The following is a 57671-nucleotide window of genomic DNA, read 5'->3' on the forward strand; positions in this document are numbered from 1 at the left end:
AATAGTGTCAGATTGCCACCTGTCAGAATTCCTTCGCCAATTCCTTCTTTATATATACGAAAAGGTTCTCCGTTAAAATTAGAAAACGCTTTTCCTCTGACCGGTGTCGTCACACTCTGATATACCGCTTCTTTGGCATCTTCTGTTATCGTCCTCGTCCTTCCATAAACTGCACCTCCGTGAAATGTTACCAGCCCGGTCTTCTGCCCGATTGCAAGATGCAGCGCTGTAATATCACTGAATCCGGTAAATACAGGCTTTCTCTCCCGGATCATTTCATAATCCAGATAATCAAGAAGTGTCATGGTGCCATAACCGCCCCAGATGCACATAACTGCTTTATTTTCTTCATCAGCAAATACTTTATTTAATTTTGCCGCGCGCTCTTTCGGTGTTCCCCTTTTAAATGCCATCTCCGGTGCACAGATCACTTGAAAACCTCTCCCTTTCCAATAACTGCTGACCGCTTCGATGGCTTCCTCTGTGTATGCATTTGCCGGATCGATCAGACAGATCTGATTACCCGCCTTCAACGGCTTTGGATAAAGGATTCTTTTTTTTATTTCTTCCATATTTATACCTCTTTTTCTGTCACTAATGATCGCCTTCATATTCATTATATCGGCTAATTTTTCATTTGACAATTCAGTTCACTGATACCTTGCTCCATAATATTCGTAACTCTTGTTTAACGTTTTGTTACTCCCCCTAAAAACAGAGGTGTTTATACTTAAAATACACATTTTTATACGGTAAATCTACAAATATTTCAGCACCTGCTAAGCACTAACAGAGAAAAATCCCCGCTTTCTGCGAAAATGGGCTAAAAAGGTTGACAAACATAGGCTTCCGCGTTAAGATAAGTATAGTTTCGCACTTTAAACAGCTAAAATTTTACAGTGCGAATATGGAGGAGAACACTTATGATTATTGTATTAAAACAACACTCCGGTCAGAAAGAAATTGACCGCGTAGAGAATCTGATCAAAACAAAAGGTCTGGACACCCATATTGTAAAAGGTGCAGGTCAGACAATCATCGGCTGTATCGGTGATACAAGCCGTATCGATGCAAAGCTTTTCGAAGTAAACCCATACGTTGACAAAGTTATCCATGTACAGGAGCCTTACAAACTGGCAAACCGTGCTTTCCACCCGGAAGACACTGTTGTAGATGTATCTGGTGTGAAGGTTGGAAGCGGCAACATGGCTTACATCGCAGGGCCTTGCTCCGTTGAGACTTACGAGCAGGTATTATCCATTGCAAAGGATATCAAAGCTGCCGGAGCGAATATGTTACGAGGCGGTGCATTCAAGCCTAGAACAAGCCCGTATTCTTTCCAGGGACTTGGACCGGAAGGTCTTGACATCTTATGCGCAGTAAAAGAAGAAGTCGGACTTCCGATCGTTACAGAACTGATGTCTCCGGAATATCTGGATGTCTTCAACGAGAAAATAGATCTGATCCAGATCGGCGCAAGAAATATGCAGAACTTTGATCTGTTAAAACAGCTCGGTCAGGTTGACCGCCCGATCCTCTTAAAGAGAGGTCTGAATGCGACATATGAAGAATGGATAATGTCCGCAGAGTATATTATGGCTTCCGGTAATGAGAATGTCATTCTGTGCGAACGTGGTATCCGTACTTTTGAAACATATACAAGAAATACACTGGATCTGCAGAGCGTTCCTGTACTGCGGAAGCTGACACACCTCCCGGTTATCATCGATCCAAGCCACGCCGGTGGAAAATGGTGGCTCGTAGATTCTATGGCAAAAGCATCTGTTGCAGCCGGTGCTGACGGACTGATGATTGAAGTACATAATAATCCGGAAGCTGCTCTCTGCGATGGAGCACAGTCCTTAAAACCAGAAAAATACAGTGAACTGCTGAAAGATGTAAAACAGATTGCTGACATCATTCACAGACAATAGAACAGGAGTAAAGCTACAATGAAACTAACCGTTAATCTTGAAAAAAACAGTTATCCAATCTATATCGAGAATCACATTCTTGCAGATGCCGGAACTTATATTAAGGAAGTCTTTCATGGCAGAAAGATCATGATCGTCTCTGACGATAACGTCTATCCGATCTACGGAGATGCATTATCAGAAGTACTGGAAGCTGACTTTGAAGTCTTTCATCTTGTGCTTCCGCATGGAGAGGCCACGAAGAAATTTGAGTCTCTTCCTCTGATCTATGACGCATTGCTTCAGGCACGATTTTCCCGCAGCGATCTTCTGATCGCTCTGGGCGGCGGCGTGATTGGTGATCTGGCAGGATTTGCAGCGGCAAGTTTCTTACGTGGAATCAAACTGGTCCAGATTCCGACTTCCCTGCTCGCGCAGGTTGACTCTTCCGTTGGCGGAAAAGTTGCTGTTGATCTGCCGCAGGGCAAGAATCTGGTTGGTGCATTTTATCAGCCTTCCCTCGTCCTGATAGATCCGGAAGTATTACAGACACTGCCTGACCATTTCATTCACGATGGCATGGGCGAAGTGATCAAGTATGGATGCATCCAGGATCCGGAATTATTTTCCCTTCTGGAAACACATACTTCCTTTGCCGACTTAAAGGACGAACTTGGCAATATCATTTACCGTTGTGTAGACTGCAAACGTGTTGTAGTCGAAGAAGATCAGTTTGACACAGGAAGCCGTATGCTCCTGAATTTCGGGCATACGCTGGCACATACGATCGAACAGTATTATCATTATGAGCGTGAGAGCCATGGTGAAGCGGTTGCGATCGGTATGTATCAACTGACGAAACTCGCAGAAGAGAAAGGTCTTACACCGGGCGGAACCTCTATACGAATCCAGGATCTGCTTACAATCTACGGACTTCCTTCTTCCTGCGGTGTTGCTCTTGGCGCTTTGACAGAAGCCATTGCACTGGATAAGAAGAATCTGAACAATCACTTGAATCTGATTCTCCTCCATGGGATCGGCGACAGTTATATCTATCCGGCTGCTTTGGATTTCTTTGACGATACTGAACGAATTGTTTAGGTAAATGATTGATTATATATTGATAACTACTTATTTTTGGAGGCTGAATAAATGAAATTAGAAGGTAAAATTGCAATTGTAACAGGTGCCGGCAAGGGCATCGGAAGAGAAGCGGCTCTCGCGATTGCCGCAGAAGGCGCAACTGTTGTCTGTGTTGCAAGAACGCAGGCAAACCTGGACGAGACGGTACAGATGATCGAAGAAAAAGGAGGAAAAGCTACTTCCCTTTCCCGTGATCTGACAGATGCCGCACAGGTACAGTCCATGGTTGATGCTATTGTAGAACAATTTGGACGCATTGACATCCTGATCAATAATGCCGGTGGATACCCATCTGAGATTTATAAAAAAGTCGGACATCAGGCAATCAAGATCTGGGAGTGGAGCGAAGAGCAGTGGGATCAGATCATCAAGTCAAATCTGAAGATTCCGTTCCTCTGCATCAACAAAGTTGTGCCGGTTATGATCAAACAGCATAGTGGTGACATCGTAAGTGTTTCTTCCCGCATGGGACGTATCGCTTCCCAGATGGGTGGCTACGCAGTAGCAAAAGGCGGTATCGTGACACTGACAAAGACAACCGCAATCCAGACAAAAGAATATGGCATTAAAGTCAATGCTGTTGCCCCTGGTATGGTAGATACACCGGGACAGCGGGTATACAACCACAATGTCGGTCAGGACAATGCTGTTATGGGCAGTGCTGCAGATGTAGCAAAAGGTATTATCTACCTTTTATGCGACTCACCGAAAGTCATGACCGGACAGGTGATTGATATGTTTACCACACTTTAATTTAAGGCAAATCTTCATTATATGAATTTTCCTCAAAAGAATAGGAACGGCAATTACTTTGCCGTTCCTATTCTTTCGCCCATCTTTACGATAGTTTCATATCCTTCTTCTGTATTGCGGATGAGATCGCTATCCAGCACTGCTGCATCCTTTTGCAATAACAGGATAATCGTCGATCCTCCAAACTCAAACTTTCCTTTTTCCTGCCCCTTACGGACTGTTCCTGCTTCTTCATAGTTTGTGATCCGTCCAACCATAAGAGCGCCGACTTCCATCATTAAAATCGTCTTAAACCGCTTTGTCTTAAGCAGGCTGTACTCTCTTGTATTCTCTTTGTAAATCGGATACACATCATTGGCTACCGGATTCACCGTATGGAATACTCCCTGAATATGATAATTCTGGGATTTCTCTCCGTCTGCCACGTAACAATATCTGTGATAATCATCCACTGTCAGACGGAACACAAGCGCCATGCCGCCCTCATACTGCTTTGCCAGTTTGCCGGATCTCAGAAGTGATGAGGTTGTATAAAGTGTATCCTTGATCCGGAATGTATTCTCTCTACCTGCTATATCACTGATCGGATATACGCTTAATTTCCCATCGCAAGGACTGATCAACGTCTTTTCATCTCCCTGTGGTATGCGTGCTTCTTCTCTTAATTTTCTTGTAAAGAAATCATTATATGAACGAAACTTTGTCTTCTCACACATAGACAAGTCAATATTGTTCTTTTTTACAAACGGACGGATGCCTATCTTGGATATGAAACTGTCCAGAACATATCCGCCAAGCCTGCTCACCCACGGACGGATCATGATCCGGATAACAGCTCTTCCAAATGCATTTCCATATAAATGTTTTAAAAACTGATCCTGTCCGGTCTCAACACCGACATCTCTGCCTTCCCGGTCTCTGTATTTCATCTGTGTTCTCCTCATATCCTGCCGTCTTCTAATCTCTTATGTAACCTTTTATCTTCTGCAAAGCCATGGCCAGTTCATCTGCATATTTACTTTGTACTTTGTAAATATCATCATAATGATCACTGCCGCGCCAACGACCAGCACAAGAAGTGCAAGTGTTTTATTGCCTGGTTTTTTTAATTTAAAGTCTACAACAAATAACAGTCCGACAATAAACAGTGCCAGATGCAGGCAGATACGGAAAACAAAATCCGGTACAAAAAACTGGATCATGAATACCAATGGCAATACAATTGCCATGGATGTGATCGGCAATCCCTTATAGAACTTCTCTCCGCTCTCTGTTACCAGTGCCTGTTTTGCTTCCATTACATTAAAATAAGCAAGCCGGATCACCGAATTGATACAATAAAATGCAATTAAAAGCAGACCAATTGGTCCACGTACTCCCAGCAGATAACAAATCATTGCCGGAAAGATTCCGAAACAGACTACATCACACAGTGAATCAATCTGGATACCAAAAGCTTTCTCATCATCTGTACGGTCTTTCTTAGAACGCGCAACTTTGCCGTCAAACATATCGCAAAGCCCGGATAATGCAAGACAGAAAATCGCAATCTTAAAATGTCCGTGTATTGCCTGTGTCATTCCAAAAACGGAAGAGCAGAGACTCATATAAGTCAGCACAACCGTATAATTATAAATTCCTATCATTTTTTCCCTCTTTTCTTTCCGCTGAATTAGCCAGCCTGTTGTTCACAAGTTTCTGTTGTCTCTTCCCGCCCTCGTCCTATCCGAACATGCGCAACCAATGTCAGTGTTGCGCTGAAGAGAAGTTGTACATAAAACGCAATTCCTCTGCTCAGTACCATTCCCGGTAACAGAAGTCCTGCTGTAAATACTGTTTTAAAAATAATCAGGAACAGATTCTCACTAATTCCCATTCCTCCCGGAAGTGGGAGCATATCCACTGATACAGATACGACTGCCTGCAGCATCACTACATCATATATGCTCGTTCCGTGCAGTCCGAAAGCTTTGTATACAAACCATGTTACAAAAAATAATGAAAATCTCTGAAAAAATGTAATCAGTATAACATTAAAGATCACTTTCTTATGCGTTCCGAAATAAGCCGCCGTAGCCTTATACTGTTCCATAGAATCTGCAAGCTTTTTCGTTCTCTTTTCCTTATGTTTCATAAGCCGGCTCTTTTCCAGAAGCCTGAGACCTTTCATCATGATCCATTTGGCAAGCTCCGGATGAAATGCCAGAATCGACATTGCAACACAACAGCCTACATTTAATGCAACTCCCAGATAAAAAATCGGCAGTATTCCTTCCAGATATTTATGAACAAATCCTCTCTGGAAAAATGCAACGAACAGACCAACAAATACCAGTACAGATTTGTATGTAATCGTAACGATCATCAGTACAAGCGTTGCTACCGGAATCGGTATTTTATTCTTTCTCATATAATAGATCTGCATCGGCTGTCCGCCGCTTGCAGACGGTGTCACCGCACTAAAGAAGAAACCTACACAGGAATATAAAAAACACGTCCGTTTCTTTTCATGAATATCCAGTGTACCGAACATATACCAGATAATGATCGATTCCCCCCAGATAAACAGGATTACACCTGCTGTTCCCGGTATCAGATACCACGGATTCACTTCACCGATCGTCCTGAGCACCGCCGGAAGATCTTCACCATGGAATACACTGTAAAGTGTTAATGCGAAAATCAAAACCAGAAAAATGGTATTCGCAATACTTTTCTTCTTATTTAACAATCTTTTTCCCCTTTTCCCGGCTTCGCCGCTCCATAATCTTACCGGAAATCCGGTAACAAATCTCTGCCACAGCAATGCCTCCAAAAACATCCACAATATAATGCTGCTTTGTTACCTGCGTTGATACACAGACTAAAATTGCAAATACAAAACTGAACCTCTGATACCACTTCGGTATCTGCCTCTGTCCACGGATTCCGATATAACAGAACCAGCTTACCAGACAATGAATTGACGGAAACAATCTGGTCGGATCATCTATCTGATACACCCATCTTAACATCTGGCTGAAAATATCTGTTCCATTCACTACCGGACGCACATTCGTTGTCGGCATTACAATATAAAAGAAACCACATACAAGTCTTGACATAACATCCGCCAGAATAAAACGATAACAGTGGCTTCTGTTCATTCTGGTGATCATAATATAATTTACGATCCAGAATAAATAACATCCGATATAAATGACTGAAAATGCTGGAATCACCGGAACCATTCTGTCAATCGGTAAGGTCAGATCATAAAAATTGCGGTGCTCCATCAGCTTATCTGTTCCTATATAAACTGTGAAATTCACGGCTACACAGATCAGCAGCGGAAGTATTGCATAAGAAGGTATCATTTTTTTCTTCTGTGTCGTGTCTTTCTTCATAATGCACCTCTTTTCACCGTATGTTGTTCATTATAGCAGACTTTTTCCTGCTTGTGCACATTCTTCTTATTTCTTTAAAATATCTTTAAAGTTTCTTCAGAATTTAAGATGCCAGGGTCATAAGCCTGCAACCACGATGGGCTTGCTCAGGAGTGGATGCATGGCTTAATGACCCGCCCCGATATGAGCATAAAAGGGAAGCGCAAGCTTCGCGATATGCGAATATTGGGCAGAATTGCGAGAGTACGCTGTACGGAGCAATTCGTCTGGCATTTTTTAATTTTAATATTCTTATGCCAGGGTCATAAGCCTGCAACCACGATGGGCTTGCACAGGAATGGGTTTGTGGCTTAATGACTTTTTATAAGAAAATGTATTTGTTAACATTTTTTTCTTAATCTCATCACACTTTCATCACAATTTCTGCCTATACTATAATTGTTCGAAGAAAACGAACACTTATAATTCTTTTTCATAACTTTTTCCTCAGGACTGCAAACCTCCCAATCTGCAGTCCTATTTTAATATGCCAGACTGTTCCAGAGATCTCTCAAATCCAATTTCAATTCCCGCCTGCACCGCAACATGCTCGCGGAATTCTTTCTCATCTCTTCCTTCCAGAAGGATCTCATATTTGTCATAATATTCTTCACCCAGTGTATCGATATCTGCCTGTGATACTACATTCTATGTGCAGAAGATCCGTCTGGAACATGCGGAATCCATGCCGGAACACACGGATAAAACCGTAGACGAGATTATGCACACCGTCGGTTATAACAACAAAGGCTATTTTTATAAAATATTCCAGCAAAAATATGACACAACCCCTGCGAAATACCGCCATAGCCATTGATTTCCTAATATGTGACCGGCAGACACTATGATTTTTGTCCCCTTTTCATATGATAAAGATAGAGAAGTGAACGTTAAAATCTATACTTATCAAAATCATGAAAAGGAGGCGCACTATGAACAGACTACATCTTAAGAAAATATTCTCCGGCATCTTTCTTGTCTCGATTCTTACCGTGACAGGAACGTTGTCCTCACTTATCTGTCCGGCGGAGACCGTCCGGGCATCCGACACTTTATCCAATCCGAAAATCACCGATGATTCTTCTCTCTATGCCGGGAAGAAAGTCACCTGGGACTGCGTCTGGCTCGGAAGCTATCCGCAGTCTGAAGTCACAGCAGAAAATGGACAAATTTACGAAAAATTAAAAGCTGCCGACGACTCCCAGTGGGATGAAAACGGAGATATTACCATTGGAAACTACAAATATCGGAGGCTTTGCCGCAGCCAGACGGATGTTTCTTCTCTCCTGGATCCGGACTACTGGCCAACCACTAAATATTCCCAGACTTATAATATTTTCCCTTGGGAAGATGACAGCACCTGGCACTATTTTCGATACGAGCCATTGAAATGGCGTGTGTTAAAGATGAATAAATCCACCGCTTTTCTTCTTGCTGACAAGATTTTCTACCGGGGAAGTCTGACAGATATTCCTGACTTCTTTAATAACAAACTATTTTTCCAGATATTTTCTTCCGAAGAACAGGCTGCTGTCGTTGATACAACCCGCAATAATTATAAGCCTTCTGTAAATAAACTTTTTCTGTTAAGCAACTCGGAAGCCTACGGTTCGGAAGCTCTGGCATATGGATTCACAGATGTCACCCTGCTGGAAGATAATGCAAGACGCGCGAAGTGTACAGACTTTGCATTTGCACAGAATGTCTGGCGTGACAAACGTCCACAATATGCCGGAAACTGCAACTGGAGATTAGAAACTTATGGTACAACGAGAGCATTGTATGACAGTGTCCAAACGACAGGTGAAATCATGAAAACCAGCATGGCATCCCAGGATTACTATCCTTTACGTCCTGCAATGTATGTTGATCTTTCAAAAGTAAATTATTTATCAGCTGGTACGGTTTCTTCCAATAATACCATGTTCGAAAAGAATGCAATGGTAATCAATGAAAATGAAACGCCAAAGCCTGACAAACCAGAAAATCCGGTTTATAAAGTAAAGAAAATCCGGTTATCCGGTCTTTCCCACAAGATTGCTGCCGGGAAAAAGCTCACTTTAAAAGCCACGATTTCTCCTTCCAACGCAACCAATAAAGCTCTGCAATGGAAATCAAGTAACACTAAAGTTGCTACTATTTCTTCCAAAGGTGTTGTCACTTTAAAGAAAAACAGCGGTGGAAAATCCGTTACCATCACTGCCTTATCCAAAGATGGCAGTAAAGTACAAGGCTCTTTTAAGATTACTTCCATGAAAGGGATTGTAAAGAAGCTGAAAGTCACTGCACCGTCAAAAATAAAAGCCGGAAAAAGTACGAAATTAAAGGCAGTTGTCACTGCATCCGCAGGTGCAAATAAAGCTTTAACCTTCACTTCTTCAAACACGAAATATATGACTGTTTCCTCCAAAGGTGTCGCAAAGGCTTTAAAAGCCGGAAAAGGAAAAACTGTAAAGATTACAGCCGCCGCAACCGATGGCAGTGGCAGAAAAGCAACAGTTTCCGTCAAGGTATATTAGAAAGGATGGTGCATTATGAAAAAGAATGATAAACGAAAAATAAGAATCTGGAAGAAAACATTTGCCCTGGCACTTTCCTCTGTCATGATTTTTTCCTGTATTCCAATGACTCAGGTAAAGGCCGGAAATGAATCGCCGGAAGCGATTATAAATGGGCTTGTGGATCTTCCGAAAACTTTCATCGATAAAGACTCACAGGATCTCGGCAGTGACCGCGTTTTTTACCGTAATACTAATACAGATCTCTCCATGCTTCCGGCGGAATGTTATAAAAAAGCACTACAATCTTACATTATAGATGATGACGTTCCTATGGGCACACGCAAGGGCGACTATCTGCTGTCCGACTGGGATTATCTTGGATGGATCTTATCTGTCGAAAAAGGGCAGGGAAATTATGGTTATCTGAATGATACACTTTGTAATATGACCATTTATGGAAATCGGCGGAAATCTGAGCTGAAACTGGACGATGCCTGGTATAACTGGGGCGGGTATTTCAGTGAAAGCAGTCTTGCGAATGCACAGCAGCATATCGCAAATGATCTTACGCGTACACCGCTTGGATCGCTTCCATTAAAAAAACTCGATTCCATTTCCAATGATACCGAAGAATCTCCGGTTGTTGTCCGCTGGCATGGTGCACTCCGTGCAAAAGACAGTGATATCGCCGGACGCTACAAAGCTTACGCTGTGTATTTTCATAATTTCCGTGTGTCACCGATTTTCCCAATGTACGATAACTCCTACAAGCGGGTGATTAGTGACGAGAAAAAGACCAGTAATATTTACAGCTCCGATATCCGCAACAACAGTGGCGTGGAAGTGTCCGGCACGCAGTCGCTGACAAATTCAACTACTTACGGTGCTTTGAGCAGCATCAGTGGCTCCAAATCTTATACTTATGAAGAATCCGTTACAGTTACACATTCCAAGAGTCTTCCATTCTTCGGAGATTTGGAAACTTCCATCGGATTTTCTGCCAGCCAGTCCATTGAGAAAGGCTGGTCAAAAGAGGAGAGCGAAGAGCGTTCAACGGAAAATACTTCCGAAGTATCTCTTTCACTCCTGCCTTATACTGCAGCTCTTATCCAGCAGCAGACAAAAACACAGACTGCAACGACTTATTATAAATGTCCGGTCTATATCAATTACGATGTTACAATCGTTGAATATGACCGCAACTTAAGAGGCGGTAAATTAAATTCTTACGTTCTCGCCAGCTTCACCGGCGCAGGTTCTAAGAATGCCCGCACGAATCTTAAGAAACGAAGCTACATCCAGGCGAGCATGACGGATCCGGATGGCATCAACTGGGGAACTGTAAAAAAATATAAATATGGAGATGAATTATTGAAACGCATCCGCAGAAACGGACTGATGAGCGCAGCAGGCGGCTCTTACACAGAAACATTATCTTCCGTTTCCAGCAAAGTAGATGATCTTATCCCGACACTTCCGCTTAGTGATATCAGTGTGAAAAGCGGTGCGCCAAAATCAGTCAATATAAAGCAGCACTATTCTTTATCAAAGATTAAACTGGTAGCAACCAACACAAAAGGTGCTGACTATTACGGTTTTAACGCCAAAAAAGGAATCTGGAAGATTACAAATGCCAAAGGAACTCCGGTAAAGAGCAGCACTGCCACACTTTCCGGAAATGCCGGAAAGCAAGTGCTGACCGGTAAGAAAAAAGGGACGCTGTATCTGACATATTTTATCAATGATAACACTTACAGCACTGCAGATTATATAGAGAAATATTCTACAAATAACTCCGTGGACCGCCCGACACTCCGCATCAGCATTACCGGCAATACCGCTCCGAAGATCAGTGGTAACACAACATACAAACCTTCAAAGAAAGCATCCGGCACGGTTACAATACCGACGTATGTCAAGCGTGACGGCAAAACTTACCGTGTAACTAAGATTGCGAGCAATGCTTTTAAAGGTAACACGAAAGTTAAGAAAATCGTTATCCCGTCAACCGTAACAAACATCGGCAAGAAAGCATTCTATGGCTGCAAGAATTTAAAGGCTGTCACCATCAAAACCTCGCAGCTTACAACTGCCCGCGTCGGTAGCCAGGCATTTACGAAAACACATGCAAAAGCGATCATCACTGTGCCGAAAGGGAAAGTAAAATCTTATAAGAAAATCTTCCTGAAAAAGGGGCTTTCGAAAAATGCGACGGTGAAATAACTGGCTTGCTCTCTGTAATCTCATAACGACTTAAAAGGGGACGGGGCTTTTCCAGAAAAGCCCCGTCCCCTTTTATTAAATCCGCCAGTCTTTTTCCTTCGATGCACGAAGTCTTGCCATCGCTCTTGCAAGCGATGCCTGCGACAGCTGGTATTCCTGAATACTCTGCTTCTGCCGGAGCTGCTCCTGAGCACGCTCTTTGGCTTCTGTCGCACGTCTGACATCAATCTCTTCCGGGCTCTCCGCTGTATTTACCAGTACGGAGACACGGTTGTTCATAATCTCTGCAAAACCTTTAGAAACCGAAGCGGTAATCCAGTTTCCTTCTTCATCCTGCAGATGCAGTTCACCGATTTCCACTGCAATGATCATATTTTCATGATGCGGCAGGATGCCTTTCTGTCCGTCCGGTGCCGGAATGATAAGCTGTTTACAGCGTCCTTCGTAGAACACTCTGTCGCTGGATATGACTTTCAACTGAAATGTATCCATAATTTCACTCCTTCACTGGTACTAAGCTTCCATTGCAGCTTCTTCTGCTTTGGCTTTCTCGATGACTTCATCGATTGTTCCGACATTAAAGAATGCATTTTCCGGATACTCATCCATCTCACCGTCAATGATTGCTTTAAATCCACGGATCGTCTCTTTTAACGGTACATATTTTCCAGGGATTCCGGTAAATGTTTCTGCTACTGAGAATGGCTGTGACAGGAATTTCTGCACTTTACGCGCACGGTTTACTGTCATCTTGTCTTCCTCGGAAAGTTCTTCCATACCAAGGATTGCGATGATATCCTGCAATTCTTTATATTTCTGCAGGATTTCCTGTACTTTACGTGCAACCTGATAATGTTCTTCTCCAACTACGTCCGGCTCCAGGATTCTGGATGTAGAATCCAGCGGATCTACCGCCGGATAAATACCCTGCTCCACGATCTTTCTGGATAATACGGTTGTCGCATCCAGATGGGAGAATGTTGTTGCCGGTGCCGGGTCTGTCAGGTCATCGGCCGGCACATAAACTGCCTGTACAGATGTGACAGATCCGTTCTTCGTAGAAGCGATACGCTCCTGCAGTGCTCCCATTTCATTTGCCAGCGTCGGCTGATAACCTACGGCTGACGGCATACGTCCGAGAAGTGCGGACACCTCGGAACCTGCCTGTACGAAACGGAAAATATTATCAATGAATAACAATACGTTCTGATGTTCCTGGTCACGGAAATATTCTGCCATCGTAAGTCCCGTCTCAGCAACACGCATACGTGCTCCAGGTGGCTCGTTCATCTGACCGAATACCAAAGCGGTTTTGTCCAGAACTCCCGATGCACTCATCTCTGTCCAGAGGTCATTACCTTCACGTGAACGCTCTCCGACTCCTGTGAAAATAGAATATCCACCATGTTCGGTTGCGATATTGTGGATCAACTCCTGGATCAACACGGTTTTACCAACTCCGGCACCACCGAACAGACCGATCTTACCACCTTTGGCATATGGCGTCAGAAGGTCGATGACTTTGATTCCTGTCTCCAATACTTCTACTGCCGGACTCTGCTCCTCGAAAGAAGGAGCTTTTCTGTGGATTACCCAATGCTCTTTATCTTTGGCGATCGGTTCTCCATTATCAATTGTCTCACCTAATACATTAAACAGACGTCCCAGAGTCTGTTCTCCTACCGGCACTTTAATACCTGCTCCGGTAGCGGTTACTTCCATATCTTTGCACAGTCCGTCACTGGAAGCCAGCATGATACAACGTGCAATATTATTTCCGATGTGCTGCGCTACTTCCATGACACAGCGTTTTCCGCCATTGTCAACCTCCAGCGCATCTTTGATATATGGAAGTTCTTCTTTGCTTTTAAATTCTACGTCTACGACAGGTCCCATAACCTGTACGATTTTTCCTTTTGTCATAGCGCTTATCACTTCCTTTTCTGTGCATTCGCTCCGCCGATAACCTCAGTCAGTTCCTGTGTGATATCGGCCTGGCGCACACGGTTATAAGTTATATTTAACTCATCCAGCATCTTTGTGGCACTGTCTGTCGCATTCTGCATCGCCTGCATTCTGGAATTCTGCTCACTGCAGTAAGATTCAACCAGACAGCCATAGATCATACCATTAATATAATTCGGCACAATATTTGCCATCACACTGTGTGTGGATGGATAGAACACCATACCTTCCTGATAGACATCTGCAAGTGCGTTCAATGTTTCCTTCGGAAGGAAATCTGCCTTGTGAAGCGGCAGAAGTTTTACTGTATCTGTCTCTACCTGCATTGCATTTACCATGCGGGTATAAATCACATAAACTTCGTCCAGCTCTCCGCTCCGGAACTGTTCGATCATCTCACCGGTGATCGTTCTGGAACGGTACAACGTCGGATTCTGTACGGTATACCGGAAACTCATATCCAGCTCCACATCTGTACGCTTTACAAAATACTGCCGTCCCAGTTCACCTAATACAAATAACTTATGCTGTCCCGGTCCTTTTATTTTCTCTTCCACCATGCGAAGTACATTATGGTTATAAGCTCCGGCAAGCCCTTTATCTGCGGTGACTACAATGTAGCCGATTTTCCTGTCTTCCGGTTTCTTCTCTTCTCTCTGATCAAAAAACTGGCTGTGCATATCCGGAACGTGTCTTAAGATTCGGGCAATCTCTGCCTGCATCCTATAGAAAAATGGTTCCGTATCTGACAGTTTTTTCTTTGCCTGTTTCATCTTGGAAGAAGAGATCAGATACATGGCATTGGTGATCTTTTTTGTCTCCTGAATGCTGCCCATTCGTTCTTTGATTTCTTTTGCATTCGACATATTTTCACCTGCTTATCTATTTTCTTTGAACTTTTTAGCTACCTCAATAATCTGTTCTGTCAGTTCGTCATCCAGTACTTTCTTCTCTTCGATTGCCTGTCCGATCTCCGGATGTTCTTGGTCAAAATATGCCAGCATATCCATCTGGAACTCTTTGACTTTCGCATCTTCCACATCCATCATCAGATGGTGCGTTGCCACACATAACGTAATTACCTGTTCATGCAGTTTTAACGGACGTCCCAGTGGCTGTTTCAGAAGCTCTGTCAGTGTACTTCCGTATTTCAGCTGTGCTTTTGTCGCATCATCCAGATCTGAACTGAACTGTGTAAAGGACTCCATTTCTCTTGCCTGCGCAAGATCGATACGGATACTTCCACTTGCCTTCTTCATCGCTTTTGTCTGCGCCGCACCACCTACACGGGATACGGAAAGTCCAACATTAACCGCCGGACGCATACCTGCATTAAAGAGCGCACTCTCCAGGAAAATCTGTCCGTCTGTAATAGAAATAACGTTGGTCGGAATATATGCAGATACATCTCCTGCCTGCGTCTCGATGATCGGCAGTGCCGTGATCGAGCCGCCACCGGCTTCCTCACTCAGTCTGCTGCTTCGCTCCAGAAGTCTGGAATGTAGATAGAAGACATCTCCCGGATAAGCCTCACGTCCCGGAGATCTTCCAAGAAGCAGTGAAATCGCACGGTACGCTACTGCATGTTTGGACAGATCATCATAAACGATCAATACGTCTTTTCCTTTATACATGAAATACTCTGCAAGTGCGGTTGCGGAATATGGAACGATATACTGCATCGGTGCACACTCACTTGCTGTCGAACAAAATACGGTCGTGTAATCCAGTGCATCGTGTTTCTTTAATGTATTTACAAGCTGTGCTACCGTTGATGCTTTCTGACCAATCGCTACGTAAATACAGATACAGTCTTTTCCTTTCTGGTTCAGGATCGCATCCATTGCAATCGAAGTCTTACCGGTCTGTCTGTCACCGATGATAAGTTCACGCTGTCCACGTCCGATTGGGAACATGGAGTCAATCGATAAGATTCCTGTTTCCAGCGGTACGCTTACCGATTTACGGTCTACGATTCCCGGCGCTTCCTGCTCAATCGGGCGGTACTCGGTTGCCTCGATCTCACCTTTTCCATCTATCGGCGCTCCCAGCGGATCTACAATACGTCCAATGTATGCTTCTCCTACCGGAATACCTGCCTTTTTACCGGTACGGACAACTTTTGTTCCCTGTTTTACTTCAGCATCATCACCGAACAGGATACAGCTGATTTCATTCTGTTTGATGTCCTGCACCATTCCTTTTAATCCATTTTCCAGAGTTACGATCTCGCCATACATTGCATGGTCAATTCCATAAATGGAGGCGATACCGTCGCCGACAGAGATGACTGTGCCGACTTCCTGGTCTTTGCATATTTCATCATAATTCTCAATCTCTTCTTTCAGGATCGAGATAATCTCATCTGAGCTTATTGTACTCACTATTTTCACCTCCGCATTAATGTCTGCTCTAAGCGGTTCAGACGTCCTGCCATGCTGTAATCATATTCCTTTCCATCAACAAGGAGTATGAAGCCACCAAGCAGTTCCGGATCTTCTTTCATTTCCCAGCTCACGCCATCTGCCGCAAATGTTTTACATATAAATGTTTCCATCTTTTTCTTCTGTTCTTCGGACGGAAGCGTTACATATCGTAATTTTGCTGTCGCGATCTTTGCTCTTTTTTTCTCCAGCTCTTCGTATGCGCCGAAGATCTCCATGACGATATCTACTTTTCCGTTATCTACGACAACCTTCAGAAAATTCTTCATTTCTTCCGGAAATATCCGGTCGATGATATCATGTTTATTTTCTTTAGTAATAACCGGATGTTCCAGGATTTCCTTTAACTCTTTTGTCTGCTCCAGAATTTCTTCTGTCTCTTCAACTGCTGCCCCGGAAATTCCAAGTTCTGAAAGTACATGTGCATAACGGATTGCCGGCATGGAGTAGAATCCGGCATTTTCTTTTTTATTTGTCGTCATGGGCGTCACCTGCTTCTTTCAGAAATTGGTCATATGCCGCCTGATCTGCATCCGCCCCATATTGCTGTTTTACCATTTTTTTTGCAGCACTTACTGCAAGAGCGGCAACTTCTGACTGCATGTCTCTCAGTGTCTTTTCTTTCTCCAGATCAATCGTCTCTCTGGCATCCTTCATGAGTTTGCCTGCTGCCTGATCTGCCTCATCCAGAATACGGTCGTATTCTGCTTTTGCATCTTTCTTTGCCTGACCGATGATCCGGGTTGATTCTTCTTTTGCCCCGCCAAGAGCTGACTCATACTGACTTTTCAATGCGTAAGCTTCTTTCTTTGTATCTTCTGCATGCTGAAGTCCGTCTGCGATCATCGTTCTTCTCTGTTCCATAATGTTCATCAGTGGGCGAAATAAAAACTTACGCAGGATGAGGTAGAGAACCACGAGGTTGATCATGGTAAGAACCAGATTAAAATCTAATCTCAGCACTTCTTATTACCTGCCTTTCTTTCGTTCTTTTACACGCCTTATTTCAAGAAGAAGATAATCAGAAGTCCAATGATAAAACCATAAATAGCGGTTGCCTCTGCAAGTGCACAACCAAGAATCAGGTTCTTACTGATCTTGCCCTCTGCTTCCGGCTGTCTTGCTACTGCATCTACTGCTTTACCTGTTGCAATACCGATACCTACACCGGCTCCAACACCTGTTAATACTGCTACTGCTGCTCCAATTGCAATAATTGTTCCTGTCATAATCTTAAATCTCCTTTTCTTTATTCCATTTCTTCATTCATAAATAATCCTGTTAAAAATACAAACACATATGCCTGTAATAATCCGTCAAAGATATCAAAGTAAAAACTAAGCGGTATCGGAACAAAAAGTGGTACTACCTGTTCAACTAATTCCATAACTACAAATCCGCCAAGCATATTACCAAACAGTCGCATACATAATGACAGTGGACGGATAAATATTTCCAATATCATGATCGGTGCTACAAGCGGTACCGGTTTGGCGAAATGTCCACACCAGTGCTTTACACCGTTTTTATGGATTCCACTGTATTCAATCAGCAGCATACTCATAATTGCAAGTCCCGCTGTGATGTTCAAATCTTTTGTCGGTGGTTTAAATCCAAAAAGTCCGATCAGATTCGCACATGCAAGATACAGTGCAACTGTCATTAACCAGGGTATGTAACGTTTGTTTTCTTCCCCTATGATGTCTTTGAAAAAGTTCTCGCCCCACTCGATCACAGATTCTAAAGCAAGCTGAACTTTTCCCGGATTCTCCACTTTGAGGTTTCGCACAAAAAGAATCGAAAGTAATGCCAGTACCATCATGATGATCCATGTTACGACAACGCCTTCGTCTACTGCGATCCCACCAAAGACCGGAATTGTAAATACTGTTTTGCAGTTCAATTCCTCTATGAGAGCCTTTGTTAAATCTTCCGTATGATCCCCTTCCTTCCTGAATTTTTTGATTATATTAGTTCTATTTTTCCCATTTGTCAATAAAAGCAGCCTCAATAAGAGACTGCTTTTAAATTCGATTTTTTTATTTATTTTTTTAGTGAACATTCGTCATTTTTCATGGTTTTTTTATGATTCTGACAGAAAAATGTTAAGATTTTATTACAATTTAATTTTTGATAGGAATATCGTACAACTTTTTATCATTTATTCCATTTATTTTCGTTAATATGTCTATAAACTTTCCGTTTTGCAGATTTTGAAACTGAAAAGGGAAATCATCTGGAGGGATCATGGCATTGGAAAAAAAACCAGCCCTTTTCAGTTTCTCTGCTATCCAAAACAACGAAGAATACCTCTTAAATACATCCTTATCTCATATCTTTTAAGAATGCTCTATAAGCCTTGTAAGACTCATAAATATCAGCTTTGCTTGTCAGTTCCCAAGGTGCATGCATAGACATTACTGCCACACCGCTGTCAAGCACACGCATACCATAGTTTGCCATAATATATGCGATGGTTCCACCGCCGCCAAGATCGATACGTCCCATCTCTGCAGTCTGGAATCCGACTCCGTTTTCATCAAACACATGACGAACCTGTGCCAGATATTCTGCACCTGCGTCACTGGCATTGTTCTTTCCGCGGCTTCCGGTATACTTGTTCAATACAATTCCCTTTCCGAAATAAGCAGAATTTTTCTTTTCAAATGCATCTGCATACAATGGATCAAATGCTGCACTTACGTCAGATGACAGCATTGCAGAGTTACCAAGTGCACGTCTTACATGAAGTGCATTTCCTCCTGTCAGGGCAACCACCTCGGCAACTGTATCTTCAAAGAATCTGGAATGCATACCGGTAGCCCCCACACTTCCGATTTCTTCCTTATCTACTAAAATACAGCAGGTTGTCTTCTCCGGATCCTCCGTCTCAAACATTGCAAAAAGAGACGGGAATGCGCAGACTCTGTCGTCCTGTCCGTATCCTAAGATCATGCTACGGTCCAGACCGCACTCTCTGGATTCTCCTGCCGGTACGACTTCCAGTTCGGCAGAAAGGAAATCCTCTTCATCCACACCGTATTCTTTTTTCAGATAATCAAGCACCATATTCTTAACGGACGCTTTGGCTTCTTTCTCTTCCCTGCTGTCCCCAAGTACCGGTTTAGAACCGATCAGCAGATCAAGACCTTCGCCTTCGATCACAACAGATGCTTTTTTCTCTAACTGTTCCTGTGAAATATGAATCAACAGATCAGAAATAACGAATACAGGATCTTCTTTCTTTTCCCCAATTGAAACTTCCTGTACTGTTCCGTCTTTCTTTGCAAATACACCATGCAGAGCCAGCGGAATTGTTACCCACTGGTATTTTTTGATACCGCCATAATAATGCGTATCCAGATATGCTAACTGAGAATCCTCATATAATGGATTCTGTTTTACATCCAGACGCGGAGAATCCACATGTGCACCCAGAATGTTCATTCCCTTTTCCATCGGTTCTTTACCGATCTGGAATAAGACAATTGTTTTCCCCATACATTCTGCATACACTTTGTCTCCGGCTTTTAAAGATGTGCCATTTTCGATAAATGTTTTCAGGTTCTGATAGCCCTGTTCTTCTGCCAGTCTGCGAGTAAGTTTTACACATTCTCTCTCTGTCTTGGCAACGTCCAGACATTCTCTGTAACGGGCATTCACCGCTTCTAATTCTTTCAGTTCTGCCTCCGAATATCCTTCCCACATGTTTTTACGCTCCATGTTCGTTTGTCCTCCTTGAAGTATCAATCTTATAAGACTATTCTACTGTTTCGGGAGGATAAATACCAACGTCAAAAACTTATCTCATAATAAGGTAAGGTTATTTTAATTCTTCTCTCAATTTTTTCATAAATTCAAATGCTGTCTTTTTATTACAGTCCGCTTTATAATACATCTTTAACACACATTCTTTTTCATAATCTTTTAAATCCCTGATCTCACCGTCATTCCGATAAAAATAATCTCTGTCTACAAAAGCAAAGCCATCATTAAATTCGACTTTCAGTTTCATCGTCTCCACATTACCAGTCTCTATGATCGGACAGGATCCCTTCAGATATTCTTCTGCTTCTTCCTGTAAGCTGACGCCGTACTGGTTTGCGCAATAGCAAAGATGATTTTTTAATTCATTCAGAGAAATCTCGCCATAAGGAATGGTCGTCTGCTTCCCAACGTATATACCTACCGACTGACGGCACAATTCTTTTTTCTCGATTGCCGGAATCCGCCTGAGCACTTCTGTCGGATATCCAACAAAGACATCCAGATCCCTGCTCTCCAGCATCAAGGCTCCCATCGCGCAATCTACTTTCGTAAAAACAATCGGAAGATTTGGAAAATAAGTCTCATAGACATTCTCTACCATCATCCACATACGCTTATTGATTGCACTGTCCATTCCAACCAGAAGCATTCCTTTATTTTTAATATGCTCCACTTCCCGGAGCATCTGCTGTTCCAGAGACAGAATCTCTTTTGCGCGCTTGTACACAACTTCCCCAATCTCGGTCAGTATGATTTCTCCGTTTCCACGGTTTAAAAGCTTTCCCCCGATGCTCTTCTCCAGTGATGAAATATTCTGACTAATCGCAGTCTGCGATACATAATTAATCGTTCCCGCTTTTGTAAAGCTTTTATTTTCTACTACATCTATGAAATATTTATATTTCCATATACTGCTCATTTTTTATCCCTCTCTTATATTAAATTTCAGATTATTATAATATTTATTCTTTAACCAGACCGGACAGCCGTTTGTCCAACATAAAAAGTATTACCCCCGCTGCCACTGCCGTCACGGTAATCCCCACACAGACCTTTGTGAAAGGCAGTCCGCTTTCAAACAAACGTCCGTAAACTTTTCCATAGCATAATGATGCAAGGAAAATTGCCAGTCCCCACACCGCCATCATTGTTGACAGATACCTGCTCGGTGCATATTTGCTGATAAATGCATGTCCGAGCGGCGCAAAAAACATTTCCCCCAGTGTCAGCGTAAATGTGAAAAATATCAGCCATACAGCAGATGGTTTTCCATTTCCCCGGACAATATCGAGAACTGCATAATACAGATATGCCAGTCCAAGAAGGAACAATGCGATCCCTGTCTTCCTGAACAGGCTCATATCCCCTTCCGGCCTTCTGGAAAGCCTGAGCCATACTCCTGCCATTACAGGTCCTAATATGACACAGAACAGCGAATTACTGGAATCAAACCAGCTCACCGGTATCTCATATCCTGCTATCGTCCAGTCCATATATTTTGTCCAGTAATAGTATGCCGGCAGATATGCGAGATCCCACAGCATCCAGAAAATAACAGAAAATCCGGACACAAGAAAGATTGCACCAATCCGTTTCTTTTCGATTGCCGTAACCGGAAGTTTTTCCTTTTCCCAGTTCTTTTCTTCTGCTGTTTTCTCTGTCTTGAACAGTCGTTTTCCAACCTCACCGATCTTTCTCCATCCACTGATAAACCAGATCGTTCCAAGGAACATGGCACATGCTGCCACACGGAAACATGCTGAAAACCCAAAGACGCCGTTCACTGCAAATACATCTTTATATAAGATTCCAAGAGAAAATGTTCCCAGAAAACCGCCTACATTCATTAATGTATAGCGGATTGAATATGCCGCATCCATCCGGTCTTTGTCAACCACGATCCGCCCCAGCATCGCACTGACTTGAAACAGGCTCCGCCCGGCACACACGAAAAAGATCATGACATATACAAGCGTCACAGATCTTGCCATGGAGCCGCACCAGTATCCGATTCCGACCAGCACCATACCAATTGGTGTCGCATATCTCGCACCCAGCCAGCGGTCTGTTATCGCTCCGCCGACCAGAGGCCCGAAAAATGCAAAAGCAATAAACAATGATTGTAATGCCGCCCCCTCCGCCGCAGTCAGTCCCAGTCCACCCTGCGCTACAGATGCAGTTGTAAAAATCAGGATCAGAGATTTGCCCATATAATAAGAAATACATTCAAATATCTCTGTACAGCCCGTCTGCCAGAAGCCTCTGCTGAAGCTTCTCTGTCCGTGTTTTTTTCCGTGCTTCATCTTTTATCTCCTTTCAACTGAAAGGCTGAATGGTTCTAAAGCTCACCTCTGCGACACATCTCCAGAAGTTCTTCCAAAGTGCTCTGATAATTCGCTTTGACATCTTTCGTAAGATCCAGTCCCTCTCCATGTTCCAGACAATCTGTTACAAGCCATGTCTTTATCCCCAATTGTCCTGCTGCCAGATCTTCTTTTACATCATTACCAACCATCAGACATTCTTTCGGATTTAAATGATTATCCCTTAATACTTCTTCAAAATACTTCACATTCGGCTTGCAGTAATGACTGTTCTCATAAGTTGTGACAGCTTCAAAATCCGACGCATCCAACCCTGCCCATTTGATACGGTTCATAGTCGCACATTCCGGAAATACCGGATTCGTTGCCAGATAGATCTTTTTCCCCTGTTCTTTTAATGTATGGATGATCTCTGCTGCCATTCCGGTCGGATCTGTCGAAACAACTGCCTGATTAAATTCATTCTGGTAAAAATCGGTTACATCCGGCTCTACTACTGTTCTCTCCCATCCGGTTACTGCATCAAATGCTTCCCAGAATGCATCTTCATTTGTCTGGTGTCCGTCATTTGCCACCATTGCATAGAACCCTTTCCACACTGCAGAGATCAGGTCATTTGTACTTATGTCATATTTCTTCATCTTTTCTGCAAGAAGCGGCAGATAAAAAGTAACAAACTTCTCCTGATTCATCGGTAATAAAGTTCCATCCAGATCAAATAATATATTTTGCATGTAATTCTCCAGTTCTTTTCTATGTTCAAATTATGGTTTTCATTCTGTCTTATATTGTTATCTCTTCAATTCTTCTACCCGGCAGTTCACATCCGCATACAGCCGTTCCACATCTTCCGGAACATAAAATTCTCCTTTTTCATAGAGAATCTTTCCGGCGATCATCGTCATCACTACATTCTGCTTACTTCCGCTGTATACAATATTCTTTGTAAGATTATTGAGCGGCTGCATATTCGGCTGATGCAGGTCGATCATAATAAGATCTGCCTGTTTACCCGGCGCCAGGCTGTCACAGTCCGCAAGCCCTATCGCCCGTGCGCCCTGCACGGCTGCCATATATAACACTTCCTTTGCATCAACAACTGCCGCATCTTTCTCTTTAAGCTTTGCAAGCCCTGTCACAAGAAACATCTCCCGGAACATGTCCAGACAGTTGTTGCTTGCCGGTCCGTCCGTTCCGATCGCAACCGGGATTCCCATTTGAAGCATCTTCGTAAGTGGAGGTATCCCGCTTGCCAGCTTCATATTAGATGCTGGATTTGTCACAACGTATAATCCGCGTTCTTTAAAAATCTCCAGATCTTCTTCTGTCATGTGGATACAGTGAAAGCCACCGCCGCCATGTGCGAACATTCCAAGACTGTCCAGATACGCTGTCGGTGTCATTCCAGTTCTGTCAATACATTGTTCCGTTTCGGAACAACTTTCTGAATTATGCATATAAACAGGTGTTTTTAAATCCTTTGCAAGCGCTGCTATGTCCTCCAAAATCGGCTTTGATGTCGTATATTCTGCATGGAATCCAAGCTGATACGAGATCAGCGAATCAAACTGATTGTATGTTTTGTACCATTTTTCCATCTCGGGCACGGACTGTACGAAATCATTTACTGCACCACAGATAACCGTGCGGAATCCAAGATCCTTTGATGCCTGTGCCATCGTATCCGGTGTCAGATACATATCAAAATTCGCCGTAATCCCACTTGTCAGATATTCTAAAACTGCCAGTTTTGAAAACAAATATACATCTTTCGGTGTAAGCTTCGCCTCCATTGGGAATACCTGTTTGTTCAGCCAGTCCAGAAGCGGCAGATCATCCGCGTACGAACGCAAGAATGTCATACCCGAATGTGTATGTGCATTCTTAAATCCCGGAAGGATCAGATTGCCTTGGGCATCAATCTCTCGATCCCATTTATCATCAGCACCTGATGCAGACTGTTCTTTTCCGGTACTGCCACAGCCGGATGGTGCAATTTTCGAAGATCCGACATAAGCAATCTTATCTTCTATAATCTGGATTTCCCCTTCCACAATCTGAAAATGTCCTGCCTTTTCTTCTGTCATTGGTAAAATCCTGGCATTATATATTCTTATTTTCATAGATTCTCCTGTATTTTCTTACTTTTCTTCTTTTTCCTGAGCTTCTGCCTCCTTCTGCTCCAGAAAATCTGAAATCCGGATAATCGATTCGGATACAAGACTTCTGAATAATGGTGCCACACGGTCTGCTGTCTCCTGAACTTCCGTATGACTGAGCGGTTCATCTGTCATGCCACATGCCATATTAGAGATACAGGAAATTCCGCAGATCTTCATACCCATATGGTTTGCTGCAATCGCTTCACATGCCGTGCTCATTCCGACTGCATCTGCACCTAACAGCCGGTACATCCGGATCTCAGCCGGCGATTCATACTGGGGTCCGGTAAGCTGCAGATAAGTACCTTCGCGCAGAGTAAGCTGAAGATCACTTGCTGTATAGCGAATCAATTTGCGTAGATCTTCATCATAGATTTCTGACATATCCGGAAATCTCGCTCCCAGTTCATCTATATTCGTTCCAATTAATGGTGACGGAACAAAACTTGCGATTTGATCCTGGATCAGCATAAAATCTCCTGGCTCATAATCGTAGTTTACACCGCCGGAAGCATTCGTAAGAAACAGCACTTCTGCCCCCATCAGACGCATCAGGCGGATTGGGAGTACTACATCTGTCATAGAATAGCCTTCATAGTAGTGAACCCGTCCCTGCATCGCTACGATCGGTACGTTCCCTACATATCCAAATACAAACTGACCTTTGTGTCCCTGAACTGTAGATACCGGGAAACCATCAATATCATGGTAAGAAATAATTTTCTCCACCTTCATCTTCTTCACATAGTCACCGAGTCCTGAACCAAGTACCAGCGCTACTTTTGGTTTGAATGGAAGTTCCCCCTTTACTGATTCATAACAATCCGTCAATTTCTCATAAGCTGAATTCATAATTAAGTCCCCTTCCTTATTTACATTTACCGCAGTTTTGCAAGTTCCAGAATCCTCTGGTTGCTACTGCCGCGAAATTTCAGCGTAATATCTTTTAATTCTTCTACAAATTCACCATCTACAAGCACATCGATATAAGACAGCATCTCATCTGTCACCTCTGTATACACTCTGCCTCCCTCTGCAAGATCCACATCAAAGAGATAGCCGCTGTAGCACCAGATATCTTTCTTCGGATACGTCTCCTTGATCTCTCTTAGAAGATTCACAAGCACAACCTGATTCTCCGGCTCAAAAGGCTCTCCACCCAGCAGGGAAAATCCCTGAATATATACCGGCTCCAGAAGTTTTAAAATCCGGTCTTTTACTTCATCGGTAAAAGGCTCTCCATAATTAAAATTCCAGGTTTCTTCATTAAAGCATCCCTTGCAGTGATGCCGGCAACCGGACACGAACAGGCTGACACGCACACCCGGTCCGTCTGCAATATCATATTCTTTTATCGTTCCATAGTTCATAGTTATACCTCACATTATTTCTATATAACATTGTAGTGTTTTTTTGCAATAGTGTAAAGTTGGTAAAACAAAGTTTTCATATTGAAAGCGTGCTTTGAATAAAAGCTTTTGATAAACGGAGGCTGACTGATGCAGCCTCCGATTGTTGTAAGAGTAGCATATTTCTATCTGAAATGAAATCGTATTTCCTATGATTTAGGAAATGAGGCAGTCCAGAATCTCCTGTCTCTGTGGCATTACTTTTAATGCACCTTTACGTGTAGTAATAATGGAAGATGCTGCATTTGCAAATAACAGCATTTCTGTCAGAGACTCCTGTGTCAACTGCTCCAGTCCTTTTTCCAGCACGGTATTTAATACGCATGCCATAAAAGTATCTCCGGCACCTGTTGTCTCTATCGTATCTTTCCGCAAAAATGGTCTTCCAAAGACAGTTTTTCCTTTGTAATATACCTTACTTCCATTTTTACCCATTGTTGCACAAATTAGTTTTGCATGACTTTTCTCTCTAATTCTGGCAATCCCTTCATCAATGTCTTTCGTCCCTGTCAGAAAGAGAATCTCATCATCTGATATCTTCAAAATATCACACTGCCCAATACCGTACCACATCTGTTGTCTGGCATCTTCCATATCTTTCCATAACGGTGGCCTGAAATTCGGATCAAAAGAAATCAACACACCGTTTTCTTTTGCTTTCTGAACTGCTTTTTTTGTCACATTTTTTATCTCTTCTTCCGTCATAGACAGGGTGCCAAAATGAAAAATCTTTGTATTTACCAGAAAATCGACATTTATTTCCTCCCACTGCAGCATAAGATCTGCCCCCGGATTACGGTAAAAAGAAAAACTTCTGTCTCCGTCTTTATCTGAATGGACAAAGGCAAGTGTTGTGTGTATTTCTTCATCTTCTACGAGATTGTCTATGCAAATTCCCTGATCCTCTACTGTCTTTTTCAACATTTTACCTAATGCATCGTTCCCGATTTTTCCAATAAATGCCGTCTTTTTCCCGAGATTCTTAAGCATAGCCAATACATTGCAGGGTGCCCCTCCCGGATTTGCCTCCAGAAGTGTATTTCCCTGCGCACTTATTCCATTTTCTGTAAAATCTACTAACAATTCTCCTAAAGCAGTCACATCAAACTTTTTCATGGTGTTCTCCTAGTTATTTCACTTCAATATCGTGTTTATGAATATTAACCACCGCAGAGCCATCACATACAAACTGGATTCCATCTGCATTCATTGGTGTATAAAAGGTTGTACTAAATACCTGCGCTCCATCATTAATAAAAATTTCAGCAGAATATTTATCCAGAATAAATCGCATCTTCATTTTTGCATCTGAAGATTTAACTCTGACTTTTCTATTTGACAATACATCACGTACCATGCCGGAATATGTACGGTCGATTTCAAACATTTTCTTATTCTTATAGTAACTAAAGCTTACTTTATGCTGTGCATCCTGTGCAAAATCAACGGTAAATTCACGATAATCTCCATCTGTAATTTCAACAGTCATATCCAGCACACGTCCTGAAATATTTTCTAATTTACGGATTCCCTGAATATTCTCTTTTTCGTAAGAAACTGAATTTTTATAATATTTTTCGATTTCACGTACCGGACATTGCATCAGTCTTCCCTGCTCCATACGCAGTTCTCGCGGCAAAGTCATCATGCCATTCCATTTCTGTCCTGCAGGGCGTACATCAGAATCCCAGGATTTCATCCAGCCGATCATGATTCTTCTTCCGTCCGGAGTTTGCATCGTCTGCGGTGCATAAAAATCCAGTCCATCATCCAGAGAATACACCTGTTCATAATGAAATTTGTGTGTCTTCTTTTCATATTTTCCAAGGTAATAAACGGAATTATTTCCGTTATGTAATTCTGGGCCGGCGGAAATATCCTGTGGTGAAGTAATCAGCACATATTCTCCATCCAATAAGAAGAAATCTGGACACTCCCACATGGAACCATATTTTCCTTCTTCATCACTGGCCAATACGGAAACATATTTCCACTCTTTTAAATCTTCAGAAGAAAACATTACAACCTGTGGAACTCCGTCTTCCGTCTTATTTCCGACTACCATGTAATATCCGTCTTCCTGTTTGCCGATTTTTGGATCTCTGAAATGCTCTCTGCTGAAAGTTTGCGGCAGCATTTCTCCGGTTACCACCGGATTTCCTTCTGTTTTTACATAAGTTTTTCCATCTCCCAATGCAATGCACTGATTCTGACGGCATATCTTTTCACCGTTTTCTTCTTTTTCAATTACTCCGGTATAGACGAGTAAATGTCCCTGGTCTGTCTCAATTCCCGAGCCGGAAAAACATCCTGCCGCATCATAACTCTGATCCGGTGCAAGCGCTACCGGAAGTTCTGTCCATTTCATAAAATCTTCCGTTTCACAATGTCCCCAATGCATCGGTCCCCACGCATCACTATATGGATGAAACTGGTAGAACAAATGTGCTTTCCCCTGAAAAGCTGAAAATCCGTTTGGGTCATTCATCCACCCACATGGCGGAGTTACATGAAATACCGGTAATTCTTCCTTCGCTATGTGATTTTTCGCCACATATTCATTTGCTTTACTTAATTTATTCATACTTTCTCCTTCTATACTGGAATTACTTCTTCTGTCTTACAATCAAAGAAATGCATTCTGTGGGGAACAAAAACAAATTCTACTTTGTCTCCGACATGACACACTTCGTATTTGGATACTCTTGCAATAGCTGTATTGCCTCCAAAATTAAAATACAGATTGTTTTCATTTCCCATAATCTCTATGTTATCCACAACTGCACACATTTTATTGTCTTTGAATACATCCAGATTCTGTGGATCAAATTTGATATCTTCCCCACGGATTCCGAGAATAACTTTCTTTTTATACGGGCTTAATTTTTTTGCCATTTCTTCTGTGATCTGCATACGGTTTCCGTCAGAGAATACAATCTGTCTATCCTCCACTTCTACTTCAAAGAAATTCATCTGTGGAGAGCCGATAAATCCGGCTACAAACTTATTTACCGGATGTTCATAAAGCTCCATCGGTTCTCCAACCTGCTGTACTACTCCGTCTTTCATGATGACAATGCGGTCAGCCATTGTCATTGCTTCTACCTGGTCATGTGTTACATAAATCGTTGTACTTCCCAGATTTCGATGAAGTTTGCTGATCTCATTTCGCATACTGACTCTCAGTTTTGCATCCAGGTTTGAAAGAGGTTCATCCATCAGAAATACTTTCTGATCTTTTACGATCGCACGTCCAAGTGCTACTCTCTGTCTCTGACCACCAGAAAGATTTTTCGGTTTGCGCTTTCTGTATTCTTCCAGACCCAGAATATCAATTGCCCAGTCTACTTTCTTCTTGATCTCTTCTGCCGGTACCTTCATATTTTTCAAACCATATCCTATATTCTTCTCCACTGTCATGTGCGGATACAATGCATAATTCTGAAATACCATTGAGATTCCTCTGTCTCTTGGCGCAACCTCATTCATCTTTTTCCCGTCAATATATAATTCACCACTTGTAATTTCCTCAAATCCGGCAATCATACGAAGTGTCGTTGATTTTCCACATCCGGATGGTCCTACAAATGCAATAAATTCATTTTCATTAATTTTCAGATTGAAATCCGTAACTGCTTTTTTATTCGTATTTGCATACTGTTTACATACATTTTTTAATTCAATAAAGCTCATCGCTTAACCCTCCTTCGAACCGGTAGATACTACACCTTCTACAATCTGTTTTGAGAATAATGCATAAATAATAATTACCGGAATTGTAACTAACGTAATAACGGCTAATGTCTGTCCCATCGTTGTATTATCGTTTGAAGTGATCGCATTCAAGCCGATCTGTGCTGTCAGAAGATCACTGGAAGTAAATACCAGTGACGGCCATAAGTAATCATTCCATACATTTAAAAATGTAAATACGCTAACCGTTGCCACTACACTCTTTGACATAGGCAACACCATTGTAAAAAAGTATTTTACCGGACTGCAGAAATCCAGCTGTGCCGCCTCATACACATCATCCGGCAAACTTACAAACACCTGCCGGAACAAGAAGATGTTAAATGGATTGACGATCATCGGAAGAACATATCCAATCACATTGTTCAGTAATCCTAATTTTGCGATAAATAAAAAATGAATTGTAATAATTGTTTCCATAGGCACGATCATCAGAAGCATAATGATCAGAAGCCATCTCTCTTTAAATGGGAAATTGATCTTTGCCAGTGCATAACCTGCCAGACCGTTAACAATAATTCCCAAAAGAATCAGCACCGCTGCGTAAAATAGTGTATTCAGCATATAGCGAATAAAATTCGTATTGGTCAGAATTGTAATGTAATTGTCTAAAAATTTACCGCTTAATGCCGGCGGCACAAATGCTGCCAGAGAGTTCATATCACTCGTGATAGCTGCATCTGTCTTAAATGAATTGGCCAGCATCCATATAACCGGGAACAGGAAAAACAAAGACATCGCAATCATCACGACTGCAAGAATGATGTTAAAATGCTTTTGCTTTTTTGTTAACATGCTTTGTACCCTCCTTATCTTTTGTAACGATTGTCTGAATTACAGTAAGAACCATGACAAAGAATGCAAATACAATTGCCATAGTGGAAGCCAGTCCAATCTCCCAGTTCACAGTACCTGTCTCGTATATATCGTATACCATTGTGTACGTAGAATGGGATGGACCTCCTCCGGTCATAACCATTGGCTGTACTAACATGCGGAATGCTCCGATTGTTACGGTAATGAATACAAAAATACACAGTGGTTTTAATTCCGGCAATGTAATATCTTTAAATTTCTGCCAGTTGCTTGCATGATCCATTTCTGCCGCCTCATAAAGTGCCGGATTAATCTGCTGCAAACCTCCAAGGAAGATCAGCATCTGATAACCCATTCCCTGCCATGCACTCATGATCGCAATAGACGGAAGTGCCTGTGAAGCACTGTTGATAAATGGCTGAGCATGGATTCCTACATGTGCAAGAATCGAATTCAAAATTCCTTCCGGGCTGTAAATCTGTACCCAGAGTGTAGAAACTACTGCAAGAGACATTACAACCGGAATAAAAAATGCTACTTTAAAGTAAGTTTTGCAATATGCTACTTTATTGATCAGCAACGCAAGTACCAATGCACCAATGCTCTGCAAAGGGACTATGATTATAACAAATTTTAATGTATTGCCAAATGCCTGTCGGAAATCATCATCCTTCAGGATCTGGAAATAATTGTCCAGTCCTACAAAATGTGTCAGTCCAGGGTTTAATGCCAGGAAATCAGTAAAACTGAATATCAAAGTCAGAATCATTGGCAAAAACAGAAATAAGGTTAACAGTATCAATGCCGGCCCGAAAAAAGCCATTCCCATAATGGATTCCATTCTTTTTCTCATTACTTTGTTTTATAACGCTTCAGCTTTGCGTCAATCCTTTCTACAGATTTATCCAACTGTTCTTTTGCATCGTATCCGCTCAGAACAGAATTTTCCAGTACTTGCTGAAATGATGTACTTACCTGCGGATAAGCAGGTGTCTTCGGTCTTGGATGACCGTATTTACTTAACTGATAATATAATTCTTTATAGTTCTTATCTTTTTTAAACACATCGATGGACTCGTATGCTTCATAAGTAGATGGGAAAGATTTTGATTTTTCCCACAGACGTTTTCCACTCTCTACGCCGCTCATCCATTTTACAAGTTCTGTTGCTCCTTTGATATGCTTTGTTTTGGAAGAAGCTGCAAATGCCCATGAACCGGTAGGTGCATATTGCTCTCCATTCCATTCATCTCCCACAACATACGGTGCCACACCAAAAGATACATCCGGATAACTGGTATACAATGTATTTACTTCCCATGCTCCATCAATTTTAAATGCCGCTCTTCCGCTCTCAAACAAAGAGTCGATCGGAACTTTCGACATATATTTCTGTTTCAATAATGTCTTAAAATAAGAAACTGTTTTTATATTCTGTTTAGAATTAAAAATTCCATCTACGGTAAGTCCTGTTTTGTCTGTCAGATCTCCGCCGTTTGACCAGAAAAACGGAGCATAATAATATATGGTAGCCTCACCCACCGGAAATGTCATGTCTAATGCATAACCATTTTTCTTATCCATAATCGGTTTCAGTTTTTTCAGAACTTCCAAAAACTGTGACTGCGTCCATGGATGATCTGCATCCGGCACCTGAATGCCCGCTTCGTCTAAAATTTCTTTATTATAATACAGCCCGACACTTGACTCCATCGCACCTAATGCATATAACTTATTGTTGTAAGTTCCCTGCTCAATGATCGATTTCAAATAAACACTTTTTTCTTTTTCTGTCATTTTTGCCAATGGCTGAATAATTCCGTTCTCTGCATAAGCCGCAATATTTGGCCCATCAACAGTAAGTACATCCGGAAGATCTCCAGACATAACCGATGCATTGATTTTATCTGAGTAGCCACCACCGCTATCATTTCTCGGAATAAATTCAATATCCGCAAAATATTTTCCATCATATGCCTTATTAAATGCATTCACTGCTTCTCTGTAGCATCGTCCCTCATCCGTATCTTCGATAGAATGCACCCATATGGACAAGTATTGTTCTCCTTTATCGTACCCTGCAATACTTCCTGGCTTCGGTGTACTCTTCTGACATCCGGTCAGACTGATCATCAGCACTCCGGCCATCAACGCAGCTATTATGCGTTTTTTCATATCTTTTTTGTCTCCTTTCCAGCTTTCCATTCAATCTATACTCCACTGTGTAACCGGTAAAGTAACCGGTTACTTTATAATCCAATAATACATCCGGGAAACCTGTTTGTCAATACTGTTCTACGCATTTATGTAACCGGTTACTTAACTGGTTATTTTACAATTGTATTGTATGCGGACTTCTGCTATACTAAGTGAAGATTTGATAATTGTTGATCATATTACCTACATATAAAGGAAGGTGTCTATATATGAGTGAAAAAAAGAAAAAAATTACTTTTAATGATATAGCAAGATATACGAATTTTTCCAAAACTACGATCTCCCGATATTTTAATAATCCAGATTCACTCACTCTGAAAAATCAGGAAATCATTGCCCAGGCTCTTATCGATCTGGACTATCAGGAAAATAAACTTGCAAAAGTCCTTGCAAATGGGAAAAGTGAATTTGTCGGCATTATGCTTCCAAATTTATTTTTGCATTATTACTCTGAAATGTTAAATCAAATTTTATCTACTTATGAAAAATTTGGATACAAGTTTCTTGTCTTTTCAACCGGAAAAGGATCCGAAGAAACCGAGCGCAAATATCTCCAGGAATTACTTGCTTATAAAATTGAGGGATTAATCGTATTAAGCCATACTATTCCTTCCAAGGAACTGGCTTCCTATCAAATCCCAATTGTTACAATCGAACGTGAGGATCAATATGTTAACAGCATCAACACAGATAACTATATGGGTGCTGTTCAGGCTACCAGTCTGCTTATCAAAAACGATTGCGAGATTTTGATTCACATTAATTCCCATGTTCCCACACAGATCCCTTCCTATGGCCGAATCAAAGGGTTCTGTGACACATGCGAACAATATAATATTCCGAATGAACTCATTCTTTCTGATTTAGGAAATACTTATGCCGAGACCACCCAGCGGATTGCTGATATTTTTTCTTCTATTGAGGGAAAATATCCAAATATAAGAAAAGGAATCTTTATGGCTAATGATACACATGCAAATATTTTTCTTAATTTACTCATGCGCAAATATGGACATTTCCCTGACGAATACCGTATTGTCGGATTTGATGATTCTCCAATTGCATCTGAAGCAATCATCCCTATCAGCACTGTAGGTCAGCAGATTGATAAAATTGCTTATGAAGCAATGGAATTACTTGTATCACAGATGAACGAGCAAAAAAAACGCAAGCCAAAACCACAGTCTGATATCATCCACAAAATGATTACACCGATTTTGATCCGCAGAGATACAACTTCTTAACTTTTCTTTTTCACTGAAAAAGACTGCACATTATAAAAACAGAGGGAACACGTACTTACTTTCCTGTTCCCTCTGTTTTTTATATTTCATCATAAGTGTCTAAGAAATTATGTTTCACTCCATCTTTCTTATATGCCACAATGGTATTTAAATTGACATTTTCTACGCTCTTGAAAATGTTGCCCTCGACGAACCGGTTCGTCTTTTTCAATTCGCTGATGAGATTCTTGATCTCGATCCGCTTGGACTGGTTCTCTTCATTGTTACATGTTGTACAAGTGTCTGTAAATTTACATGCACACTGAATAAAATGCAAATCGTTATAATCTCTCCATGCCTTGATGTCATCTTCACGCACAAGATAGAGTGGACGAATCAGCTCCATTCCCTCAAAATTTGTACTATGCAGTTTTGGCATCATCGTCTGGATCTGTCCGCTGTAAAGCATTCCCATCAGGATCGTCTCGATCACATCATCATAATGATGTCCCAGTGCGATCTTATTACATCCCATATCTTTTGCGAAATGATACAGATGTCCTCTGCGCATTCTCGCACAGAGATAGCACGGTGATTTCTCTACATTAAATACCGATTCAAAAATATCGGATTCAAAGATTGTGATCGGAATATTCAGTTTCTTCGCATTATCTTCAATAACCTTGCGATTCTCCGGGCTGTATCCCGGATCCATTACAAGAAACTTTACTTCAAAATCAAACTTGTTGTGTACTTTCAGTTCCTGAAAGCATTTCGCCATCAGCATCGAATCTTTTCCACCGGAAATACAGACTGCAATCTTATCTCCCGGTTTTACCAGTTCATACGTGTTGATCGCTTTTGTAAATTTAGACCAGATTTTTTTCTTGAATTTCTTGCGAAGGCTCTGCTCTACTTCCTTTGCTTTCTCATTATTCTGATCCTTATCCATCTCCTCTTTCATAACGTCCATCAGCCAGGCTACATAACCGCCTTCCAGGCTCTCTGCGTTATATCCTTCTTCTTCCAGCTCTTCTGCGATCTCTACGCTGATTTTTCCTCTGCTACAGCAAATAACCTGCTTTTTCTCCGGATCCAGCTCTTTATTTTTTAATTTTTTTTCAATCTCTTCCGGCTTTACCGCAATTGCTCCGGGAATTGCTCCGTGGGAAATCTCTACCTCACTGCGGATATCCAGAAGCTCATAACTGTCTTTTTCTAATTTTTTTAATTCCGCTATTGAAATACTCATCTTTGTATCACCAATTCTGCTTTCTTATCGAATCTATTTCTGTGTTTCTCCTGCAGCCAGGTCTTTTACCACTTCACCGGCAATAATAAGTCCTGCCACCGAAGGTACAAATGCCACACTTCCCGGAATATCTCTTCTCTCCGTGCACTTATGCTTTGCTCCCGGCGGGCAGATACAGTTGTGTCTGCAGCTGGTCGCCATATCTTCTTTCGGTCTGGTTGGCTGCTCTTCTGAATATACCACTTTCAGCTTCTTTACGCCACGTTTTTTCAGTTCCCGGCGCATAACTTTTGCAAGCGGGCATACTTTCGTCTTATAAATGTCTGCCACGCGGAACATACTGGCATCCAGTTTATTTCCGGCCCCCATACTGCTGATGATCGGCACATTTTTCTCCTTTGCCGCCATCACAAGTGCGATCTTTGCCGTTACCGTATCTACAGCATCGACGATATAATCATACTCTTCAAATGCGAAATCATCTGCATTTTCCGGCAGGAAGAAGCAGTCATGGATCGTCACTTTTGCATTCGGATTGATCTCCAGGATACGGTCACGCATCACTTTTGTCTTATATTTTCCAACAGTCTTTCTTGTCGCAATGATCTGACGGTTCAGGTTCGTCAGACATACTTTATCATCATCGATCAGATCAAATGCACCTACGCCGCTTCGCACCAGTGCCTCGCAGACGTAACCGCCCACGCCACCGATTCCAAATACCGCAACTCTGGCATTCGCAAGCCTGTCCATTGCTTCTTTTCCAAGTAATAATTCGGTTCTCGAAAATTGTGTCAGCATCTTCTTATCTTCTCCTTCTGCCGTACGAAACGTGTCTCACAGATTTTATCGCAATAATAGAACACGCTTTGTAAGTTTGTTACGCAAAACCAGCGGCTGCATTCCATGTCTCTCATGCATGCACCCGCCGGTCACTTCATATTCCCAGTAATTCAATAGGTTATATTATATATGGAGTTGTTCTTTTTGTCAATCTTTCCTTCTTACAGGTGAAGTACGCGGTCTTTGATTTCCTGTGTTCTTCCCTGATTCCAGAACTGTGTTCCGATATATCCACAGGTTCTTCTTGCTACACATAACTTATCCTGATCTCTGTTACCGCAGTTCGGACACTCCCAAATCAGTTTACCGTTTCCGTCTTCCTTGATCTGGATCTCACCGGTATAGCCGCAACATTCACAGTAATCGCTCTTCGTATTCAACTCAGCATACATGATATTCTCATAAATATACTGCATAACGGAGAGTACTGCCGGAATATTGTCCTGCATATCCGGTACTTCGATGTAGCTGATCGCTCCACCCGGAGACAACTTCTGGAATTCGGATTCGAATTTCAGTTTCTTAAATGCATCGATCTTCTCTGTTACATGTACGTGATAGCTGTTCGTAATATAATTCTTATCGGTTACGCCTTTGATGATTCCAAAACGTTTCTGTAAACATTTTGCAAATTTGTAAGTTGTAGATTCCATCGGTGTCCCGTATACGGAATAGCTGATGTGCTCTGCTTCTTTCCATTCTTTGCACTTATCATTCAGTTTCTGCATAACTTCCAGTGCAAACGGGCTTGCTTCCGGATCTGTATGGGATTTGCCAAGCATACGCATGCACATCTCATAAAGGCCCGCATATCCGAGAGAGATTGTTGAATATCCATTATAAAGCAGTCTGTCGATCGTCTCACCCTTCTTCAGTCTTGCCAGTGCACCATACTGCCACAGGATCGGCGCTACATCGGAAATCGTTCCGAGAAGACGCTCATGTCTGCAGCGGAGTGCCCGGTGGCACAACTCCAGACGTTCATCCAGAATCTTCCAGAATTTATCCATATCTCCATTGGAAGAACATGCCACATCTACAAGATTGATCGTTACAACTCCCTGATTGAAACGTCCATAGAACTTATGGCTTCCGTCCGGATTTCTCTGCTCGTCCTCAACTGTCAAAAATGAACGGCAGCCCATACACGGGTAAACTTCTCCCTGCTTCAGCTCACGCATCATCTTAGCGGAAATATAATCCGGTACCATACGTTTTGCTGTACATTCTGCTGCCAGCTTGGTCAGTTCCCAGTACTTGGAACCTTCTGTAATATTATCTTCATCCAATACATAGATCAATTTCGGGAATGCCGGAGTGATCCATACACCTTTTTCATTCTTAACGCCCTGCATTCTCTGTCTCATCACTTCTTCAATGATCATAGCAAGGTCATCTCTTAACTGTCCGTCTTCTACTTCATCCAGATACATAAATACGGTTACAAACGGCGCCTGTCCATTACAGGTCATCAGTGTGATAAGCTGATACTGGATCGTCTGGATTCCGCTCTTTACTTCATCGCGGAGTCTGCGTTCTGTAATCTTGTCAATGATTTCCGGATCCATGCTCTCGCCACATTCTTGTCTCTCAGCGATAACATTCTTACGGAGTTTCTGTCTGCTGATATCTACAAACGGTGCCAGATGTGCCAGTGTAAAAGACTGTCCGCCATACTGGTTACTTGCCACCTGTGCCACGATCTGGGTCGTTACATTACATGCTGTAAAAAAGCTATGCGGCTTCTCGATCAGCGTCTCACTGATCACTGTACCATTCTGCAACATATCCTGTAAATTGATCAGATCACAGTTATGTTCTTTCTGTGCAAAATAATCAGAATCATGGAAGTGGATGATTCCTGCTTCGTGCGCCTGCACAATCTCTTCCGGAAGGAGCAGACGTCTGGATAAGTCTTTGCTGACTTCTCCTGCCATGTAATCTCTCTGTGTAGAATTGATCACAGGATTCTTGTTGGAATTCTCTTGATTTACTTCTTCATTCATGTGCTCGATCAGTGCGAGGATTCCATTATCTGTTGTATTTGATTTTCTGGTAAGCTCTCTCTTATAACGATAACGCACATACTTCTGTGCGACTTCATATCCACGCATCTCCATGATGCCGGTCTCTACCATATCCTGAATATCTTCTACATTCACGGCATGGCGATATTCGTTCACTTTCTGACCGATTGTATCTGCCACTGCAAGAATCTGATATTCATTCAACTGATGGATCCGTTCTACCTCTTTGTTTGCAGATTTGATCGCATTTATGATCTTATCAAGCTGGAACGGTACTTCCTCTCCGTTTCGTTTGATCACATGATTTTTCACTTGAATTCCCATAATCCCCTTGATTTCTCCTTTTTTAGCATTCTTTTTTTATAACAAAATATAGATATTTTTAACTTGTCATTACACAATATGTTGTGTCTTTTACTATCATACACCAATTCAGAGCGAAAAGAAAGAGAAAGTTTTACTTTTTTGCAATTCCCTTTCTCTCTTTCTCTCTAATTGAATTTTATCTTAATCCGGCAGATCTCACTCTTCGTACCCACTCTCATATCCGGTCCGAATACGCCAAGCCCGGAAGTCACGATATTATGCATCTTTCCCTTTTTCAGATAGCCATAGGAGTTCTCCCACATCATGTCCGTAACCAAGTTCCCCGGGAACATCTGGCCATCATGTGTATGTCCACACAGATCCAGATCCACTCCCGCATCTGCCAGTTCTTTTAATTCTCTCGGTTCATGATCCACTACAAGAATTGGTTTCTTCTGATCCATTTCCTTCACCAGTTCTTTCGGAAGCTTTCTCTTCCTGATCCCTCTTCCCGGACGTTCATAATCAGCTCTTCCGAACAGATAAAAAGCATTGTCGATCTCGACTGCTTCATCCCGAAGCAGATGAATATTTGATTTCTCCAAAAATGTATCCATCCGCGGATCGCTCATCTTCTTCCCTTTTCTCGGAAATGTAAATCCTGCCAGAATCTTCTCCTGTATATCATGGTTGCCGTAACATGCATAGACACCATACCTGCTCTTGATCGATCTTAATATCTTCTCCAGGCGCTCCGGATTATCCAATGCCTCATATTCATTGTCAAAAATATCTCCCGCGATCACTACAAGATCCGGTTTTGACGCATTGATCTTCTCCACCATCCGCTGCATATGGCTGCTGCCGATGCTGTATCCCAGATGGAAATCAGCCACAAGAACAAGATTCAGTTCCTTCCGATTCCCTGCTTTCTTTGATATCTTTACCTGATAATCTGTCGTTACGATATGACGTGCACCATAGATCCCGGCGGCACTGAATGCCAGAATCACTGCCAGACATATACTGCCCACGATAACATGTCCTTTTCTTGAAAAAAGTCTTTCCTTTTTCGGAAATGACACATGTTTCAGAATGAGTCTTATAAGATCTGCTACAAGAACTGTAAGCAAGATATATAATAACACACCCAGCCAGTAATTGCCAATCCCTTTCAGCACTCTTTGTAACATCGACGGCGGTACAAGGAATCCAAAAAGCAGGCTTAGCGCCAGAAAAACGTACACTGTGACGAGCAGTCCCCTGAGAAAAAAATTTTTTGTCACATCGTGACAGGCTGCAAGCCAGTGCAGCATGCGCCAGAGTATATATCCGCATAATAACAGATACAGCGGAGCCAGATATAATGCGATCATTGTTTTACTACCTTCCCTTCTTTTTCATATGTCCGGACGGCTGTCGTCCTCATTTTGCTGATTCCTTTCCCCTCATTCGGATGACGTACCGACCACATCTGATCTGCGCCAAACAATACTAACAACAGCACACATAACGCAATCAGACGTCGCATCGGAAGCCTGCGGATCAGATTGTCTAAAAATGGCGCCAGTACATATACCATTACAACGCCTCCGATTCCAAATGTCAAAAGCCCTTCTGCACAGATCCTTCCGTTAAGATTCAGAAAATATCCATGATAATCCCACCATCGCTTGCCATGCGTTATAATCTCTAGGAAATAAGATGTATAATATTCTATAAATCCACACAAGGCTACCGCTGCAATAAATTCTGCCACAGGTTTTCTGCGCAGACGGTTCAGCAACAATAAAATCAGTACACTGCCAGCCCCGTAAATCGGCAACCACGGACCGTGAAGAACCCCACGGTTAACAAAACATCCTTTGGTCAGAAAATGTAGACTCACTTCCCACACCCAGCCTGCAAATGACATAATAAAAAACATCATGATCACAGACCAGATAGAGTAATGACGCAAAAAGTTCATATTTTCCAGCAGATTATTTCTCTTCACTTCCGAAATCGGATACAGTCTGGTCGGATAAACAATTCCTTTGTATGCACGTATATCATGCACAACCCGGAATTTTCGGTTTGCCTCTTCCTCCAGCGCATCCATCTCTTTCTGATGCAGCACTGTGATTCCCAGTGTATTTGCAAGAAACTTCTGAACTCCAGTCAGACCTTCTATAACAACCGGCGGTTCTTCCTCCACTTCTCTAACGTCTTCATAAGCCGCATCCAGCACCATCTGTTCCGGATGCTCATACAGATATCTATCATTTAACTGTTCTGCCAGCGGAAGTTTCCTGTCGATTGCCTCCTCTCGCAGACTCACATAATATTCTGCCATTGTCGCAGCCATAAATGGATTGATATAGAAAATGTTGGCAATTCCCATTGTAAAAAATCCAAGAAATCTCCAGCCCCAGAACGACAATTCCATCACAAAACATTCCCACTTATGCCCGTCCATCATCTGCCTTGATAATGTGATCGCATCTGCCGCCTTAATTGATGGATTCTCTGCTGCAATATAAGGAACCAGATAATAAGAATAATATTTGACAACGCCCCCGATAACCGTAAGCCCCCACACAGTGTGCAATGCCTGTTTTAACAGAAGCGTGACTCCCGCATGCATCCATTTGCGCACCCGCATCAGGAACCACACTCTGTGTAGCGGAACGCGCTTATAACAGCGCCCTTCCAAAAGCATCCTTCGCATAACAATCTGATACACATCTACGATAAAGGTCTGCACGAAAAAGATCAGTGCCAGGCTGACAACGATCAGCAGCCAGGCAGCTATGTTATCCGAGCCGACCAGTGAGCGCACCGCAACTGCAAGTGTAACAATATATTCACCGGAAGCGGCTTTATTTACAATGCCGGAAAAGACACCCCTGCTTCGTCCAAGAACCGCATTTTCATTCTTTTTTGATTCTTCTTCATAGCGTTTCTTCTTTTCATCAATGCGCGCTCTCTGCTCCGCCTCTTTTCCTTCATTAAATTCTTCCAGATTATCATAGAACGCTCCGATCAGGTTATCCGTTGTCAGACGATTGACCGTGTTCTCTGCTTCCGCATAAGACACTGCTGCGTCCTTTCCCAGTTTCACGGAAGTGGTAAATTCTGTTCCGATCATGCCTGCAATAAGGCATAACATAACAAAAAGCCAGTAATGCGTCTTCAACACACATCTGGCTCTCTTCTTAAACTCTCTTCGTCTTTTGTGCATCCTTTTTCCTCATTTCTTTTGTTGGTAAAATTATAAATAGAATACACATCCTTGTAAAGAAAATAATTCTAAAGATATTCTTAGGGAAATCTTAGTTTTTACTGCTGTCACCCGGCTGCTCCGTTGCTTTTCCATAAAATGCAGCCAGTACCTGTTGGAACAACGTTCCGATCATAACCGGGAACATCACTTCTCCCGGGAAATATGCCGCCGCAATCACGGCTCCCACGCTGATATTACGCATTCCGTTTCCGTACATCATGGAAATAGATGTTTCGTGATCCTTCTTCCATAATTTTGCGACCAGAAGTCCGATTGCATAACCGCTTGCCGCCAGTACGAGAATTGTTACTGCTACAGCTACCCGCTGTCCGTTCATATGGCGAATATACGGTGCCACTTTGGATGAATTGGATATTACAACAAATATCAACGCCAGTTTGGAATAAGGTGCGAGCACTTTCGGCAAACATTCTTTTGCGCGATTATGGCTGATCTGATTCAGGCACATAGCAAAAATTGCCGGAAATGCCACCATGAAGATCAGCTCCTGCATCATCTGTACTGTATCCATATGTACTGTTTTTCCAAGAAGAATCCTTAATGTCAATGGAATTAAAAACGGCGACAACACCGTATCTGTCACCACCAGAGACAGCGATAACGGACTATTTCCGCTGTAGATTGTTATCCACATCAGTCCTGACACCGCTGTCGGCACTGAAAATTCCAACACCATCCCGGCAATCAGCCTTGCATTATCTGTGAAAAATAAATGTCCAAGTCCGCAGGCAAATACCGGCATTACAACATGAATAAGCCCGAGCATCACAAGAAGTATTGACGGGTTCTTAAATACCCCCGCCACATCTTTGAAGCTAGACTTCAAAGCACCATTAAATGTCATAAATGCAAAGACAAACGGAACATATGGGAGTCCATGTTTTGCAATATCCGGGAACCACACGCCCAAAAGAAGGCAGATTGGTGTCACCAGTGCCATCCATTTTTCTATAAAACGGTTAAATGCCGCCATGTTGTTCCCTCCTCGTCGCTATAAATCGAATGTGCCTTGGCACATTCGCGCGCCTGCGGTGGTCGCTTGCGACATCATCATTGTACGCCGCAGTGCGCATCCTGCCGGAGGCTTTTGTATAATAGGAAATGAAATTTCCTATTATACAAAAAATCGCCGTCCCTGCAGCTCTGTTGTCTGCAAAAACAGCGATCTTATAGTGCGCGATCAGGGGTTCGAACCCTGGACACCCTGATTAAGAGTCAGGTGCTCTGCCAACTGAGCTAATCGCGCATATCCTGCGTCATCAGTTTTCCGTGACGCAAGTAATATTATATGACATGTTTTTCTAAAAATCAAGTGTTTTTTAATATTTTTTTATTTTTCTTCCATATTTTTCCAGAAATCATTTTCATAATTTCCAAACAGCTCTTTTTCTATCCGACAAATCACACCGGCAGAACCTTCCACTGCCAACTTAATGTGACAGATTCCCACCACAGCTGCTTCCATATCCTGCCGTACAACTATAGCAAACTGCACAGGTATGAATCTTCCGCGGCTTCGGCGCATGATCCGCAAGCTCTCTGATATGTGCTTCCCCATCTGGTTTCATTCCAAGGACATGATAATATTCACAGTCATACAGACTGCCATCGTAATCAACATTGATCTGATCCCGGCACATAACCTTCGGCAGATTGTCTTCATTGAAGTTCTCACTCTGCAGTTTCAGATAAGATCCAAGTTTTCCCTGGTGCTTTAACTCCTGCCCGAATCTTCCGATCGGCACATTTCCAATTGCGATCAAATCCGTAAATACAATGCCATATTCCTTTTCCAGAATTTCTCTGTATGTCTTTTCCAGCATAAATTCATTCGGTGGCAGATACGGGCCATCTGTATTATACACAAGCGTCAGCCGCAGATCATCCTGTCTGCCATAGCCTCTTGCATTTAATTCCTGTAGAATCTTAATCGCCGGATCAAATACATGTGCGCCTCTCTGCTTTTCCACAACTTTCTTATTATAGTAAGGCAGAGAACAGACAATACGGACTTTATTTTCTGTATATACATCTATTAAGTGAGCATATGCTTCCTTCTGCAAAATAACAAGATTTGTGCGGACAATCACATCGCCAAGCTTCGATGCTGCCTCAATGAAATAAGTAAGATTCGGATTCATCTCCGGTGAACCGCCGGTAATATCCATCGTTCGAAACCCACCGGTCTTAAATGCCTGCAGGCACTGATCCATTGTCTCTTTGCTCATCATCTCCGTTTTATCCGGCCCACACTCCAGGAAGCAGTGTGCACAGGACAGATTACACCTGTAGCCGACATTTACCTGCATTGTCGTGAGCTGCTCTTTGGAATACAGCTCATCCACACCTTTGACACGATCCATTAATTCCGGAATGTCATACCGTCTGACTTCTTCTTTCAGTGTCCTTGCTGTAATCTTTGCATTTTTATCATACTGCGTCGGATTAACACTCTGATCCAGTTCTTTAAACAGGCCATAATGTGTCTCCCCTTCTCCTTCAACCGTAAAATAATTACAGAATCTGGAAGCCCTTAAAATCTTTGCAAGATTACCACTGATTCCAAGTGGTTTATTTTTCAGAAAACGGAATGTCTCATCAAAATCGCAATACCGTTTATTTTCCTCCATCGTTCCAAGATAGGTCGCACTATGTCCGTAATTTTCTTCCCGGTCCTCCAGGCCGCTACACTTAAATGCGCGTACTGTACAGGAATAAAACTGGATGTCTCCTGTCAATCTCGCAATCTCGAAATCATGCGGCTGGATCGGTGTCTTTTCCATCGTATAATAAGTGACAAAACCACATTTTTCCATCATTCTGCGGAAATCTTCCAGATACATGGAGCCACCCATACATTCTCCGCGCATGACCGGATCATTTTTTATTTCATCCGGAAGCCTGCGGTCGGCAAAAACATCGGAGAAATAAATCTCTCCGCCTTCTTTTAATACCCGGTATACTTCCCGGAAAATCTGCTCCTTGAACGGCGACAGATTAATTACGCAGTTAGATGTCACAACATCGATGGAATTATCTTCAATTCCGATGCTTTTCAGATCTTCGATATATCCCAGATGAAAACTTGTATTCGTCTTTTCGAATCCAAATGCCTCCATCTGCGCTGCTTCATTACGGATGGCAACTTCAATCTGGGACGGTGTCATATCTACGCCATAGACATGTCCCTCTTCCCCAACCAGTTTAGATAAAATATAGACATCTCTTCCCGTACCACATCCGAGATCCAGCACATGGCATCCTTTCATTCCCATCGGAATCGGAGAACCACAGCCATAAAAACGGTTTTTTATCTCATCCTTGATCAACGGCAAAATATCTTTTACATACTTCGGCGGCGCTGAACTGCAGCAGCACGCATTTGTTTTGAGGTCATCACTGCTTTGCAGGATGACTCCATAATATTCCTTTATTTGTTCGTGAATATCATTGCTCATAATTTGTGATCTCTTTCCCATTACTTTGTAACAGACTTTCGCTTAATGTCTTCCCTCGTCCATCATTCCGAAGCACTCACTGAAGAATACTTTAATCTTTACATTATATTTTTCAGCTACAGCATCAAATGCATCATCTACAATATCTAATAACAGATCAGATTCGCATACTGCACGCGCATTTACAACAAGACGCAATTTTTCTGTTTCTTCTTTCAGTTCCTGGTCATGGATGATGTCATAATCTACACCGATCAGACTGAATTTTCCATAATCATTCTCTTTTCCTACTGCAAATGTCTTCAGATGTGGAACATTTCTCTTATTTGCAATCAGTCCGTTACGAATCTCGTCAATGAGATCGTCAACTAATTCATTTCCGTCAAATGCTTTGCCGTCTTTTGCTGTGATAAATACATTTCTGTTGAACCATGACATACTCTTCTCAGCTGCAACGAATTCCGGTCCGCCGTATCCGATATCTGTAATGTTCACACGGCTCTCTGCAGTCAGTACATAGTCTGCTACCTGTTCCAGACCGATCTTTTCTTTTGCAGAGATAGGGAACACCGGAATATCCGGGCAAGCTTCTTTTAAGAATTTTACATAGCGGTCCACTTCCTCATCAGACATCAGATCGATCTTATTCAGAACGATACAGTCTGCTTCTTTTAACTGTGCATCCAGAAGGAATTTTAATTCTTCCGGAAGATGGATATCTGCCTGCTCCGGCATGATCATACGAAGTCTCTCCGGGTCTGTTACAACAAGAAACGGAGCCAGTGTAAACTCATCCTTGTGGTTCTTGTCCAGATTGCCATATACATGATCCAGTGCACCGATTCCGCATCCCGGAATATCAGACATAACCAGATCTTTCGGCTCTCTGTTCAGACGCTCGATTCTTTCGATCAATGTATCCGGAATATAGCAGATACAGTCGCCGCCGATCGGTGTGACTTCTACATTCTGACGATCAGAATACTCTGCATCGATAATATAATTTGCTCCCAGGTCATTTGCAATGATTGCTGCATGTTTGCCTGTGCTGTTAATGTACTCTGTAAGTGCTACCATCGTCGTTGTCTTTCCTGCTCCAAGGAAACCACTGACTACCATAAAACGTTTTTTGTCCATTGTTTTTTACCTCTTTTTACATTTTGTCGTTCTTTTTTTCTATATTTTTTATACAGTTTATCTCATATAACCATCATAGCTTTTTTTCAGATAAAAAACCACTCATATTTTTTAATAACTAACGACAGATATAGATTTTTTCTATTACTGATTATAGATTATCAGTTATATTTTGTGTCTTTAGTTTCCTCCCTTACACTGGTATCTTCTTATAAAATGTAGTATAATGTCTCCAAACTTTAACAGACTACTATGTGAAAGGATGATAATTATGAATACAGCCAAAGAAACGGTTTCCTGTAAGATCGAACATCATGCAATGATGTTTGCTTTTCTCGCCAAGCGCGCTATTGAAATCTGTGGCGAAGAAGGAAAACAGGCAATCTTAGACGGTATGACTGTCTATGGTAAAGAACGAGGTGCAAGAATGGCTGCACGAGCGATTGCTCACGGCGATCCGCTCAACACAATGACCAACCAGGCTTACGGCGAGTGGAAGCCTGACTATGACGGACAGATGCAATTTGGTACACTCCGTACCGAACCGACACTTCAGACTTATATTTCGAAATGTGCCTGGTGTGAAGCATGGAAAAAGCACGATATTACAGAATACGGTAAACTTTATTGTGTCAATGTTGATAATGCGGTTTATCAGGGATTCCGCTCTGATTTTGTCTGTACCCCAACTGCTACATCCATGAGCTGGGGCGGCGAACAATGCGAATTTGACTGGGGCTATCCACTGACGCCGGAAGATGTCGAAGCTCTCGCTGCCAAGAAGAAGGATCTCGGCACTTCCTGCATGAAAGATTTTAATTTTCACACCGCACATCTGAAAGATACAATTAGTAAGACACTGATCGAAAAGCTTGGCACAAACGGTCAGAAAGCAATTGATCTTGCCCTTGCTGATTACGTGGATACTTTCGGTCAGGAATATCTGGATGTATTAGAGGGTGCTTACCCGGAGGAAGTTTAAATATGACAGATTCTACGATCAATCATTTCAGTGAAGAAATTTGTTCCGAATCTTCCGCCAGCCGTAACATTGTAGCAGACTGGCTTAAAACACATCAGGCAGAATTAATTGATACGGCAAATTACATATTTGCCAATCCGGAACTTGCCTATCAAGAACAAAAATCTTCGGTGCGTTTAAGTACTTATTTACAGGAACAGGGATTTACTGTTTCAAGCGGAACTGCAAATATTGAGACTGCCTTTACCGCAACCTGGGGCACAGGAAAACCAATCCTTGGATTTCTCGCAGAATACGATGCACTTCCCGGTGTCGGACATGCCTGCGGTCATAACTTACTGGGCACTGCCGTAATCGGAGCCGCCTGCGCACTGAAAAATCATATGGAAACAGAACAGATTCCCGGCACGATCTGCGTCTACGGTTGTCCTGCTGAAGAGATCATGTCCGGCAAGATTGTTATGAACAAAGCCGGCGTCTTTGATGGCCTGGATGTTGCCGTAACATGGCATCCATTTGACCGGAACCGGATCAGCAACGATATCTGGATGTCCCAGGATGTGAAAAATTATACTTTCCACGGAGTCAGCGCACATGCCGCCAAATCTCCGCAGGAAGGGCGAAGCGCTCTGGATGCAGCCGAACTTATGAATATCGGTGTAAATTATCTGCGTGAACATGTGCCGGATGAAGTCCGTATGCATTATGCATATGTCGATAACGGAATCCCGTCAAATGTTGTTCCGGATCTTGCAAAGACGAATTATTTCATCCGTTCTTTCAAGCGTTCCCGCACAGAAGATGCCAGTGCACGTGTGGATAAATGTGCACGCGGTGCTGCCATGATGACAGATACAACCGTAGATATTGAACTGGTCACCAGCTGTAAAGAGATGAAAGTCAACCGTGTGCTTGCAGAGCTGTACTATGAGGCAATGACACATATCCCGACTCCGGAATATACCGAAGATGAACTGACATTTGCCGCCGAACTCAGTAAAGAAGCCGGGTTGGAAAATGACGGGATTTATTTCAAAGGACTGGAACCGCTGGAGCCGGAACCTGTTCCGATCTTCATCGGTACAGACGCTACGGAAGTCAGCCACACCGTTCCTCTCATCACCATCAGTGCTGCTACCATGTGCCGCGGTACGTCTCTGCATCACTGGGCTGCCGCAAAGCAGGCAGGCATGAGTATCGGACACAAAGGTATGCTTTACGCTGCACGCTGTATAGCAGAAGGGACAAAGCTGCTGTTAGAAACCCCGGACAAACTGACTGCTGCCTGGGAAGAATTTAAGAATACAGATGCCTGATTGTGAACGCGCAGCGCGCGACACAATCTGTCTGATAATAATTCATATTAAACATTTTGATTTAGGAGGTCGATTATTATGGTAACAAAGAAAATCGGAGTCATCGGATGCGGAAACATGGGAGGCGCGATCCTCTACGGCGCACTGGAAAGCGGTGTACTCGCAAAAGAGAATGTATACGTTTACGACATTAACCCTGCCATGATGGAAAAAGCAAACGGCTGGGGTGTCAATCTCGCGGCAGACGATGAAGATGTCTGCAAGAACAGCGACATTATTTTACTTGCCGTTAAACCTCAGAATGCCGCAGAAGCTTTAGAGCAGTGCAAAAAAGCACTGGACGGTAAAGCAATGATGTCTATCGTAGCCGGTGTAACAGTCGAAAGACTTCAGGCTATGATCGATGGTACACCTAGAATCCTGCGCCTTCTTCCAAATACTCCGGCGATGGTATTTGCAGGAGCATTTGCTCTTTGCTCTGACAATGATTTCAAAGAAGATGAAATGGAAATCGCCAAATCCATCTACAGCTCTATCGGTGTTGTTGAACTCCTTCCGGAGCATCTCATCGATGCAGCCTGCGCATTAAACGGTGGCGGTCCGGCTTATGTTGCAATGTTCATCGAAGCAATGGCAGACGGTGGCGTAAAACAGGGACTTCCTCGCGCTACTGCATACCGCCTTGCAGAGCAGACCTGCCTTGGAACTGCAAAGATGCTTCTTGAGATGGATATCCATCCGGGTGCTTTAAAAGATATGGTAACTTCCCCTGCCGGAACTACCATCGAAGGCTGCGAAGCACTGGAACGTGGCGGCATGCGCGCTTCGGTTATGGAATGTATCAAGGCTGCTGCTGAAAGATCCAGACAGTTATAATCCAGAATATTAAATTGTAGTATGATATTTTTCTTACATAATCTGAATTGATTGAAAAAGAGATTGGCATATCATTCAACTGATACGCCAATCTCTTTTCATTCATACTAGTTACAATTTTTATTTTATAGCTTAAATAATTTCCGGACTAAACCCACGGTGCAGTACCGTTAAATATTCAAACCTGTTTTCTCTCGAAATTCTTTCAAAGAGTCTGCTCTCGCGGCTGCTTTCAGCCAGCTCGTTAAAACCTGCAGGTCTTTTTCTGATTCAATCCGGGTTTGAAGTACTTCCGGAATATCGCCAAGTTCCTGCAAGATTTCCATCAGCGAATCAATCTTGCCCTTCCGTATTCCAGCGGCTTCGCCTTTCTGTATTCCAGCCGCTTCGCCATCTGCATATTCTTCCATGCGTATTAACCTTTCCCGCTTTTCCCACGTATAATCCAGATGTGTCATTTTCTTCACTTCATCCTTCCTGCTTCTGAAAAAATCTTCCAATATATGATTCGTTATACAATCATTTATCGCACTGTCCACAGCCTCTTCCAGATTCATTCCCTGCCTTTGATTCTCCCTTACCTTTTCCACAAAATATGTATATCCTTCCAGTACTGCTGATTTTCTTTTCAAAATCTGATTGTTTTCCGGATTGATATTATAAACTTTGCAGATGATCTCTATCTGCAGTTCTTCGGCTTTGTGGTAAAACGAATCCGACAGTCTCATTTCTTCGTATTCCGTTCTTTTTTGTGTCCCATTATAAAATACGATAAAATGCGGTGTCGGTATCTGTATTTGTCTTCTGCTGAATAGATCCTTGTCATTATCTTTCAGCCAGTCCTGCAATGTATTTACAAAATAGATTAAACTTCGAAGTGGCATATTGGGATTGTATGTGGATTGATGCTCATAAAAATTGATGTTCATATCAATAATGAATGAAGCATCATTCCGAATGGAGAGCGACACGCCCCGCTCCAACTGAACAATCTCCACTTCCTCCGGATTGGTATATTCCGAATCGTTTAATGCATTGTAAACTTCCAGCGCATTTTCTTTGCTTTCCATTAACATGGAAAATACATCACTTTTGTACTCTCTGTTTTTTCTCATGAAATACTCCCTTCTTTATTCTGAGTCCTTCACAAGAAATTGTGCGGTCTTCGTTAGTACCTTCAGGACTCCTGCTGTTATTAGTGAAATTTAAAAGCATGAATTCCTTTCAGATACTTTAGATATGAATAAGACACGCTTAAAAGCGCAAAAGAAAAAGATGCTTTTATAGGAGTTTAGCACTATCAAATCATCTTTTCAACTTATTTTTATTTCTTTTTTGTTCTATTTTTCAAAAACAACAACTCCACATTCATATGGATGGTCATAATATACCTGGTCTTCCTTGTCAGAGTGATATCGTAATATTTTCATAATAATCAAAAAATCTCCACCGCCGCCGAGAGTCATAAATTCCGCAAGATAAAGGCACACAAGATTGCCTGTCATGATTGCCACTACTCCCAACCCTGCTCCAAGAACCAGTGTTGGCATTGCCGCTCCCAATACATACTGCCATTTCTTAAGTGGTACCGAACAATGGCAGTACGGCGTCAGCATCTTCCAGATCACGCCAAAATTTATAGATTGAAAATGTTTTTCTGCAAATATTCCCCATGTAATTCCGTGAATCAATTCATGCACAACTGTCAACATCAGCGTAAACGGGAGCTGCCATATTAAAAGTTCCAGAGAAAGTGGGGATGCCCTGACAGCTAAAACAGCTACAATATACTTACACAACAGTATATCGTAGCTGTTTTCTTTCACTTAACTATTTTGTTATCTCTTTTAATCATTTTTTCAAGCCAAAATTTTGTTTGAGTACATCATATAGTTTTGAATTTTCGTTTAAAATAATATATGTTATATCTGTTTGATTTAAGTGAATTTCACCTTCATTATTTACAGTAAATGTTATATAGTCATTATCCGAAGAAACTGTCATTGTATAGAGTGGCTTTTTTATTTCCATCCCTAATTCTCTGCGTTTACGCTTCATCTTTGTTTTTTTAATTTCATCAATAAGATTCTTATATATTACCGTCTGCAAATCTGTGTCATGTACAATTGGATTCTCATCACTCTCCATTTTTTCGACAGATATAATTTTCCATTTTGTTGATGAACCTAAATTTTTGTCTATTTGTCTTACCAATGTCGTATGTCCATTCAAAACTATAATTATTGCTATAATTCCAACTACAACAACAGTACTTATGCACATTAAAATTCTTTTTTTCATTATTTTCCCTCAACAAGAGACAACTCCTTTTAGAGCTATTTTTTTCTCCACTTTTCTGTCAGAAGCTCTGAAGATATTGTCCACATTTCTTTTGTATTATGATTTGCCAATATATTACATCTTTCCAAGTTCCTTGACTTTTTATCATAATAAGTTGTTTTAACGGTTGCTTTACTTTTTAATTTTTTAGTATATGTCGACTTTTTAAAACCAACTCCAACTGGATGAAATTCATAAAACACATCTGCTACACCTTTTTCATCAGAAAGTACTACTTTTTTCTTTTTCTTTGCATTGTCCTGATAATAAAAAATATTTCTTGTCGTATATTTTGCCTGAAAAACATAGGATGAATATGATTTTTTATCATATTTAACGCCACCATCTCCAACCATTATTTCGACAATACTAAATGGAATCGAATAATTTCCCATTGCATAGCTCACAGCTAATTTCACGCCGCCTTCCATCCATTCATTTAAATACTTGCCAACAGCTTTACCTCTTTTTTCAATTCTAATATTCTTAGCTTTTGATACAGTATAGTAATATGTTCTTCTACCATATGTTCCATATTTTGATGCAGCTGAAACCGGTAAAGAAGTAAAACTAAAACTAAACACGAACGCTAACATAAGTGTAATGATAAAATATTTTTTATACTTTTTCATTCCCCTGTGCCTCCCTTTTTTAGTTTTAGTCTCCCCCCCACGCAAAAATTGTCAAGTCTTTTTCTTATATTTCATTATTATATAATCCTCTACGACTTCATCCGCTTAATCACCTTCAATCTGGTAAACTCTTCCCTTTCTTTTTCCTCCAGCGCATTGCTGATCGTGTATACCAGATTGCTGTACATCGGAATCGTAATATTCTTAAGCGCATTGGCACGTTTCTGTGTCTTTTTAATATTCGTTGCCAGACGATACGCCGCATTCTCCACCATCGACAATTTGATGGTCAGATCTTTCACTTCCCGGAATGCTTCTCGCGCAATATCGATCGACTCTCTCGTTGTACTGAACGAATACGTCAGATCATTCTGCTTTGCATCGTATTTGACATGCGGGATCTCTGTTCCCATAATACTCCGCGTCTGGATGCGGATAGAATCTTCGATCGGCACGGTAAATGCCAGTTCCCGCACTTTGCTGATTCCATGCTCGATATTCGCACGCTGCAGGCATGCATATGCTTTTGTAAATGTCTGGTCAATCTCTTCCTGAATATCCTTTGCCTCATCAATCAGTGACATCAGCTCTTTGAGCAGAATATTCCGCTTCTTATCCATCAGATCATAGCCCTGATGCGCCAGTGCCAGCGAGTTTTTGGCAAGCATTAAGTTTCCTTTTGTAGGAAATTCTCTCGGATCCATACTCTGCCTCCTTTTCTGCTTTCATTCTGGTCTCTGTCATAGAAATAAAATTATTTCTTATGATTCACTTTCTTCCTCATCCGTCTCTTCTTTTTTCTTATAATATTTATCAACCAGTTTCGTATCGATTCGGTCTAATTCCTCTTTTGGAAGTAAACCTAAAAGTTCCCAGCCGAGATCCAGCGTATTCAGAATCGTACGGTTTTCTTTTGGGCCCTGACCGATATATCGTTTTTCAAATTCTTCTCCGAATTTCAGATACTGCTTGTCGATCGGTGACAGCTCATCTTCTCCGATAACGGAGGCAAGATTTCTCGCTTCCCCCACCTTTGCATAAGCTGAAAATAACTGATTTGCCAGATCCTGATGATCTTCTCTTGTGTAGCCTGCTCCAATCCCGTCTTTCATCAGACGGGACAGTGACGGCAGGATACTGATTGGCGGATAAATTGCCTGCCCGTGTAAATTCCGGTCCAGAACAACCTGCCCTTCTGTAATATATCCGGTCAGATCCGGAATCGGATGTGTAATATCATCATTCGGCATCGTCAGGATCGGAAGCTGTGTCACAGAACCAGTCGAATCTTCTACAATTCCGGCACGCTCATAAATCGTTGCCAGCTCACTGTACAGATAGCCCGGATATCCTTTTCTTGACGGGATTTCTCCTCTGGAAGAAGATACTTCACGCATCGCCTCCGCAAAGGATGTCATATCTGTCAGAATAACAAGGATGTGCATATTACACTCAAAAGCAAGATATTCTGCCACTGTCAGTGCCACTTTCGGCGTGATCAGACGTTCAACAACCGGATCATTTGCAAGATTCAGGAACATACATACATGATCGGATACACCGCTCTCTTCGAATGTTCTGCGGAAAAATTCTGCCACGTCGTGTTTGACACCCATAGCGCCAAATACAACCGCAAACTCCTCGTCCGAACCTTCGCCGAGTGATGCCTGCTTCACGATCTGCGCCGCAAGCTGGTCATGCGGAAGTCCGTTTCCTGAGAAAATCGGGAGCTTCTGCCCACGGATCAGTGTTGTCAGTCCGTCAATTGCTGAAATGCCGGTACGGATATAGTTTCTCGGATACTCTCTCTTTACCGGATTTAACGGAAGCCCATTGATGTCCCGCCTGTCTGCTGCCGTGATCGGTCCAAGTCCATCAATCGGTTCGCCGATTCCGTTAAATGTACGCCCCAGCATCTCCGGGGACACATCAACTTCCATCGGACGTCCGGTCAGCTTGGTATGCGTATTGTCCAACGACATATTTTCCGTACCTTCAAATACCTGGATGATTGCCTTGTCTTCATCAAGTTCCACGATTCTTCCCATTTTATGGATCTTATGATCTACTACAAATTCTACAATTTCATCATAAAATGCATCCTGTACCCCTTCCAGCACAACAAGAGGTCCGTTTATGCTGCTCAGTCCTAAATATTCAATTGCCACAACTTACTCCCCCTTTATGCATTCTTCTCTACGACACGATCGTAGAACTCGTCAATATCCCGTTTATACAGATCCAAAAGCTGCAGGTTATCGTTCGGCACATCATATTTAATAGCGATTACCTTTTCGTAAATCCCTTCGGCTTTCAGCACAGACATCGGCATACCCATCGCAACCAGCTTCCGGCTTTTCTTATATAAATATAAAATAACATCCATCATCTTAAACTGTTTCTCCAGCGAAACGCATGTATCATCTTTGTGGAATGCATTCTGCTGCAAGAATCCAAGACGGATCACTCTTGCAATTTCCAAAATCAGTTTCTGATCATCCGGAAGTACATCGCCACCAATCAGTTTTACAATCTCCATCAGACTGCTCTCCTGATTCAGAATTGCCATCAGACGATTCCGGTAATCTACAAACTTCGGCGATACGTGATCCGAATACCATCCACTTAAATCGTTCAGATATTCACTGTAGCTGGACAGCCAGTGGATTGCCGGGAAATGTCTCGCATACGCCAGCGATTTATCCAGTCCCCAGAAGCAACGCACGAAACGCTTTGTATTCTGTGTGACCGGTTCAGAGAAATCTCCACCCTGTGGCGATACTGCACCGATGATCGATACTGATCCGGTTGCTCCATTTAATGTCTGCATCATACCTGCACGCTCATAGAATGCGGACAGTCTGGATGCAAGATAAGCCGGAAATCCCTCTTCTGCCGGCATCTCTTCCAGTCGTCCGGACAGTTCACGCAGTGCCTCTGCCCATCGTGAAGTAGAATCTGCCATAATCGCCACATCATACCCCATATCACGATAATACTCTGCCAGGGTGAGTCCGGTATAAATAGATGCTTCACGGGCAGCTACCGGCATGTTAGAAGTATTTGCGATCAGCGCTGTCCTGTCCATCAGAGGATTGCCGGATTTCGGATCGACCAGCTCGGAAAATTCTTCCAGAACCTGTGTCATCTCATTTCCACGCTCTCCACATCCGATATAAATAATAATATCTGCATCGGACCATTTTGCGATCTGATGCTGTGTCATCGTCTTTCCGGTTCCGAATCCTCCAGGAATTGCGGCGGTTCCGCCCTTTGCAATCGGGAACATGGTATCCAGGATTCTCTGTCCGGTTACAAGCGGTACGCTTGCCGGATACCGTTCCGATACCGGCCGCGGTACACGGATCGGCCATCTCTGTGTCATTGACAGTTCTTTTAATGTCCCATCCGCAAGCTCCAGTGTTATCAGCGTATCCTTGATCGTATACTGTCCATCCGGTACAACCGAAATTACTTTTCCTTCTACATCCGGTGGCACCATGCATTTATGCACGATTGCACGCGTTTCCGGAACTTCTGCAATAATCATTCCTCCGTGCACCAGATCACCGATACCCACTGTTATATGTGTATCCCATAATTTTTCTTTATCCAGTTCGTCCACGCTGACACCACGTGTGATAAATGCACCTCCTGATTCTGCGATTCTCTCAAGCGGTCGTTCGATTCCATCAAATATGTTATTTAGTATTCCCGGAGCCAGTGTCACAGAGACAGCAGCGCCCGATGCCGTAACTTCTTCTCCCGGACGCAGTCCCGATGTCTCCTCGTATACCTGGATCGTTGTCAGATCTTTATCCAGAGAAATCACCTCACCGACAAGGCGTTCCTTTCCGACATAGACCATCTCCGACATTTTAAATCCATTCTTCCCTTTCAGATAGATAACGGGACCATTAATGCCATATATCTTTCCAGTCTTTTCGCTAGTCAATTCCCGCACCTCCCTTGAATGAGAATTTCTGGGATTCATTTTCCAGCGCTCCCTTAAACGCATAGTCAACTAATATATTTCTTTCATGAATTACCGCGCGCACCCCGCCAATAAAATCTTCTTTACTGATCGTAAGTTTCATGCCGGTATGCTCTTCCAAATAATCTTTCCATCTTGCATCCGACGGATTAAGATATATCGTCATCTCTTTTCCATCTGCAAATCTGGCAGCCTTTTCTATATAAGTAACAAGAAGTGCCTGATACTGTGGTGTCTGCATATAATCATTCAGTTTTTCTTCCACTTCCTGAAACAGTTCTTTTTTTAATTCAAATTGCGTCGCGCTGATCTCTCTTTTCAATTCGAGCTGCGCCTTTGACATTGCCATATTGAGCTGCTGCTTTGCACTTACCTGCTCTGCTTTGATCCGCGTCTCTACCTGACGTTTCACCTCTTCTTCATGCTGCTTTGCAAGCTGCCGGAGCGCATCCTCATGCTGTTTGATGATTGCATTTCCTTCGCCACGGGCTTCTTCCATCGCCTTCGTGCGAAGATGCTTTATTTTCTCCTCTAATGTCAAGCATGCCACCTTCTTCCTATCTATAACTTCAGTCCGATTGCCTCATTTACATACGAAGTGATAAAATCTTTTTTTCGTCCGGTTCCGTGTCTGTCAGGAATTTCAATCAGAAGCGGCATCGTCCTTTCCAGTTTAATCTCATTGATCAGATCCGGAAATTCCCTTCCAAATTTTTCTGTCAGCAGGATAATTCCAACGGTCTTATCATGCATCGCTTCTTCAATGGCACTGCGCAGCTCTTCCCGCGTGTGCACCATCACGCCGTCTACACCGGCAAGCCTCATTCCTGTCAGAGTATCGATATTATCACTGATCAGATACATTTTCATCTTACAATTTACCAAGGATCATGAAGGAGATGATCAGTCCATACAGACAAACACCTTCTGCAAGTCCTACGAAGATCAGTGATTTTCCAAGTGCGCTGGAATCTTCACTGATGGCACCCAGTGCTGCGCTTGCCGCACTGGCTACGGCAATACCTCCACCGACACAGGATAAACCGGTTGCAAGTGCGGCGGCAAGATATCCGAATCCGGTTGCATTAGAAGCGGTCTGCGTTGCAGCTTCTGCTGCATGTACAGTGTCTCCGCCAAATAACATAATTCCCGCAATCACAAATGCTCCAAAGAAGAAAAACAC

55 protein-coding genes, 1 tRNA gene and 1 pseudogene (2 of these 57 running past the window's edge) are annotated in these 57671 nt (G+C 42.4%); 10 read left to right on the plus strand and 47 right to left on the minus strand.

Features of this window, described 5'->3' with window-relative positions; translation table 11 throughout:
* A protein-coding gene (locus DW152_RS05130) for a S66 peptidase family protein (protein ID WP_243059806.1) crosses the window boundary here: on the minus strand, window positions 1-572 show its 5' portion. Its footprint begins 352 nt before the window's first position; only the first 572 of its 924 coding nucleotides appear in the window; it begins with the start codon at window positions 570-572; its stop codon lies off the left edge, out of view.
* A 351-nt stretch (window positions 573-923) separates the two neighbouring features.
* Between DW152_RS05130 and aroF the strand changes: the two genes are divergently transcribed.
* From aroF to DW152_RS05145, 3 genes are read left to right on the plus strand one after another with little or no spacing between them, the layout of a single operon-like run.
* Window positions 924-1934 (plus strand): 3-deoxy-7-phosphoheptulonate synthase, encoded by a 1011-nt coding sequence (gene aroF, locus DW152_RS05135; protein ID WP_118288113.1) that lies wholly within the window; start codon window positions 924-926, stop codon window positions 1932-1934.
* Between the two features lie 18 nt (window positions 1935-1952).
* Window positions 1953-3014: a 3-dehydroquinate synthase gene (aroB, locus tag DW152_RS05140; protein ID WP_118288114.1), complete on the plus strand. Its 1062-nt coding sequence runs from the start codon at window positions 1953-1955 to the stop codon at window positions 3012-3014.
* A gap of 51 nt (window positions 3015-3065) precedes the next feature.
* The gene (locus tag DW152_RS05145; protein WP_118288115.1) at window positions 3066-3809 is read left to right on the plus strand and encodes an SDR family NAD(P)-dependent oxidoreductase; all 744 of its coding nucleotides are present in this window, start codon (window positions 3066-3068) and stop codon (window positions 3807-3809) included.
* Window positions 3810-3862: 53 nt separating this feature from the next.
* On the opposite strand, the gene DW152_RS05150 is transcribed toward DW152_RS05145, so the two are convergent.
* The 5 genes and pseudogenes from DW152_RS05150 to DW152_RS13800 all read right to left on the minus strand — a co-directional run.
* Window positions 3863-4738: a phosphatidylserine decarboxylase gene (locus tag DW152_RS05150; protein ID WP_118288116.1), complete on the minus strand. Its 876-nt coding sequence runs from the start codon at window positions 4736-4738 to the stop codon at window positions 3863-3865.
* Window positions 4739-4786: 48 nt separating this feature from the next.
* Window positions 4787-5455 carry a CDP-alcohol phosphatidyltransferase family protein gene (locus DW152_RS05155; protein WP_021859580.1) on the minus strand — a complete coding sequence of 223 codons (669 nt, stop codon included), beginning with the start codon at window positions 5453-5455 and terminating at the stop codon, window positions 4787-4789.
* A 26-nt stretch (window positions 5456-5481) separates the two neighbouring features.
* A complete protein-coding gene (locus tag DW152_RS05160; protein WP_021859581.1) occupies window positions 5482-6540 on the minus strand; it encodes a lysylphosphatidylglycerol synthase transmembrane domain-containing protein in 1059 nt (352 codons plus the stop codon).
* Window positions 6530-7195, minus strand: coding sequence for a phosphatase PAP2 family protein (locus DW152_RS05165; protein WP_118288117.1), 666 nt, complete (start codon window positions 7193-7195; stop codon window positions 6530-6532). The genes DW152_RS05160 and DW152_RS05165 overlap by 11 nt, the downstream gene beginning before the upstream one ends.
* Window positions 7196-7729: 534 nt before the next feature.
* Window positions 7730-7882, minus strand: a pseudogene (locus DW152_RS13800) (L-arabinose isomerase family protein); the annotation flags it as partial.
* 4 nt (window positions 7883-7886) lie between these two features.
* Between DW152_RS13800 and DW152_RS13730 the strand changes: the two are divergent.
* The 3 genes from DW152_RS13730 to DW152_RS05185 all read left to right on the plus strand — a co-directional run bounded on the left by DW152_RS13730 (window position 7887) and on the right by DW152_RS05185 (window position 11958).
* Window positions 7887-8051 (plus strand): helix-turn-helix domain-containing protein, encoded by a 165-nt coding sequence (locus DW152_RS13730; protein WP_279209144.1) that lies wholly within the window; start codon window positions 7887-7889, stop codon window positions 8049-8051.
* 115 nt (window positions 8052-8166) lie between these two features.
* The gene (locus tag DW152_RS05180; protein ID WP_158570022.1) at window positions 8167-9753 is read left to right on the plus strand and encodes an Ig-like domain-containing protein; all 1587 of its coding nucleotides are present in this window, start codon (window positions 8167-8169) and stop codon (window positions 9751-9753) included.
* Window positions 9754-9768: 15 nt separating this feature from the next.
* A complete protein-coding gene (locus tag DW152_RS05185; protein WP_118288120.1) occupies window positions 9769-11958 on the plus strand; it encodes a leucine-rich repeat protein in 2190 nt (729 codons plus the stop codon).
* Window positions 11959-12033: 75 nt separating this feature from the next.
* On the opposite strand, the gene atpC is transcribed toward DW152_RS05185, so the two are convergent.
* The 21 genes from atpC to DW152_RS05290 all read right to left on the minus strand — a co-directional run bounded on the left by atpC (window position 12034) and on the right by DW152_RS05290 (window position 32804).
* Window positions 12034-12450 carry an ATP synthase F1 subunit epsilon gene (gene atpC, locus DW152_RS05190; protein ID WP_117537530.1) on the minus strand — a complete coding sequence of 139 codons (417 nt, stop codon included), beginning with the start codon at window positions 12448-12450 and terminating at the stop codon, window positions 12034-12036.
* 21 nt (window positions 12451-12471) lie between these two features.
* The gene (gene atpD, locus DW152_RS05195; RefSeq protein WP_021860096.1) at window positions 12472-13881 is read right to left on the minus strand and encodes a F0F1 ATP synthase subunit beta; all 1410 of its coding nucleotides are present in this window, start codon (window positions 13879-13881) and stop codon (window positions 12472-12474) included.
* Between the two features lie 8 nt (window positions 13882-13889).
* Window positions 13890-14789 (minus strand): ATP synthase F1 subunit gamma, encoded by a 900-nt coding sequence (gene atpG / locus DW152_RS05200; protein ID WP_118288121.1) that lies wholly within the window; start codon window positions 14787-14789, stop codon window positions 13890-13892.
* Between the two features lie 12 nt (window positions 14790-14801).
* Window positions 14802-16307 carry a F0F1 ATP synthase subunit alpha gene (atpA, locus tag DW152_RS05205; RefSeq protein ID WP_021860094.1) on the minus strand — a complete coding sequence of 502 codons (1506 nt, stop codon included), beginning with the start codon at window positions 16305-16307 and terminating at the stop codon, window positions 14802-14804.
* Window positions 16308-16312: 5 nt separating this feature from the next.
* Entirely contained in the window at window positions 16313-16849 is a 537-nt protein-coding gene (gene atpH / locus DW152_RS05210) for an ATP synthase F1 subunit delta (RefSeq protein WP_021860093.1), read from the minus strand.
* Window positions 16836-17330 carry a F0F1 ATP synthase subunit B gene (atpF, locus tag DW152_RS05215; protein WP_021860092.1) on the minus strand — a complete coding sequence of 165 codons (495 nt, stop codon included), beginning with the start codon at window positions 17328-17330 and terminating at the stop codon, window positions 16836-16838. The genes atpH and atpF overlap by 14 nt, the downstream gene beginning before the upstream one ends.
* A gap of 38 nt (window positions 17331-17368) precedes the next feature.
* Window positions 17369-17596: an ATP synthase F0 subunit C gene (gene atpE / locus DW152_RS05220; RefSeq protein WP_021860091.1), complete on the minus strand. Its 228-nt coding sequence runs from the start codon at window positions 17594-17596 to the stop codon at window positions 17369-17371.
* A gap of 20 nt (window positions 17597-17616) precedes the next feature.
* Window positions 17617-18279: a F0F1 ATP synthase subunit A gene (locus DW152_RS05225; RefSeq protein WP_117537526.1), complete on the minus strand. Its 663-nt coding sequence runs from the start codon at window positions 18277-18279 to the stop codon at window positions 17617-17619.
* Between the two features lie 413 nt (window positions 18280-18692).
* Window positions 18693-20090 carry an aminopeptidase gene (locus tag DW152_RS05230; RefSeq protein WP_118288122.1) on the minus strand — a complete coding sequence of 466 codons (1398 nt, stop codon included), beginning with the start codon at window positions 20088-20090 and terminating at the stop codon, window positions 18693-18695.
* A 100-nt stretch (window positions 20091-20190) separates the two neighbouring features.
* Entirely contained in the window at window positions 20191-21054 is an 864-nt protein-coding gene (locus tag DW152_RS05235; protein WP_117537524.1) for a LysR family transcriptional regulator, read from the minus strand.
* A gap of 43 nt (window positions 21055-21097) precedes the next feature.
* Window positions 21098-22438, minus strand: a complete 1341-nt coding sequence (locus tag DW152_RS05240; RefSeq protein ID WP_243059808.1) for a peptide MFS transporter — start codon at window positions 22436-22438, stop codon at window positions 21098-21100.
* Between the two features lie 35 nt (window positions 22439-22473).
* A complete protein-coding gene (locus DW152_RS05245; RefSeq protein ID WP_118288123.1) occupies window positions 22474-23193 on the minus strand; it encodes an HAD family hydrolase in 720 nt (239 codons plus the stop codon).
* A gap of 57 nt (window positions 23194-23250) precedes the next feature.
* Window positions 23251-24582 (minus strand): amidohydrolase family protein, encoded by a 1332-nt coding sequence (locus tag DW152_RS05250; RefSeq protein ID WP_199663806.1) that lies wholly within the window; start codon window positions 24580-24582, stop codon window positions 23251-23253.
* An 18-nt stretch (window positions 24583-24600) separates the two neighbouring features.
* The gene (locus DW152_RS05255) at window positions 24601-25473 is read right to left on the minus strand and encodes a purine-nucleoside phosphorylase (RefSeq protein ID WP_330416726.1); all 873 of its coding nucleotides are present in this window, start codon (window positions 25471-25473) and stop codon (window positions 24601-24603) included.
* Window positions 25474-25499: 26 nt separating this feature from the next.
* Window positions 25500-25991: an anaerobic ribonucleoside-triphosphate reductase activating protein gene (nrdG, locus tag DW152_RS05260; protein ID WP_021860083.1), complete on the minus strand. Its 492-nt coding sequence runs from the start codon at window positions 25989-25991 to the stop codon at window positions 25500-25502.
* Between the two features lie 195 nt (window positions 25992-26186).
* Window positions 26187-27146, minus strand: a complete 960-nt coding sequence (locus DW152_RS05265) for a carbohydrate kinase family protein (RefSeq protein WP_117537518.1) — start codon at window positions 27144-27146, stop codon at window positions 26187-26189.
* A 13-nt stretch (window positions 27147-27159) separates the two neighbouring features.
* Entirely contained in the window at window positions 27160-28614 is a 1455-nt protein-coding gene (locus tag DW152_RS05270; RefSeq protein ID WP_117537516.1) for a glycoside hydrolase family 32 protein, read from the minus strand.
* Between the two features lie 11 nt (window positions 28615-28625).
* The gene (locus DW152_RS05275) at window positions 28626-29723 is read right to left on the minus strand and encodes an ABC transporter ATP-binding protein (protein WP_117537514.1); all 1098 of its coding nucleotides are present in this window, start codon (window positions 29721-29723) and stop codon (window positions 28626-28628) included.
* Window positions 29724-29726: 3 nt separating this feature from the next.
* The gene (locus tag DW152_RS05280; RefSeq protein ID WP_117537512.1) at window positions 29727-30578 is read right to left on the minus strand and encodes a carbohydrate ABC transporter permease; all 852 of its coding nucleotides are present in this window, start codon (window positions 30576-30578) and stop codon (window positions 29727-29729) included.
* Entirely contained in the window at window positions 30550-31440 is an 891-nt protein-coding gene (locus DW152_RS05285; RefSeq protein WP_330411826.1) for a carbohydrate ABC transporter permease, read from the minus strand. Before DW152_RS05285 ends, DW152_RS05280 begins: the two co-directional genes overlap by 29 nt.
* 11 nt (window positions 31441-31451) lie before the next feature.
* On the minus strand, window positions 31452-32804 hold the full coding sequence (locus tag DW152_RS05290; protein ID WP_242992906.1) for an ABC transporter substrate-binding protein: 1353 nt from the start codon (window positions 32802-32804) through the stop codon (window positions 31452-31454).
* Window positions 32805-33025: 221 nt separating this feature from the next.
* Here DW152_RS05290 and DW152_RS05295 point away from each other — a divergent pair, with 221 nt between their 5' ends.
* Window positions 33026-34060 (plus strand): LacI family DNA-binding transcriptional regulator, encoded by a 1035-nt coding sequence (locus tag DW152_RS05295; protein WP_117537509.1) that lies wholly within the window; start codon window positions 33026-33028, stop codon window positions 34058-34060.
* 79 nt (window positions 34061-34139) lie between these two features.
* Here DW152_RS05295 and DW152_RS05300 read toward each other — a convergent pair whose 3' ends face one another.
* The 10 genes from DW152_RS05300 to DW152_RS05340 all read right to left on the minus strand — a co-directional run bounded on the left by DW152_RS05300 (window position 34140) and on the right by DW152_RS05340 (window position 46348).
* Complete coding sequence (locus DW152_RS05300; protein ID WP_117537508.1) at window positions 34140-35291, minus strand: ATP-binding protein; 1152 nt, start codon at window positions 35289-35291, stop codon at window positions 34140-34142.
* 33 nt (window positions 35292-35324) lie between these two features.
* Window positions 35325-36092, minus strand: coding sequence for a tRNA threonylcarbamoyladenosine dehydratase (locus DW152_RS05305; protein WP_117537506.1), 768 nt, complete (start codon window positions 36090-36092; stop codon window positions 35325-35327).
* A 203-nt stretch (window positions 36093-36295) separates the two neighbouring features.
* Entirely contained in the window at window positions 36296-38485 is a 2190-nt protein-coding gene (nrdD, locus tag DW152_RS05310) for an anaerobic ribonucleoside-triphosphate reductase (protein ID WP_021860080.1), read from the minus strand.
* 167 nt (window positions 38486-38652) lie between these two features.
* Window positions 38653-39843, minus strand: coding sequence for a metallophosphoesterase (locus DW152_RS05315; protein ID WP_117537504.1), 1191 nt, complete (start codon window positions 39841-39843; stop codon window positions 38653-38655).
* A complete protein-coding gene (locus DW152_RS05320; RefSeq protein ID WP_117537502.1) occupies window positions 39840-41690 on the minus strand; it encodes a DUF975 family protein in 1851 nt (616 codons plus the stop codon). The genes DW152_RS05315 and DW152_RS05320 overlap by 4 nt, the downstream gene beginning before the upstream one ends.
* Window positions 41691-41781: 91 nt before the next feature.
* Window positions 41782-42726, minus strand: a complete 945-nt coding sequence (locus DW152_RS05325; RefSeq protein ID WP_117537500.1) for a bile acid:sodium symporter family protein — start codon at window positions 42724-42726, stop codon at window positions 41782-41784.
* 200 nt (window positions 42727-42926) lie between these two features.
* Window positions 42927-42999: transfer RNA gene (locus DW152_RS05330), tRNA-Lys, on the minus strand.
* An 84-nt stretch (window positions 43000-43083) separates the two neighbouring features.
* Window positions 43084-43218: a hypothetical protein gene (locus DW152_RS13575; RefSeq protein ID WP_279209149.1), complete on the minus strand. Its 135-nt coding sequence runs from the start codon at window positions 43216-43218 to the stop codon at window positions 43084-43086.
* Window positions 43184-45211, minus strand: a complete 2028-nt coding sequence (arsS, locus tag DW152_RS05335; RefSeq protein WP_021860400.1) for an arsenosugar biosynthesis radical SAM (seleno)protein ArsS — start codon at window positions 45209-45211, stop codon at window positions 43184-43186. Before arsS ends, DW152_RS13575 begins: the two co-directional genes overlap by 35 nt.
* A 42-nt stretch (window positions 45212-45253) precedes the next feature.
* Window positions 45254-46348 carry a GTP-binding protein gene (locus tag DW152_RS05340; protein WP_021860401.1) on the minus strand — a complete coding sequence of 365 codons (1095 nt, stop codon included), beginning with the start codon at window positions 46346-46348 and terminating at the stop codon, window positions 45254-45256.
* 271 nt (window positions 46349-46619) lie between these two features.
* On the opposite strand from DW152_RS05340, the gene DW152_RS05345 reads away from it, so the two are divergent.
* The 3 genes from DW152_RS05345 (at window position 46620) to proC (ending at window position 49522) form a co-directional block, all read left to right on the plus strand.
* On the plus strand, window positions 46620-47330 hold the full coding sequence (locus DW152_RS05345) for an L-2-amino-thiazoline-4-carboxylic acid hydrolase (protein WP_117537498.1): 711 nt from the start codon (window positions 46620-46622) through the stop codon (window positions 47328-47330).
* Between the two features lie 2 nt (window positions 47331-47332).
* Window positions 47333-48646 carry an amidohydrolase gene (locus DW152_RS05350; protein WP_117537496.1) on the plus strand — a complete coding sequence of 438 codons (1314 nt, stop codon included), beginning with the start codon at window positions 47333-47335 and terminating at the stop codon, window positions 48644-48646.
* Window positions 48647-48724: 78 nt separating this feature from the next.
* On the plus strand, window positions 48725-49522 hold the full coding sequence (gene proC / locus DW152_RS05355; protein WP_117537494.1) for a pyrroline-5-carboxylate reductase: 798 nt from the start codon (window positions 48725-48727) through the stop codon (window positions 49520-49522).
* Between the two features lie 170 nt (window positions 49523-49692).
* On the opposite strand, the gene DW152_RS05360 is transcribed toward proC, so the two are convergent.
* The 10 genes from DW152_RS05360 to DW152_RS05405 form a co-directional block, all read right to left on the minus strand.
* Complete coding sequence (locus DW152_RS05360; RefSeq protein WP_021860405.1) at window positions 49693-50637, minus strand: hypothetical protein; 945 nt, start codon at window positions 50635-50637, stop codon at window positions 49693-49695.
* A gap of 225 nt (window positions 50638-50862) precedes the next feature.
* Complete coding sequence (locus DW152_RS05365) at window positions 50863-51348, minus strand: DUF3267 domain-containing protein (RefSeq protein WP_021860406.1); 486 nt, start codon at window positions 51346-51348, stop codon at window positions 50863-50865.
* Between the two features lie 25 nt (window positions 51349-51373).
* Window positions 51374-51823 (minus strand): hypothetical protein, encoded by a 450-nt coding sequence (locus tag DW152_RS05370; RefSeq protein ID WP_021860407.1) that lies wholly within the window; start codon window positions 51821-51823, stop codon window positions 51374-51376.
* A gap of 35 nt (window positions 51824-51858) precedes the next feature.
* Window positions 51859-52494, minus strand: coding sequence for a hypothetical protein (locus DW152_RS05375; protein ID WP_021860408.1), 636 nt, complete (start codon window positions 52492-52494; stop codon window positions 51859-51861).
* An 89-nt stretch (window positions 52495-52583) separates the two neighbouring features.
* On the minus strand, window positions 52584-53198 hold the full coding sequence (locus tag DW152_RS05380; RefSeq protein WP_021860409.1) for a V-type ATP synthase subunit D: 615 nt from the start codon (window positions 53196-53198) through the stop codon (window positions 52584-52586).
* A gap of 57 nt (window positions 53199-53255) precedes the next feature.
* Window positions 53256-54662, minus strand: coding sequence for a V-type ATP synthase subunit B (locus DW152_RS05385; protein ID WP_021860410.1), 1407 nt, complete (start codon window positions 54660-54662; stop codon window positions 53256-53258).
* A 14-nt stretch (window positions 54663-54676) separates the two neighbouring features.
* Window positions 54677-56488 carry a V-type ATP synthase subunit A gene (locus DW152_RS05390; protein ID WP_021860411.1) on the minus strand — a complete coding sequence of 604 codons (1812 nt, stop codon included), beginning with the start codon at window positions 56486-56488 and terminating at the stop codon, window positions 54677-54679.
* Window positions 56442-57029, minus strand: a complete 588-nt coding sequence (locus tag DW152_RS05395) for a V-type ATP synthase subunit E (protein ID WP_118288126.1) — start codon at window positions 57027-57029, stop codon at window positions 56442-56444. The genes DW152_RS05390 and DW152_RS05395 overlap by 47 nt, the downstream gene beginning before the upstream one ends.
* Window positions 57030-57049: 20 nt before the next feature.
* On the minus strand, window positions 57050-57358 hold the full coding sequence (locus tag DW152_RS05400; protein WP_117537487.1) for a V-type ATP synthase subunit F: 309 nt from the start codon (window positions 57356-57358) through the stop codon (window positions 57050-57052).
* A gap of 1 nt (window position 57359) precedes the next feature.
* Window positions 57360-57671: the 3' portion of an ATP synthase subunit C gene (locus DW152_RS05405; RefSeq protein ID WP_021860414.1), read on the minus strand. The gene runs 123 nt beyond the window's last position; only the last 312 of its 435 coding nucleotides appear in the window; its start codon lies off the right edge, out of view; its stop codon occupies window positions 57360-57362.

The sequence above is a fragment of the Dorea sp. AM13-35 genome (assembly GCF_003473885.1).
In the GTDB taxonomy this organism is placed as follows: domain Bacteria; phylum Bacillota; class Clostridia; order Lachnospirales; family Lachnospiraceae; genus Dorea_D; species Dorea_D hominis.

Bases quoted from the DNA above. Each gene is read 5' to 3' on its own strand.
- aroF (WP_118288113.1), top strand. From the start codon at position 924: ATGATTATTGTATTAAAACAACACTCCGGTCAGAAAGAAATTGACCGC.
- aroB (WP_118288114.1), top strand. From the start codon at position 1,953: ATGAAACTAACCGTTAATCTTGAAAAAAACAGTTATCCAATCTATATC.
- DW152_RS05145 (WP_118288115.1), top strand. From the start codon at position 3,066: ATGAAATTAGAAGGTAAAATTGCAATTGTAACAGGTGCCGGCAAGGGC.
- DW152_RS05150 (WP_118288116.1), bottom strand. From the start codon at position 4,738: ATGAAATACAGAGACCGGGAAGGCAGAGATGTCGGTGTTGAGACCGGA.
- DW152_RS05155 (WP_021859580.1), bottom strand. From the start codon at position 5,455: ATGATAGGAATTTATAATTATACGGTTGTGCTGACTTATATGAGTCTC.
- DW152_RS05165 (WP_118288117.1), bottom strand. From the start codon at position 7,195: ATGAAGAAAGACACGACACAGAAGAAAAAAATGATACCTTCTTATGCA.
- DW152_RS05180 (WP_158570022.1), top strand. From the start codon at position 8,167: ATGAACAGACTACATCTTAAGAAAATATTCTCCGGCATCTTTCTTGTC.
- DW152_RS05185 (WP_118288120.1), top strand. From the start codon at position 9,769: ATGAAAAAGAATGATAAACGAAAAATAAGAATCTGGAAGAAAACATTT.
- atpC (WP_117537530.1), bottom strand. From the start codon at position 12,450: ATGGATACATTTCAGTTGAAAGTCATATCCAGCGACAGAGTGTTCTAC.
- atpD (WP_021860096.1), bottom strand. From the start codon at position 13,881: ATGACAAAAGGAAAAATCGTACAGGTTATGGGACCTGTCGTAGACGTA.
- atpG (WP_118288121.1), bottom strand. From the start codon at position 14,789: ATGTCGAATGCAAAAGAAATCAAAGAACGAATGGGCAGCATTCAGGAG.
- atpH (WP_021860093.1), bottom strand. From the start codon at position 16,849: ATGACGACAAATAAAAAAGAAAATGCCGGATTCTACTCCATGCCGGCA.
- atpE (WP_021860091.1), bottom strand. From the start codon at position 17,596: ATGACAGGAACAATTATTGCAATTGGAGCAGCAGTAGCAGTATTAACA.
- DW152_RS05230 (WP_118288122.1), bottom strand. From the start codon at position 20,090: ATGGAGCGTAAAAACATGTGGGAAGGATATTCGGAGGCAGAACTGAAA.
- DW152_RS05235 (WP_117537524.1), bottom strand. From the start codon at position 21,054: ATGAGCAGTATATGGAAATATAAATATTTCATAGATGTAGTAGAAAAT.
- DW152_RS05240 (WP_243059808.1), bottom strand. From the start codon at position 22,438: ATGAAGCACGGAAAAAAACACGGACAGAGAAGCTTCAGCAGAGGCTTC.
- DW152_RS05245 (WP_118288123.1), bottom strand. From the start codon at position 23,193: ATGCAAAATATATTATTTGATCTGGATGGAACTTTATTACCGATGAAT.
- DW152_RS05250 (WP_199663806.1), bottom strand. From the start codon at position 24,582: ATGAAAATAAGAATATATAATGCCAGGATTTTACCAATGACAGAAGAA.
- DW152_RS05255 (WP_330416726.1), bottom strand. From the start codon at position 25,473: ATGAATTCAGCTTATGAGAAATTGACGGATTGTTATGAATCAGTAAAG.
- nrdG (WP_021860083.1), bottom strand. From the start codon at position 25,991: ATGAACTATGGAACGATAAAAGAATATGATATTGCAGACGGACCGGGT.
- DW152_RS05265 (WP_117537518.1), bottom strand. From the start codon at position 27,146: ATGAAAAAGTTTGATGTGACTGCTTTAGGAGAATTGTTAGTAGATTTT.
- DW152_RS05270 (WP_117537516.1), bottom strand. From the start codon at position 28,614: ATGAATAAATTAAGTAAAGCAAATGAATATGTGGCGAAAAATCACATA.
- DW152_RS05275 (WP_117537514.1), bottom strand. From the start codon at position 29,723: ATGAGCTTTATTGAATTAAAAAATGTATGTAAACAGTATGCAAATACG.
- DW152_RS05280 (WP_117537512.1), bottom strand. From the start codon at position 30,578: ATGTTAACAAAAAAGCAAAAGCATTTTAACATCATTCTTGCAGTCGTG.
- DW152_RS05285 (WP_330411826.1), bottom strand. From the start codon at position 31,440: ATGGAATCCATTATGGGAATGGCTTTTTTCGGGCCGGCATTGATACTG.
- DW152_RS05290 (WP_242992906.1), bottom strand. From the start codon at position 32,804: ATGGAAAGCTGGAAAGGAGACAAAAAAGATATGAAAAAACGCATAATA.
- DW152_RS05295 (WP_117537509.1), top strand. From the start codon at position 33,026: ATGAGTGAAAAAAAGAAAAAAATTACTTTTAATGATATAGCAAGATAT.
- DW152_RS05300 (WP_117537508.1), bottom strand. From the start codon at position 35,291: ATGAGTATTTCAATAGCGGAATTAAAAAAATTAGAAAAAGACAGTTAT.
- DW152_RS05305 (WP_117537506.1), bottom strand. From the start codon at position 36,092: ATGCTGACACAATTTTCGAGAACCGAATTATTACTTGGAAAAGAAGCA.
- nrdD (WP_021860080.1), bottom strand. From the start codon at position 38,485: ATGGGAATTCAAGTGAAAAATCATGTGATCAAACGAAACGGAGAGGAA.
- DW152_RS05315 (WP_117537504.1), bottom strand. From the start codon at position 39,843: ATGATCGCATTATATCTGGCTCCGCTGTATCTGTTATTATGCGGATAT.
- DW152_RS05320 (WP_117537502.1), bottom strand. From the start codon at position 41,690: ATGCACAAAAGACGAAGAGAGTTTAAGAAGAGAGCCAGATGTGTGTTG.
- DW152_RS05325 (WP_117537500.1), bottom strand. From the start codon at position 42,726: ATGGCGGCATTTAACCGTTTTATAGAAAAATGGATGGCACTGGTGACA.
- DW152_RS13575 (WP_279209149.1), bottom strand. From the start codon at position 43,218: ATGGAAGCAGCTGTGGTGGGAATCTGTCACATTAAGTTGGCAGTGGAA.
- arsS (WP_021860400.1), bottom strand. From the start codon at position 45,211: ATGAGCAATGATATTCACGAACAAATAAAGGAATATTATGGAGTCATC.
- DW152_RS05340 (WP_021860401.1), bottom strand. From the start codon at position 46,348: ATGGACAAAAAACGTTTTATGGTAGTCAGTGGTTTCCTTGGAGCAGGA.
- DW152_RS05345 (WP_117537498.1), top strand. From the start codon at position 46,620: ATGAATACAGCCAAAGAAACGGTTTCCTGTAAGATCGAACATCATGCA.
- DW152_RS05350 (WP_117537496.1), top strand. From the start codon at position 47,333: ATGACAGATTCTACGATCAATCATTTCAGTGAAGAAATTTGTTCCGAA.
- proC (WP_117537494.1), top strand. From the start codon at position 48,725: ATGGTAACAAAGAAAATCGGAGTCATCGGATGCGGAAACATGGGAGGC.
- DW152_RS05360 (WP_021860405.1), bottom strand. From the start codon at position 50,637: ATGAGAAAAAACAGAGAGTACAAAAGTGATGTATTTTCCATGTTAATG.
- DW152_RS05370 (WP_021860407.1), bottom strand. From the start codon at position 51,823: ATGAAAAAAAGAATTTTAATGTGCATAAGTACTGTTGTTGTAGTTGGA.
- DW152_RS05375 (WP_021860408.1), bottom strand. From the start codon at position 52,494: ATGAAAAAGTATAAAAAATATTTTATCATTACACTTATGTTAGCGTTC.
- DW152_RS05380 (WP_021860409.1), bottom strand. From the start codon at position 53,198: ATGGATCCGAGAGAATTTCCTACAAAAGGAAACTTAATGCTTGCCAAA.
- DW152_RS05390 (WP_021860411.1), bottom strand. From the start codon at position 56,488: ATGAATCCCAGAAATTCTCATTCAAGGGAGGTGCGGGAATTGACTAGC.
- DW152_RS05400 (WP_117537487.1), bottom strand. From the start codon at position 57,358: ATGAAAATGTATCTGATCAGTGATAATATCGATACTCTGACAGGAATG.